Genomic DNA, 57,671 nt, shown 5'->3' on the forward strand with positions numbered 1-57,671 from the left:
ACCCACGACCCACGACCCACGACCCACGACCCACGACCCACGACCCACGACCCACGACCCACGACCCACGACCCACGACCCACGACCCACGACCCACGACCCACGACCCACGAAACCCCGCCTACGGCTTGTACTCGTGCCCGGCCGCGCGCCCGAACAGCGCGCGCCGCGCCAGCACCAGGATCTTGCGTTGAGCCAGCCGCAACTCGTCTGACCTGCGTGCCAGCACCCGCACGACCAGCCCGACATCGCCCGGCAGCCGGGAGGCCGCCGCCCGGCCGGGCAGGAGCGAGGTCAGCGTGGCGGCCAGCCCCGGCCCGAGCCGCTCGGCCACGCCAGGGCCGATCAGGAAGAAGCTGCCGACGGCCAGCGCATCACCCAGGATGCCGAGCGACAGCGGCGGCTGCTTCCCAGGCTCCAGCCGCAGCGCATCCCGAAACAACACCGCGCCGTCCGGCCGCTGGGCCTGGGTGGTCAGTGCCAACCGCGCATACTGGTGGATCTCGCCCCGTGCGACACGGCCCGCCAGCCAGCAGTCGGCCAGCAGGACGGTGGCGCGTTCGTCCACGGTCACCGCGAGCGTCTGATCCACGTCCGACCCCGCGAACGGGATCAGCGGGTCGGGCCACCACTCCAGCAGGCTGTCGCCGCGTGCCTCCAGCGACAGCTGCTGGCGAATCGGGGCGGCTTCACAGCGGTAGGCCCGCGTGGCGCTCTGGGAGGTCAGGTGGACCCGCGCGCCGTCCCGCACGATGACCGCCATCGTCGCCGTGTCGCCCTGCACGAAGCCGCCCGTCGGCATAGTCACCAGGACGTGCCCCAGCTCCGGCCAGTCGCGCTCGGGGTAGAGCACACGCCCGACGTGGAACGGCACCCGGCAGCGCACGGTCAGCAGCCGCGTCTTGCCCGCCCGCTCGCCGAACTCCAGCCGCAGCTCGCCAACCTTGCCGGCCGTCCCTGGCGGCAACGTCGCGACGGCCGACTCAGGCTGCCGGTCACTCATCGGCCGGCCCGATCGATGATACGCCCCTCACCCCCGCCCCGCTGCGCGGCACAAATATCGGCTTCGCCGACATCATCTCCCGCACGCGGGAGAGCGGGGCGGGGGGCGAGGGGCGCTCTCGGGCGAGACGTAGCGGGGGCAACGTCACTCGCCGTCCCGCACGTCGTAGGCGTACAGGTTGAAGCGGTCCATCAGCTGGATCAGCTTCGGCGCGTAGGCCGGATCGGTGGCGTAGCCGGCAGCGTTGATCGCGTAGGCGAAGGCGCGCGGGTTGGCGCGGACGGCCAGTGCGTCGGCGTAGCGACGGTTGTCGTGGAACCAGTTGCCGTGATCGACAATCGAATCGGCCAGCGTGGTGTACGCCTTGAACGCCGCCAGCACCGTCACGTTCCGCCCGCCGATCACCTCCCAGGTGTTGATCTCGTAGATGCCGGCGCTGCCAGGATCGCGGTACGCCTTGATGCCGAACAGGTTGTTCGCCTCGCGGGTCAGCTTGCTGCGGCCCCAGTCCGATTCGAGGATCGCCTGGGCCAGCGCCACCGAGGCCGGCACGCCGGTCTTCCGCATCGAGGCGCGCGCCCCAGGGGCGATCTTCATGATGAAGTCGCGCTGCCAGTCGGCGGCTCCGGGCGGCTCGGGCAGGATCTCCGGCGCTGGCGCGGACGTGGCGGTCGGCGCAGCCTCGGCTTCGGCCTCGAGGAGCGCGGTGTCGGCCACGGTCAGGGCCAGCGGCTCGCCGGCCGATGGCGGCGTCAGCGCGACCGGCATCGGGACGGTCCCGCCGGCCACCACCAGGATCTGCCCCGCCGTCAGCCGCGCCAGCCCGTCCAGCGCATTGGCCGTGAGGATGTCGGCTGCACGGCTGCCGTAGCGCGCCGCGATACTCTCGACCGTCTCATCGTCCTTCACGAGGTGCAGGACGCCACGCACCGGCAGGATCATCAAGCGCGCGCCGGGCTGCACCTGCTCGGCGTCGTCCAGCCCGTTGTTCCAGAGCAGCGCGCTCACATCCACCCCGAAGCGGATGGCGATCTCCTGGACGGTCTCCCCCTCGCGAACGGCGTACTCGAACGGCTGCACCCCGATGCGCCGCAACCGGCCCGCCCCCGGCTCCAGCGGGCGCGAGCGCGGATCGAGCACGTAGGCGAGGCGCGGATCCATCGCCGGGCGGTCCGCGCCGTCGATCTCCACCGCCAGCACCTCGTGATCGCGCAGACCGTCCAGCGCGATCCTGGTCACGCTCAGCACGGCGTCCTGCCGCCAGAGGCCGGCCGTCGCCAGCATCAAGGCCATCGTCGCCAGCAGCAGCGTTGACCAGGAGGGCGCGCCCCGTTCGAGCGACGCCATCGGGACGGCCATCGTCGAGGCGGACGACAGGCTGACCGCGCCGGCGGCGGTCGTGGCGAGGGCCAGCGACGCCGGCATCGCCACCCGCCGGGCCATCGGCCGGGGCGACCGCCGCCGCGCGAGGGTTGCGCTCCGGCGAAGCTCCCTGGCGCGCGCCACGAGGGCCGCTGGAAGCTGGGTGCGGAGTGCGGTGGTGGTGCAGAGGAGTCCGAGCAAGAGAGCGGGCCTCCAGGTGAGGGGTACGCCAGAAACGAGCGTTCGCGCATGATGCGGGGGTTCCACAACAGCGCGCGGTCACGGAGCGGAGCAGGGTCCGGGAGCGGAGCGAGCCTTATACTACGAAAGCGTCACGACGCCTGGAAGAACCTTCGCCGCGCACCCTGACCAATGTGGGCTGTCTCCGGACCTCACGGCTCGTCACAGCGGTCACACGGCCCGCAACGGTCGTGTCACAACCGTGAACGGCGGCATCACAGAGAAGAACGAACGGGTCACGGCCGGGCCGCGCGGCCCGAGCACGGGCGTCGTGGGCACAGGCGGACATCACACCCCGGACTGCGACCGGGCGGGAGGAACGGCGTGCCGACCATCGTGATGCGGATACCGAAGCGGCGCGAGATCCCGCTGGAGGGCCGCCGCCAGGTCAGCGAGGCGCTCCGCGAGCTCGGCATCGTGCCGGAGACGGTGCTGGTCATCAAGGGCAACCGGCTGCTGACCCGCGATGCCTGGATCGACGGCGACGACGTGGTCGAGGTGCGGCCCGTCATGTCAGGGGGGGCCTAGCCGATGCGCTGCACACGGTGCCGTGACGAGGCGTGGGTCGAGGTTCGGCGGCACAACGCGTCGTACTGCGGCGAGTGCTTCGTCCGCTTCTTTCACGATCAGGTCGAGAAGGCGATCAAGCACGACCGTATGTTCTCGAAGGACGAGAAGATCCTGGTCGCGGTGAGCGGCGGCAAGGACTCGCTGGCGCTCTGGGACGTGCTGCTGGACCTGGGCTACGACGCCGACGGCCTCTACATCGATCTCGGCATCGGCGAGTATTCGAGCACTTCGCGCGAGATGTGCGAGCAGTTCGCCGCCCCGCGCGAGCGCACGCTGCACGTCGCCGGCCTGGACGAGCAGTACGGCGTGACGGTCCCGCTGATCGCCAGCCAGACGCGCCGCGCGCCCTGCTCGGGCTGCGGCCTCGCCAAGCGCTACCTGTTCAACCACGAGGCGTCGACGCGCGGCTACGGGATCGTGGCGACCGGCCACAACCTGGACGACGAGGCCGCCACCCTGCTCGGCAACGTCCTCCACTGGCAGACCGGCTACCTCGCGCGGCAGTCGCCGGTCCTCGAAGCGGAGGATGCCGGGCTGGTCCGCAAGGTCAAGCCCCTCTACCGCCTCTCGGAACACGAGACGGCCGCCTACGCGGTGATCCGAGGCATCGAGTACGTCGTGGAGGAGTGCCCGAACGCCGTCGGCGCGAAGTCGATCCTCCACAAGGAAGCGCTCAACGTGCTGGAGGCGCAGTCGCCGGGGACCAAGCAGGCGTTTCTGTTCGGCTTCCTCGACAAGGGCCGCGCCGCCTTCGCCGCCGACGACCCCCACGAGCTGCGCCCGTGCGTCGAGTGCGAGCAGCCGACCACCACCGAGCGCTGCGCCTTCTGTCGCCTGCTGGCCGAGACGCGTGGACCGAAGCGCCCGTCGGGCCGCCCGCGCCGGCGGGTCCGTCGTGGCGGCGACACGAAGCGGCCGGCGACCGTGTAGGTACCTCACCCCCCAACCCCCTCTCCGCGCCGGAGAGGGGGCAGGGGGTGAGGTTAGCCGCGCGCCAGCCCGTTGCCCTGGTGCGTTGTCCCTGCGAAAGATATGAGCGCTGTCACTCCCTGAATCCGCCCGACGCTGTGCTACCCTTTCAGGCGAAAGATAGCGTGAAACCGTCATCAGGGCCGTCCGGCCCCAAGGCTCGCTGTAGGAGTGGCTGTTGAGCACGATCACCAACGTACGCGGTCGGCAAATCCTCGATTCACGCGGAAACCCGACGGTTGAGGTCGAAGTCACGCTCGACAGTGGGATCGTCGGTCGGGCAGCCGTGCCGTCCGGCGCGTCGACCGGCGCGCACGAAGCCGTCGAGCTACGAGATGGCGATGCCGGCGCCTACGGCGGCAAGGGCGTTCTGACGGCCGTCGCCAACGTGGACGGCGCCATCGCCGAAGCCCTGATCGGCGAGGACGTGCTGAGCCAGGCCGCCATCGACCAGACCCTGCTGGCCCTGGACGGCACCCCCAACAAGGCCGCCCTCGGCGCGAACGCCATCCTCGGCGCCTCGCTGGCCTGCCTGCGGGCCGCTGCCGACGAGGTCGGCGTCTCCCTCTACCGGTACGTCGGCGGGATCTCCGCGCGGACCCTGCCTGTCCCGATGATGAATATCATGAACGGCGGCAAGCACGCCGAGAACAGCTCCGACTTCCAGGAGTTCATGGTCCTGCCGGTCGGCGCGCCCAGCTTCGCCGCCGCCCTCCAGATGGGCGCGGAGGTCTACCACGCCCTGCACCGGGTGCTCCACAAGCGCGGCCTCGGCACCACGGTTGGCGATGAGGGCGGCTTCGCCCCGAGCCTGCCGACCAACCGCGCCCCGCTGGATCTGATCATCGAGGCCATCGAGACGGCCGGCTACAAACCCGGCGACGACGTCGCCCTGGCCCTCGACGTGGCCGCCACCGAGCTGTACAAGGATGGCCTCTATGTCCTCGAGCGCGAAGGCGCAAGCCTCACCGCCGCCGAGATGGTCTCCCTGTACGAAGGCCTCGTCTCCTCCTACCCGATCCTCTCCATCGAGGACGGCCTCTCCGAGGACGACTGGGAAGGCTGGAAGATCCTGACCGAGCGGCTGGGCGCGCGCGTCCAGCTCGTCGGCGACGATCTCTTCGTCACCAACTCCAAGCGGCTCCAGCGCGGCATCGACGAGGACATCGCCAACTCGATCCTGGTCAAGGTCAACCAGATCGGCACCATCACCGAGACCCTGGACACCGTCGGCATGGCCCTCCAGGCCGGCTTCACCGCCGTGATGTCCCACCGCTCCGGCGAGACCGAGGACACGACCATCGCCGATCTGGCCGTTGGCACCAACGTCGGCCAGATCAAGACCGGCGCACCGGCCCGCTCCGAGCGAGTCGCCAAGTACAACCAGCTCCTACGGATCGAGGAGGAGCTGGGCCTCGCGGCGATCTACGCCGGCCGCACCCCCTACGCAGACTTCGAATAGCTGGCACCCCCGGCTCCGAAGCGGCTCGCACGGGCGGCCGCCTCGGGCCTCGACAACGAGTACTCCACCAGGCAGAAGCTGATGGCTCTACGGTCATCCCGCGCGGAGGAAGCTTCCGAACGAAGTCGAGGGATCTTCCGTCTCGATCCGGCTCCCCTGTAAGGGAGATCCCTCCACTCCGCTCGTGCCTCGCCGCGGTCGAGATGACAGATCCGTCGGGTTCAGTTTGGCGGGCAAGCAGCTGACGCGCGCGCCGGCCCAGACCGGTGCAGTTGGGAGGCTTCTGATGGCCAAGGTTCGGGTAGGCATCAACGGGTTCGGTCGGATCGGGCGGCAGGCGCTCAAGAATATCCTGCGGAAGTACGGCGAGGTCATCGAGGTCGTCGCGATCAACGATCTGCTCGACACCAGGACGAACGCCCACCTGTTCAAGTACGACAGCAGCTACGGCCCGCACGCCGGCACCGTCGAGGCGCAGGACACCAGCATCACTATCGACGGCAACGAGATCGCCATCACCGCCGAGCGCGACCCGGCCAACATCCCGTGGAAGAAGCTCGGAGTCGCTGTGGTCGTCGAGTCGACCGGCTTCTTCACGGACGCCAAGAAGGCGAAGGCCCACATCGACGCCGGCGCCAAGAAGGTCATCATCTCCGCGCCCGCCCGCAACGAGGACATCACCGTCGTCCTCGGCGTCAACGAGAAGAAGTACGATCCGAAGAGCCACCACGTCATCTCGAACGCCTCCTGCACCACCAACGGCCTCGCGCCGGTCGCCAAGGTGCTGTTCGACAACTACGGCATCAGCAAGGGCCTCCTGACGACGGTCCACGCCTACACCAACTCGCAGCGTCTGCTGGACGTCGCCACCTCCGACCTGCGCGACGCCCGCGCCGCCGCCCTGAACATCGTGCCGTCCGCCACGGGCGCGGCCCGGGCTGTCGGCCTGGTCATTCCGGAGCTGCAGGGCAAGTTCGGCGGCATGGCGTTCCGCGTCCCGACCCCGACCGTCTCGGTGATCGACTTCACGGCGATCCTCGAGAAGAAGACGGACAAGGACGCCATCAACGCCGCGATGCAGGAGGCCGCCGACGGCGACCTCAAGGGCATCATGCGGTACACCGAGGAGCCGCTCGTCTCGACGGACCTCAAGGGCGACACGCACTCGACCATCTTCAGCGCGATGGACACCCTGATGATCGGCGACGACTTCTGCAAGGTCGTCTCCTGGTACGACAACGAGTGGGGCTACGCCAACCGCCTCGCCGACATCACGGCGTACGTGGCGGAGCGCCTGGAGGCCTGATCGTGAAACGCTCGATCCGCGACCTGGACGTCTCTGGGAAGACCGTCCTGGTCCGGGTCGATTACAACGTGCCCCTCGACAGCGAGGGGCACGTTGCTGATGCGACCCGGATCGTGGCGACGCTCCCGACCATCGCCTACCTCCGCGAGCACGGCGCGAAGCTCGTGCTGATGGCTCACTTCGGCCGGCCGAAAGGTCAGCCAAACCCGAAGTACAGCCTCAAGCCAGTGGCCGCCGAGCTGAGCAAGCAGCTTGGCATCACGGTGCCGCTGGCCCCGGACTGCGTCGGCCCGGAGGTCGTCGCGGCCGTCAAGGCGCTGAAGCCCGGCGATGTCCTCCTGCTGGAGAACGTCCGCTTCCACGCCGAGGAAGAGAAGAACGAGCCGGACTTCGCCCGGCAGCTCGCGGCCCTCGGCGATCTCTACGTCAACGACGCCTTCGGGGCGGCCCACCGCGCGCACGTCTCGACGGCCGGCATCGCGGAGTACCTGCCGTCAGCGGCCGGCTTCCTGATGCACAAGGAGCTGGAAGTCCTCGGCGGCATCCTGGAAAGCCCCAGGAAGCCGTTCGTGGCCATCGTCGGCGGCGCGAAGGTCTCCAGCAAGCTCGGCGTGCTGGAGAGCATGCTCCAGCGGGTGGACAAGCTGCTGATCGGCGGCGGCATGGCGAACACGTTCCTCAAGGCCCGTGGCCTGGAGGTCGGCACGTCGCTGCTGGAGGCCGACCTCGTCGCCACGGCCGCGGACCTTGACACGCGGGCCAAGGAGCGCGGCGTCGAGCTGCTGCTGCCGACCGATGTCGTGGTGACGGCGAAGGTCGAAGAGGGTGCGACGGGCGAGGTGGTGGATGCATCCGCCGTCCCGGCAGACCGCGCCATCGTGGACATCGGCCCGAAGTCAGTGGCGGCCTACAGCGCGGCGCTCGCAAACGCCGGCACGGTCCTCTGGAACGGCCCGATGGGCGTCTTCGAGATCCCGGCCTTCGCCGAGGGCACCAGGGCCATCGCCCAGGTGCTGGCCGCGTCGTCTGCCGTCACGGTGATCGGCGGCGGCGAGTCGGTGGCGGCCGTCGAGCAGCTTGGCCTCGCCGACAAGATGACGCACATCTCAACCGGCGGCGGCGCGTCGTTGGAGCTGCTGGAAGGCAAGGAGCTGCCCGGGGTCGCGGCCCTGGACGACGCCTAGCACGCTGAGTCATCGGTGCTCACTCCGCTCAAGTATCCCGAGCAGAGTGAGCATCTCCATCACCGTCATCCCGAGCCGAATGAACATGCACCACACTCCGTCATCCCGAGCAGAGTGAACATGCACCACACTCCGTCGTCCCGAGCGGAGCGAGCATCTCCATCACTGTCATCCCGAGCGGAGTGAGCTTGCGAACGCAGTCGAGGGATCTTCTTCAAGTCCGGTGTTCAGGTGACCGGGGAAGATCCCTCCACTTCACTCGTTCCTCGCTACGGTCGGGATGACGGACGGGAGGTCGTTTCTCGCCGCGGTCGGGATGACGTCGAGGGTGCGCGTTCCTCGCCGCGGTCGGGGTGACGAGTGGTGTGGGCTCGTTCCTCGCTTCGTTCGGGATGACAGACTCGGCCTGCCGACGCTGATGCCAGGCCCTATTCTTGATCCAAGGAACTGCGTGCGCTGATGCCCGAGCGAGCCGGTTGGCGCAGACCGGTCGTCGTCGGGCCGGGCGCACGCACCGGGCGTCAGATCGCCCGAGAGAGGCTCAGCTTTATGCCTGGCTCGCGCCGCCCGATAGTGGCTGGCAACTGGAAGATGAACACCACCATCGGCGAGGGGCTGGCGCTCGTCGATGCCCTGCTCCCGCTGATCGGCGAGGTCGGCGCGGTGGACCGGGTGGTTTGCCCGCCGTTCGTGTCCCTGTACCCGATCTCGGAGCGGCTGCGCGGCACCGGCCTCCAGGTCGGCGCACAGAACGCCTCCAACGAGCCGAAGGGCGCGTTCACCGGCGAGATCAGCCTCGCGATGTTGAGCGGGCTGGTGCAGTACGTCATCATCGGGCACTCGGAGCGCCGCAGCATCTTCGGGGAGACGGATGAGACCGTCGCCAAGAAGATCAAGGCCGTCCAGGCCGGTGGGCTGCTGCCGATCCTCTGCGTCGGCGAGACCCTGGCCGAGCGCCACTGGGGCGCGACGGAGTCGGTGCTGCGGCGGCAGGTCCACGTCGCGCTCGACGGGCTGCCGAGCATCGAAGGGCTGGTGGTCGCCTACGAGCCGGTCTGGGCCATCGGCACCGGCCGCGCGGCGACGGTCGCCGACGCCAACGAGGGGTGCCGCTTCATCCGCGCCGAGGTCGAAGCGCTCTTCGGCACGGACGTCGCCGCCGCAACCCGCATCCAGTACGGCGGCAGCGTCACGCCGGACAACGCGGCCGAGCTGCTGGCCCAGCCCGACATCGACGGCGCGCTGGTCGGCGGCGCAAGCCTGGTAGCAGCCTCGTTCGCAGGCATCGTCAAGGCGGCAGCCGGGGCCTGAACGACGCCCGCCCTGCGACAGCTTTGTGATGGCAGCGGCCTCTCTAGAACGTATATTCTAGAGAGGCCGCTGGCGCGTCGTGGGGACAGGCTGGCGGCGCTGCTCACCCCGATGGAGGCCTTGCCGCATGATCGCCGCGCCCCCGGATCGCTCAGTCCTCCGCGTCACGCCGCTTCAGGTGCTCCCGGACATCACGCCCACCGTCCGACGCTTCGAGGCGCTCGGGTTCGAGCGGGTTGAGACTGGCGACGACGGCTGCGTCGGGCTGCGGGCCGGCCAGACCGCGCTGATCCTGGCCTCAGCCGCGTTCATGAACGGCGACTACGACGCCCTGTTGACGGACCGGCTGCTCGGGCAGACGGTGCCGTACATCCACGTCGAGTCCGTGGCCGAAGCGAGCCGCCGGCTCGGGCCGGGCGCGCGCGTGCTGCAGGACGTCTGGACGCGCGGCGGCACCCGCGAACTGCTGGTGGAGGCCGACGGCGACCTGCTGATCCTGGCCGAGAAGCTGCTCTGACGGGGCGACGGTCCATCCACGAGCAGAGGAAACCAGCGGATCGGCTCCCTCTGCCCGGTGACAGACCCGGTTCCTGTGCAAAGCATGCGAGACGGCGGGCCGTCGTTGCCCAGTCCCTCTCAGGGAGCCAGGATGGGGCCGCCGCCTACCGGCGCGGCGATGGCACGACCGGCGGCCGACTGGCGTTCGGCGTGTCGTCGCGGATGCCGAGATCGAGCAGGGCGCTCGGGCGGACGCGTTCGGTCGGGCGCTCCTGACCGAGATCGGGTGAACTGGGGCCGCGTATGCTCAGTCGGCCCTTGCGAGCAGCCATCTGACGTGAGCCTCCTGTCTGACAGGTCTGGGGATGCGTCGCCACGGCGAAGCGGCGGCGCACCGGGCTGGGATGAGGTACTCCCATTCTAGGAAGGCCGCCCGCCGGCATCAGTCGCCGCTGCGACACGGCTTCGTCACGCCAAGACCTCTGTCAAGCTCCCGAAGCCTCGGTCAAGCTCCCCCGAGCAGCGCCGCCAGCGCCCGGTAGTCCGCCGCCTGCTGCTCGAAGGGCCGGCGCGCCAGCGCGCGCGGACCAGGATGGTAGAGCGGCACGAGTTGTCGCCCGTACCAGTCAACCGGGACGCTCACATCCCGCGCCAGCACGCGATCGTGCGCCTCGATCAGCCTGAGTGCCTCCAGCGCCGCCCGCCCCAGACTCACGACCCAGGCCGGGCCGAGCAGGTCGATGGTCCCGCGTAGATGCGCTGAGCAGGCACGCACTTCGGCGGCTGTCGGGCGGTCGTTGCGGCCATCCGGCCGGCGCGGATTGCACAGCACCGCGTTCGTCACGAAGACGCGGCTCCGCTCGATGCCGGCCGCTGCCAGCAGCCGCCCGAAGGTCCGACCGGTCTGGTCGCCGGTCAGCGGCACGCCCGTGCGGTCCGCCCCGAGCCGGCCGGGCGCTTCGGCCACGAACAGGATGCGGGCATCCAGCGGCCCGTTCCCCTCGCCGATGGCCCTGGTGCGGCCCTCCATGCGAGGACACACGCCGCAGGCCCGCGCCCGCTCCACCAGCGCCTCGAATCGTTCAGCCCGCGATCCGGTCACTCAGATCCGCAGGACGCCGAACGTCGTCAACGAGATCGGCGCGTTCAACGCCGCCGAGATCCCCTGCGCCAGCACCGCCCGCGTGTCCAGCGGATCGATGATCCCATCATCCCAGAGGCGGGCCGTGCTGTAGTATGGGCTGCCCTCCTCCTCGTAGCGCTCCACGATCGGCGCAACGAACGCCGCGCGCTCCTCTGGCGACAGGTCGCCGCCCCGCTGCCGCAACTGCTCTAATCGCACCGTCAGCAACACGTTCGCCGCCTGCTCGCCGCCCATCACCGACGTGCGACTGTTCGGCCAGAGCCACAGTTGCCGGGGGCCGTACGCCCGCCCGCACATCGCGTAGTTGCCCGCCCCAAACGAGCCGCCGATCACGACCGTAAACTTCGGCACGGCGGCGTTCGCCACGGCCATCACCATCTTCGCGCCATCCCGCGCGATGCCCCGCTGCTCGTACTCGCGGCCCACCATGAAACCGGTGATGTTCTGCAAGAAGATCAGCGGCGTCCGACGCGCGCAGCACAGCTCGATGAAGTGCGTCGCCTTGAGCGCGCTCTCCGAGAACAGGATGCCGTTGTTCGCGACGATCCCGACCGGGAAGCCCATGATCCGCGCGAAGCCGCACACCAGTGTCGTGCCGTAGCGCGCCTTGTGCTCGTCGAACTCCGAGCCATCCACCAGCCGCGCAATCACTTCGCGGACCTCAAGCTGCTGGCGGGCGTCGCGGGGGATCAGCCCGTACAGGTCGTCAGGGTCGGCCAGCGGCGGGCGCGCTGGCTGCACCTCCCATGGCTCGGACTTCTGCGCCGTCAGGTTGCCCACCAGCCGCCGCGCGATGCCCAGCGCCTGCTCGTCGTCCTCGGCGAAGTGGTCGGCCACGCCCGAGAGCCGCGTGTGTACGTCCGCACCGCCGAGATCCTCGGCGCTCACATCCTCGCCGGTGGCGGCCTTCACCAGGGGCGGCCCGCCCAGGAAGATCGTGCCCGTCCCCTGCACGATGATCGACTCGTCGCTCATGGCCGGCACATACGCCCCACCGGCCGTGCAGGAGCCCATCACCACGGCGATCTGCGCGATGCCCTGTGCCGACATCTGCGCCTGGTTGTAGAAGATCCGGCCGAAGTGGTCGCGGTCCGGGAAGACCTCGGCCTGGAGCGGCAGAAACGCCCCGCCCGAGTCCACCAGGTACAGGCACGGCAGCCGATTCTGCGCCGCGACCTCCTGCGCCCGCAGGTGCTTCTTCACCGTCAGCGGGTAGTACGTGCCACCCTTGACCGTCGCGTCGTTCGCGACCAGCATCACCTCGCGCCCGCTGACCGTCCCGATGCCCGTCACGATGCCGGCCGAGGGCGCTTCACCGCCGTACTGGTCCCAGGCCGCCAGTGCGCCAAGCTCCAGAAACGGCGTGCCCGGATCGCAGAGCCGAGCGATGCGCTCGCGGGCCAGCAGCTTGCCGCGCGCCCGGTGGCGCGCCACCGCCGCCACGCCGCCGCCGGCCTGCACGGTCCGCAGCCGCTCCCGCAGCTCGGCCGTCAGCGCCCGATTGTGGGCCTCGTTCTGGCGGCTCGCCTCGGCGGCCGGATCGAACGACGAACGGAGGACGGTCATGACGGGGAGAGCGTACCACGCCGCCGGCCTCACACCCTTTTTCGCTGGACGCCACCCAGACGTCGGGGCCGAGCCGGAATCTCGCACGTCCGCGCCCGGGGCGCTCGCTATAATCCAGGACGAGCAGGTTCGCGAAGGCCTGCCTCGTTCTAGGAGGCGCGCACCGTGCCCACACCCACCGCGTGGCGTGCAGGCTGGCTCCGTGTGGCCGCACGTGGCGTGGCCGTGGTCACCATCGCTGCGCTGGTCACCGGCTGCTCGGCCGCGAGCAGCGCCCAGTCCGGCAACACGCGTGCCAGCACCCAGGACGAGACCGCCGCCCCCAAACCCTCCCAGAGCGGCGCGGCCACGGGTACGGTGCGCGGCGCGGCGCCGACGGCCGCCACCAACAACGGGCTGATCCCCACGTCCGAGCTGGCGAACGTCTACCAGCAGATCGTCCAGCGGTACCCCGGCCCGGTCGATCCGTCCCAGATCGTCGAAAGCGCGGTGGCCGCTGTCCACGAAGCGGGCGCCCAGGCCAACGCCCTGCCGCTCGATCTCGCCCCCATCGACCTCCTGCCCGCCCCGGTCGGCGATCCCGCCCGTGACTGGTCGGCGTTCGCGCGCGGCTACGATCTGATGGTTGCCAAGCACCCGGCCTGGGCCGCGCAGAGCCGGCCAGACCGCGCCATCGTTCGGGGGATGCTGGCGGCGCTGCAGGACGACGCGGCCCAGTTGCTGGATCCAACGGACCTCGTCGTCACCGGCGAGACGCGGATCACTGGCGTCGGCGTCATTATGTCGAAGCCCGGCCCGACGGACCCGCCCTACGTCTCCGAAGTGTTTCGGAACAGCCCGGCCGCCGGCGCTGGCCTCCGTCTGGGCGACCAGATCGTCGCCGTGGACGGCAACCCCACCAACAACCTGAGCGTCTCACAGGTCTCGGCGATGGTGCGCGGCCAGGAAGGCACCGCCGTCACGCTCTCGATCATGCGGGGCGCCCCGCCGCCAACCGACGTTCGCATCCGTCGCGCCCCCGTAGACACCCCGCCCATCGACGTCAACGTGCGCCAGGATGGCCTCGCCGTGATGCGCATCCGCAGCTTCACCGAGGGCACACCGGAGTTCGTGCAGCGGCTGCTGGTGACGGGCCGCAATCAGGGCATCCGTGGCTGGATCCTCGACCTGCGCGGCAACTCGACGGGCACGCCCGAGACGATGGCGCTGGTGGCCCTCAACTTCCTGGAGAACCGCCCGGTGGCGTACGCGGTGGACCGCAACGGTCAGCGCATCGCCCTGCAAGCGCCGGGGCGGTCTGCCGCCGGCCGGGTGCCGTTCGCCGTGGTGGTGGACCGTGGCACGTCGTCGTGGGCCGAGGTCTTCACTGCCTCGGTCAAGGAGTACCGGGCTGGCCCCGTGGTCGGCGCGAAGACCGCCGGCACCGTCGGGCTGGTGACGCAGCAGCTCTCAGACGGCTCGGCGTTCCAGATGACCGTCGCGCGGATGCAGACCCCGAACGGCACGCCCATCGACAAGCAGGGCGTGGTGCCAGATGTGGAGGCCGTCGCCCAGGTGGCGGACCTTCAACAGGGCGACGATCCGCCGGTCCGGCGGGCCGCCGAGCTGTTGGCGGCCAGGCCGGTCCAGGTGATGCGTTAGGCGGTCGTCGCGGCGTCGCTGGCGGCCGTCGAGCCGTTCCGCGCGATCACCGAGCGGATCTCCTCGCGCAGCTCACGCACCAGTTGACGCGTCTCGTCCAGGATCGCCTCAGAGCGGCCCTGCGCCATGCCCAGGTCCGTCGGGATGCGCTCCTCCTGGAAGAAGTCGTACGCCATCTTCAGCCCGAAGCCGATCAGGACACCAAACAGGAACTTCACCATACCTCCACCTCTCGCGCCGCTGAGGACGCGGTCCGGAGCTATCAGTATACGGTCGCACCCGGGGACAGCCTCACCGCTCAACCCGCTGCGCCCTACCGCAGCCCCGCGAACAGGTCCGTCTCCGGCAGCGACACCGGCACCCGCGACTGCACCAGCCGGAACTGCTCCCGCCCGAACATGCTGTCGAACGCCTGATCCGGCAGCCGCGCGAAGAAGACCTCCGGCCCCATCTGGGTCGCATGGGCCCAGAGCGCCTCGCGCTTCTTCGAGACGTGCGCCGAGACATCCACCACCGTGGTGATGAGCTGGTCCGGGATGCCCCAGGGCGGGGGCGTCGGCGCGGCTTCCTCTGTCGCAGCAGCAGCCGCCGGTGCAGCGTCCGCCTGCGGATCGGCGGCTGCCTCGGCGTCGCCGTCCGAACGTCCGCCAGGGCCGTCGATCCCAAGCTCGTGCAGCCGCCGCCCGAACTCCACGAACTGCGACTGCCCGATCGCCGTGTAGTACAGCTTCGCCGTCGTGTGGGGCGGGTGACCGTCGTCCAGCAGCGGATCGCCGGCACGGTGGAACGCCCCGACCGCCACCCGGTGCGCGTTGATGTGGTCCGGGTGTCCGTAGAAGCCGTTCTCGTCGTAGGTGACGATGATGTCCGGCTGGTACGTGCGGACCAGCGTCACCAGCCGCGCGATGGCATCGTTCAGGTTCGCCTGGTGGAACGCCTCCGGGTGGTGGTTGTCCAGGGCGCCCATCATGCCCGAGTCGCGGTAGCCCAGCATCTCCAGGTGACGAACACCGAGAATCTCGCAGGCCCGCTCAAGCTCGCGCCGCCGCACCTCGGCCAACAGCTCCGGCTCGACGCCGGTCTCCGGGGCAATCTCGCCGACCTCGCCGCCGGTACAGGTCACCAGCACCGTGCGGAACCCATCGGCGGCCGCCTGCGCCAGCACACCGCCCGTGCCGATGGATTCGTCGTCCGGGTGGGCGTGTACCGCCATCAAGGTGAGTGGATTGGCCATCGAGTGATGCTCCTTCGTGTCCTACAGGCTGAGAATCCGATGGGGACGACGCGCGTCGGTGCAGGGGGCAGCGCCCTGGCACCCGCGGGCGAGGCCGTCACACGGGGGTGGGCTGGTGCGTGCCCAGCCGGCTGTCTGCTGCCGGCCGATGCTGGCTCAGGCATCCCCCCGGCCGGTATACCTCTCTGATCCGAGGTGCGGCGTGCTCATCAAGCAGATCGAAGCGTTCGTCGAGGTCGTTCAACGCGGAACAGTCTCGCGGGCCGCTGAAGCGTTGGGCGTCACCCAGCCAGCGCTGACAGCCCGCCTCCACGCACTTGAGTCCGAGCTGGGACAGGTGTTGTTCGCGCGGTCCGGGCGCGGCGTGCGCCTGACCGATGCCGGCCGCGTCTTCCTCCCGCACGCCGAGCGGGCGCTCATGGCGATTGTCGATGGCCGCGCCGCCGTGGCCGACCTTGCGAGCGGCCGGGCCGGCAAGCTGGTGATCGGCGCGACCGGGTCGGTCAGCAGTTACGTGCTCCCGAAAGTCCTCAAACGGTTCCGGATGGAGCATCCGCGCGTCGAGCTGACCGTGCGGACCGGGCACTCCGAGCAAGTCCTGGAGCTGGTCCTCACCGAGAGCGTCGAACTGGCCATCGTGCGCCAACTGCGCCACGACGATGTTGATGTGATTCCGCTCTATGACGACGAGCTGACGCTCGTGACCCATCCATCTCATCCGTTCGCACGACGCGGCTCCGCCCGGCTGGCGGACGTGGTCGCCGAGGGGCTGGTAGTCTTCGACCGAGCCTCCAGCTACTACGAGCTGACCCAGGCGTTGTTCGTTGGAGCTGGCGTACCCCCTCGCATCATTATGGAGTTGGACAACTTCGAGGCGGCGAAAAAGATGCTCGAAGAGGGGCTCGGGGTGGCGCTGCTGCCGATCGTCGCGGTCGAGCGCGAGCTGGAGCTGGGGCAGCTGGCCTCCGTCCCGATTGTCGATGCCGGGCCGGTCCACCGCCGGATGGTGGTGATCCGCCGCAACGACGTCGGGCCGCCGGGCGGCATCGCCCAGGCGTTCCTCGACATGCTGATGGAGATGATCGGGCCGCACCCGCACAACGGCTCGGCGCACGCGCCCGTCTCGCGGCCGATTGGCCGCCGGGCGGCGTCGGCCATCAGTAGCCAGCGCGAGCCTGACCGGGCGTCAGCGCTCGGCGTCCACCTCGCGAGCCTCGCCAGCGAGTAAGCCCGCCAGCGTCCACCACGCTCACCGCCAACACTGCCAGAGGCTGTCTCATGCCCCACACGTACACCTACACCCGTGAAGCGCCCGTCGTCGCCGAGGTTGACGTGCTCGTCGTCGGCGGCGGGACGGCCGGCATCGGTGCGGCCGTCGCCGCCGCCCGCAACGGCGCCAGCACCATCCTGATCGAGCGCTACGGCTTCCTGGGCGGCAACGCCACGGCCAGCCTCGTCGGACCGTTCATGACCTCGTTCAGCGCGGACGGCAGAACCCAGCTGGTGCGCGGCATCTTCGACGAGCTGGTGCGGCGGATGGAGACGACCGGCGGCGCGATCCACCCCTCGAAAGTCCCCTCCTCGATCTCGCGCTCGGCCTACATGAAGCACGGCCACATCGGGGTGACCCCGTTCGACCCCGAGGCGATGAAGGTCGCCAGCGCCGAGCTGTGCCTGGAGGCCGACGTCCGCCTGATGCTGCACACCTCGTTCGTCGATCCCATCGTGGAGGATGGCGCGGTCCGCGGCGCGGTCGTGCACAGCAAGGAAGGGCTGCAGGTCGTGCGCGCCAAGACGACCATCGACTGCTCGGCGGACGCCGACGTTGCAGCCCGGGCTGGCGCGCCGTTCAAGCAGGGCCGCGAGTCTGACGGGCTGGTGCAGCCGGCCACCATGTTCTTCCGGGTGGGCAACGTCGAGCGCGCCCAGGTGGACGCCTACTTCCGCGAGCACCCGGAGGAGATCGAGCAGCGGATGGCGTTCAGCTCCTGTATCAAGGCCGCCCAGGCCAACGGCGACTACACCATCCCGCGCGAGCGCCTCAGCATGTACGAGAGCCCGCAGGAGGGCGTCTGGCGAGTCAACGTCAGCCGGGTGCTCGGGGTGGACGGTACCAAGGTGGCCGACCTGACCCGCGCCGAGATCGAGGGGCGGCGGCAGGTGCTCGAGATCTACGCCTTCCTCCGCAAGTACGTCCCGGGCTTCCAGAACTGCATCTTGATCGACACCGCCGCGCAGATCGGCGTCCGCGAGACCCGTCGCATCGAGGGCGAGTACACCCTGACCCTGGATGACCTGATCGCCGGCCGCGACTTTGACGACACCATCGCCTACTGCGCCTACCCCATCGACATCCACGATCCGAAGGGCGCCGGCGGCGGCATCTCCAATCGCGGCGAGACGGCCAACGCCTACCAGATCCCGTACCGCTGTCTCGTGCCGCTGAAGGTCGAGCAGTTGCTGGTGGCGGGCCGGTGCGTCTCGGCGACCCACGAGGCGCTCGGCGGTATCCGTGTGATGCCGCCCTCCTTTGCGATGGGCGAGGCGGCCGGCACCGCCGCCGCCCTGGCCCTCCAGGAGGGCGTGCCCCCCCGCAAGGTGCCCGTGCCGTGGCTCCGCCAGACGCTCAAGGAGCGCGGCGCGTACCTCGGCCCCAACGCGTAGACCGGGCGAAGATCGCCGCGCTCCCGGGCGTTCAGCTCATGTACATCCCGCCGTTGACGTCGATCGTCTGACCCGTCATGTAGCCCGCAGCCACGCCGACCTCGGCGCAAGGCAGCACGACGCGGCGAAAGCGCGCCCTCGCCCGCCGATTCTGTCAATATGTCAATTCTGTCGGAGGGCGTATCCCCCGCCCGCCCGCTACGCCTCGGCGGCGTGGCCCGCCGGACCCAGCTTCTGCACCTCGGCGGCGAAGTGACACGCGCTCTCGATGCCGCCGTCGAGCGACACCATCGGCGGGACCGTCGTGCGGCAAACCTCCTGCGCCAGCGGGCAGCGCGGATGAAACCGGCAGCCGGACGGCGGCGCGAGCGGCGACGGGATCTCGCCGCCCAGCGGCTGGCGGTTCTGCCGCCGCACCGGATCGGGAACGGGCGTTGCGGCCAGCAGCGCACGGGTGTACGGGTGGCCCGGGGCCGCAAACAGCGCGTCCACCGGTCCGCTCTCGACCAGCGCGCCCAGGTACATCACCAGCACCCGGCCCGCCACCGCCCGCACCACCCCCAGATCGTGGGTGATGAACAGCTCGGCCAGCCCCGTCGCCTGCTGGAGATCGCGCAGCAGCTTGAGCACCTGGGCCCGCACCGACACGTCGAGCGCCGAGACCGGCTCGTCGGCCACCACGAAGCGCGGTTTCGAGGCCACGGCCCGCGCCACGCCGACCCGCTGCCGCTGACCGCCGGACAGCTCGTGCGGGTACCGCTCCAGAAAGACGGCCGGGTCCAGCCCGACCTGCGCCAGCAGAGCCTCGGTCCGCGAGCGCACGTCCGGCCCGCGCATCCCCAGGTTGTAGCGGAGCGGCACTTCCAGGCTGCCGCCAATCGTCTTGCGCGGGTTGAGCGAGGACGCCGTGTCCTGAAACACGACCTGCACCTCGCGTCGGAAGCGCTTCCAGGCCTCGCCAGTCAGGTCTCGCAGCGGGCGGCCGTCGTACAGGATCTCGCCGGCCGTCGGCGGCAGCAGCCCGAGCAGCATCCGACCGAGCGTTGACTTCCCCGAGCCGCTCTCCCCGACCAGCGCGACGGTCTCCCCCTCCTGAATGGCGAGCGAGACGTCGTCCACGGCGCGGAGCTGACGGCGCGGCCCGAAGAAGCCGGACCGCACCACGAACACGCGGCTCAGATTCCGCCCTTCGATGAGCGGCGTCACCGACCCTGCCCCCGATCCCCCCCATCCTCGCCGTCATCGTCGTCGTCATCCTCGCTGACGCCGCTCGGCTGGACCAGGTGCGGACGGAATGGGATCGGCTCAGGGGCAGACGGCTCAGGCTCTGGCACATCCGAGCCGCCCGGCAGCTCGCGGTAGTCCAGCAGCAGCAGCAGATCCGGGATCGACTGCGCGATGCGCCCGCCGCTCGCCTCGATGAAGTACTGCACCTGGAGGTTGACGATGGCGCCCTCGTTGTCACCCGCCAGCCGCGTGTCCGTCCGCAGGCCCCAGATCGCCTTGCCCAGCCCGAAGGCGTACCCGATCTCGGCGGCCGTCCCCGAGTCCACGTCCACCCCGTCGAGCACCGCGATCAGCCCGTGCGCGTTCTGGATCGCCTCGGCGTTCTGCTGCCCGATGGTGTGGTTCTTCGCATGGCGCACGGCCCGCCGCTGCTCGTAGTCGGCGGGCAGCTCGGGTGGCGGCGCGAGCGACGGCGTCTTCGGGCGATTGCTGCCCCATGGATCGTAGACGGTCAGCCCATGCCCCTCCAGGGCCGTGACCAGCTCATGCAGATACGCCCGGGTAGCCGTGGCGAACCCGAGCGGCGATGCTAGATAGACCTTCATCCGGCCCTCACGCGTCAGACTCGGAGTGTGGCACGGCGGCCCCGGCGGCCCAGGCATTGGCTGCCGCCGGCTCCAGCGCCCGCCAGCACGCATCGGACCCGTGGTCGCGTGGCATCAACGGCGGATCGTTGACGCGGCACACGTCCACGGCGATCGGGCAGCGCGGGTTGAAGCGGCAGCCAGCCGGAAAGGCACGCGGGTTTGGCACCACACCGGGGATCGAGAAGAGATCGCCGCTGAACGCCTCGACGCTGAGAGTGCCGCGCAGCAGGCCCTGGGTGTACGGATGGCGTGGACGAGCGAACAGCCCGCGAATGTCGTTCGTCTCGACGACGCGCCCGGCATACATCACGTAGACGCGGTCACAGACCTCGGCCACAATCCCGAGGTCGTGGGTGATCAGCAGGATGCCCAGGCCCAGCGTCTCACGCAGGCGCAGCAGCAGGTGCAAGATGCTCGCCTGCACCGTCACGTCGAGCGCCGTCGTCGGCTCGTCGGCGATCAGCAGGGCCGGCCGCATCGCCAGCGCCGCCGCGATCAGCACCCGCTGCCGCTGCCCGCCAGACAGCTCGTGCGGGTAGCGCCGCGCGACGGCGGCCGGATCGGGCAGCTCCATCTGCGAGAGCAGCTCCAGCACCCGCGCTTCGACGCCGTTCCGCTGGCCGTGCGAGACCAGCGTCTCGGCCACCTGCCGCCCGACGGGCATCAGCGGATCCAGAAAGCTCGACGGATCCTGGAAGACCATCCCGATCCGTGCGCCTCGGTAGAGCCGCTGCTCGTGCGGGGCCAGCCCCCGCAGCTCCTGACCGCGAAACAGGATCTGGCCGCCTGCCACCCTGGCGGCCGGCGTCGGGAAGAGCCCCAGCACCGAGAACGCCGTCATCGACTTGCCGCAGCCGGACTCGCCCACCAGCCCGACGATCTCGCCCGGCCCGACCGTCAGCGAGACCTCGTCCACCACGCGGATCGCCCCGCGCCGACCGCGGATCTCGGTCACGAGGTCACGCAGTTCGAGCACCGGCCCCTCATGGGGCCGACTCGTGGAAGCGACGGCAGCGGACGGCGATTCAGGCACGGCGGAATGGTACTCGAAGAGCACCCCCTGAACGGTCAGGCCGCCTTGCCGCGAATCGCCCCGTCGATGTACTGCTGGTACGTCGCCTTCGTCAGCGAGACCATCGTCGCCTGCCCGAACGCCAGCGCCCCCGTCCGGACGCCCGCCGCCGTCAGGACACGCTGCGCCTCGGCCATGCGAGCGCGGAACCGCGGACCGGAGTCATCCCCCGTGTGGGCCACGAAGACGAGGCTGTCCGCGCCGCCGTACCGGATGTGGCCGCCGTCCGTCAGCACCTTCGCCAGCTGCTCGAAGACCTGCTCGTTGAGCGCCGCCGTCCCGCCGGGCAGCGGGAGCGTCGCCGTCAGCATGTCGGAGCCGGGCGCACTCTGCCAGACCAGCACGGCGCTCTGCCCCCACTCCTGCCCGAGCATCGCTCCGAGGGCAAGAATGTTCTCCTGGACCCCCGACACCACGAGATCCAGATCGTTTTCAGACTCGACCTCGCCATCCTCGGACCAGAACCCACGCCCGACCGACACGGTCTCGATCCGCACGCCGAGCATCGCCGCCGACGCGAACAGCTCCGGCAACAGCCGCTCCAGCACCCGGCGGTCGGTCCCCCGCTCGACGTTCTGGATCCGGTCGCCGGCCGAGATGCCGAGCCGCGCGGTGATCGCCAGCGGGTTCTGCTGGACGGCGAACGGCTGGACGGCAAACGGCGAGGGCGTCGCGCCGAGCGCCGCCGGTGGAAACGCCAGCAGGCTGCAGAGGAGCAAGAGCACGGGCACAGCACGCGCACGCATCGGCAGATACCCCTTCCCTGTACGCGGTCCCGATCGCCGGCGGTCGGCGGCCGGACTCGCACACTCCACGGTACGGCGCAGGGGGCGGCCCGTCAAGCGGCGCAAATATCGGCTCCGCCGACATCATCTCCGGCGCGGAGCGGGGACGGGGGTGAGGTCACCAGGCTGTGGCAGACTACAGCCTTCAGGTTGGATTCGGCCCAGGGCGATTGCGCGTTCGTTGATGTTCCCGCAACGCTATGAAACGCCCGTGGTGATCGAGTCCATTCCAGATGAGATCGCCGTGCGCCTTCGTTGATGTTCCCACAACGCCATGAAACGCACAGTCAGGGGTTGAAACCCCCGTCTACAGTCATGCCGTCGCTGCGCGACGGACGCCGGGAACGGCAGGGCCTGGTGAGCCTGGAGCGTCGCGCAGCGACTGCAGGATGGTAGGCGGGGGTTTCAAGCCCCGACAACGCTGGACGACCCACCCAACGTGCAATCGCCCTGTCCCCGATGCTGCACCACCCGCCCAACGTGCAATCACCCTGGGATTCGGCGACGCGCGGCCACCCAGACCGATGCCCTGGACAACGAATGACGCGCGACCGATCTCGGTCGCGCGTCGTCTGGGAGTGCTCTGCTGACAGACGAAGGACAGGCAGCGGACGTTATACCCGCACGTCCACGTTCTGGCCGAGGTGCGGCTGCATCGACTGGAGCATCTGAAGCGTCTGCGACTCGGCGGTCTCCATGACCTCCTTGAGCACGCTGACACCGACCTGGGCCTGTACCTCGCCGGTTTTGTCGGCAAGCCTGGTGAGTGCTGCGATATTGACGTTCGGATCAATTTGCATAAGGCTCACTCCAAGCTCACCGAGGTCGTGGCAAAGCGGCGCGAGGGTCTGACCGTGGCTGCTAGCTGCGCGTCCGCACTGCTGCGGTCGCCGGCCCCGTAAAGAGAAACGGTGTGACGGCTTGACAGGGGATGGCGCAAACGCGCAACTTCGGCCGGATCGCCAACCTCAAAAATGCGAGGTACGCCGCACAGTCGCGGCCGCGCGCTCAGCCCTGTGGAATCGATGTCAGGCGGGCTTGCGCCAGACGAACGCGAACGAGATCGGGTGGCCGCGATACCGCTCCCACCTTGGCTTGAGCGCCACCCAGGCATCGTCGATCAGCCGCTCGTGCATCTCCGCCAGCGTCCAGCCGGCCCCGAGCGCCGCCTGCACATGCTCGCTGATCAGGTGCAGGTGCGTGTCGATGGCGATCTCCTCGCCGGCCGCGTTCCGGTAGTGGGTCGGCATGCCCGAGACCATCATGAACTCGGGGTGGTAGCCGACCAGCACGTAGGCCGCGCCCGGCCGCCCGAGCCGGAACGCCTCCCGGTAGAGCGGCAGGAGGTCTTCCAGGTGCTCGTCCACCAGCGAGGTCGTGATCAGGTCGTAGGCGGCGTCGGGCAGCCCGGTCGCGGCCACGTCCGCCACGGTCAGCCGGCGGAAAACGCCTCGCCGCCGTGCGCGCTCCAGCATCTCGGGGGTCACGTCTACGCCGTCGATGGCCCCGACGCCCTGGCCGTGCAGCCACGCGCCCGTGCGCCCCGTCCCCGACCCGAGATCGGCCGCCTCGCGGACGGCTGACCAGTCGACCGTCGTGACGCGCGCCAGCAGCGCCAGGTCCATCTCGTCCTCGACGGTCCCCTCGTAGGTGGCGACCCACTCGCCGTACCCGGTGCGGGCATCGACCATCCGGTACTGTCGCGTGTCGAAGTCGCTGAAGCGTGGCATGCGACGATTGTACCGGAGCAGCGGCGGGCTCTCCCACGCGTGTGCGCGCGGCGCTATGCTCTGAAACGAGCACGTGAAACGGGCACGGCTCTCCCATGCGTGCACGTGCGGCGAGCGGTCGCACGGTATCATCCGCCCTGGCGTGGCGGCAGGCCGGCCCTGGGAGCGCAGCCCGTGTACGAATCCCTCTTCGAGCGCGATCTGGCACGCGGCGAGCGCATCGTCTGGATCGGCCAGCCAGACCCGAAGCGCTACCTGACCCGCGCCGATCTCTTCCTGATCCCGTTCAGCCTGCTCTGGGGCGGCTTCACCTTCTACTGGGAAGCGTCCGTGCTTGGACTCACAGGCAGCCCGCCTGGGCCGCCTGCCCTGGCCGTGTTCGGCATCCCGTTCGTGATCCTGGCGCTGTACTTCCTGGTCGGGCGGTTCTTCTACCAGGCCTGGGTCAAGCGGAACACCCACTACGCGCTGACCGCCCGGCGCGCGCTGATCCTCCGACAGCTCCGCGGCCGGTCGCTGGACGCCATCCCGCTTGCCACCGTGCCCAGCATCGGCACGTCTGTCCGCCCGGACGGCTCCGGCACGGTCACCTTCGGCCCGACGGGCCTGTTCGACGAGGTGTACGGCAACACCGGGCTGACGTTCTTCCGGCGCGGCGTCTACACGCCGGCCTTCTACGACATCCCAGACGCGCAGGCCGTCGCCGCGAGGGCCGAGGAGCTTCGGAAGCAGCGCTGACGACGGCAGCAGCCCCCGGCAGCGGCGTCGGCGGGCAGCCTACTTGTTGACGACGTTCTGCGGCTTGCCGTCCAGGAACGCCAGGGCGTTCTCGACCGCGCCGATATTCAGGAAGTCCATGCCCTCGGGGGTGGCGTCGGCGTTGTGCGGCGAGAGCACGACTTGCTGGCATTTGAGGATGGCAGCGTCCGCTGGCAGCGGCTCCTGGGTGAACACGTCCAGGCCAGCGCCCGCCAGATGCCCGGACTCCAGCGCTGAGACCAGCGCAGCCTCGTCCACCAGCGGGCCGCGCCCGGTGTTGACCAGGATCGACCCGGCCTTCATCTTCGCAAGCTGCTCCGGGCCGATCATCCCCCGGCTCTTGTCGGTGAGCGGCAGGTGCAGGCTGACCACGTCGGACTGGGTGAGCAGATCGTCGAGGCTCACGAACTCGACGCCAAGCTGGGCCGAGCGCTCGGGGGTCGGGTTGAACGTCCAGGCGATGACCTTCATCCCGAGGCCCTTGCCGAGCGCCATCATCCGCGCGCCAATCGGGCCAGCGCCGACGACGCCCAGCGTCTTCCCGTTCAGGTAGACGTTGTCGATGCGGGTGCCCCAGCGGCCTCCGCGCATCTCCCCCGTCTGGAAGACCAGCCGCTTGGCCGTCGCCAGCATCAGCGCGAAGGCGTGCTCGGCCACGACCGGCGCGGTCTTGCCAGGGATGTTCGAGACGACGATCCCCAGCTCCTTCGCCGTCACCAGGTCGATGGAGTCCGTGCCGATGCCGAACACGGTGATGAACTTCAGCTTTGGCAACTGGCGCAGCACCTCGCCCGGCCACTTGACGGCCCCGCGCGAGTTGAGCAGGATCGTGGCGTCCTTCGCGCGCTCGATCTGCTGCTCGAAGCTGGTCGGGCGGTCTGTGTGGACGGTCACATCGCCGTACGGCGCCAGCATGTCGAGTCGGGGCGAGCCCTGAATCTGCTGCGGGTTGTCACCCGGGACTACGATCTGCACACGCTCAGGCACGGCAATCACCTCCGGTCGTCGGAGCCGATTGTAGCCGAGTGCCGCGCGCCGCTTCTGGACGCCTGCAGGAGCGCTACTCCTGCACCACGAGGCAGCGCCCGCCCAGCCGCTCGATCTTGTCGGGGATGTGCGAGTAGCCACGCTCGACGTACTGCGCCCCCTCGATGGTGGAGGCGCCCTTCCCGACCAGCGCCGCGATCACATACGAGAAACCGGCCCGCAGATCGGGGATCTGCATCGAGGTGCCGTGCAGCGCCGTCGGTCCCTGCACGAGACAGCTGTGCGGATGATCGCCGTAGCGGTAACGGCAGCTCTTGGCCCCCAGACAGGTGTTGTACAGCTCGATGGTCGCGCCCATCTCGCGCAGCACGCTGGTGTAGCCGAACCGCTGCTCGAAGACCGTCTCATGGATGACCGAGAGCCCCTTGGCCTGGGTCAGCAGCACCACGAACGGCTGCTGCCAGTCCGTCGCGAAGCCGGGGTGGACATCCGTCTCCAGGGCGATCGAGCGCAGGTCACCGCCCCGGAAGAACCTGATCCCGTCCGGCTGCACCTCGAACTCGCCGCCGACGCGCCGCAGGGCGTTGAGGAACGCGGTGATCGCGCCCTGCTCCGCGCCCTCGATGAAGACATCGCCGTCGGTCGCGACGGCCGCCGCCGCGAACGACGCCACCTCGATGCGGTCGGTCAACAGGCGATGGCGTGCGCCGCGCAGCCGCGCGACGCCCTCGATGATGATGGTGCGGTCCACCTCGACGGCGATCAGCGCGCCCATCTTCTGGAGCAGCAAGATCGTGTCGATGATCTCCGGCTCGACAGCCGCGTTCCGGATCACCGTGGTGCCATCGGCCAGCACCGACGAGAGCAACGCGCTCTCGGTGGCGCCGACGCTCGGGTACGGCAGATCGATGAGCGTGCCTTTGAGCCGCCTGGCGTTCACCCGCCAGCGGTCCGCCTCGACGGAAACCGTCGCGCCGAGTTGCTGGAGCGCCCCGACATGGTAGTTGAGCGGGCGCGCCCCGATCTCGTCGCCGCCGAGCAGCGGCACCGAGGCCGTCCCGTAGCGATGGAGCAGCGGCCCGATCAGCAGCACGGGGATCCGGTTCAGGCCCGAAAAGGCGACCGGCACCTCGCCGCTGCGGACGCTGGCCGCGTGAATCCGCAGTGTCGATTCGTCCTGCCACTCGACCGTCGCGCCGAGCGACCGCACGATGTCGAGCGTGATGGCGACATCGCCGATCTGCGGGACGTTCTGGAGGACAACCTCCTCGTCCGTCAGCAAGCTGGCGACGATCTGCTTGGTTGCTGCGTTCTTGGCGCCGCTCGCCGTGATGCGGCCTTGGAGCGGCGCGCCACCCTCGATGCGGTACGTCGACATGCCGCGCTGCCCTCGTCGCCAGGCCTGGAGCCACTGCTCCGGCGCCTGGGCTCGTCGTTCGCTGATCCCGATCTCCGTGGGCATCCTACCACCCTATGTGCCAGCCCTGAACGCCATCGTGTCCGCCCTACTGGCGCGGTCGGACCCGCCGCTCTCCGCGCCCGGATGTCACCCGGGCGCATCGTTGGAGGCGCAGCGCCACGGGAGTATGCAGCCTCTCACTTCTGTCAGGCACGTTCGTACTGGCACGTATCGTGCGCCTGTGGGGCCGACAGCCCGTGGAGGTACGGCGGTGATGTGGGGCCACTGGATCAGCAAGACCTGGGCGCAGCCCGCACGGTCCCAGGAGTCGGGACAGGATCGTCAGTACCGGCAGGTGCAGTACCACCTCGGGCGCGGCCGACGGGCGCGGGAGGCTGGCAAGCCGGCCCTCGGCGTGCTGGATGCCCGGCGCGCAGCGACGCTCGATCCTGCCAATCCCTGGGCCTTCGCGCTGCTGGGCCAGTGCCTACTGCGGCTGGGACGCCTCGCGGATGCCCGTGCCGCCCTGGAGCGCGCCCGCGCCCTGGACCCTGCCAACGGCTATTTCGTGCGGCTGTCGCTCGACGTCCTCTACGCTCAGCACGACGCTCGCGGCCGGGCAGACCTGTTGAACCGAGCGTGGTGGGCAGGCGCCCCGGTCGAGCGCTGGCTGCCGGGCGGTCCGCCCCAGGCTCCGCGCCACGTCCAGCCGCAGGCTGCTGACCGTCCCGAGACGCCCATGCAGGCCCGACCCCACGCCGCTAACGCTGCGCCGGTCCCCGCCTGACAGCTGTCACCGGACCCCGCCATGCTGCCTCAGCCCACCGCTCCGTACGCGCCACACCGTTGTCCGCCCCTGGCTGGCAGCCCCATCCTCGATGACTGAAGGCCGATGACCCAGCACCCGCCTCGCACCTGCCTCATCATCAACCCGACCGCCGGACGGAAGGTCGGGCTGACCACCAACCCGCTCGGACTCGACGATGCCCGCGCCCTGCTCGAATGCCACGGCATCGAAGCCGAGGTCTTCTGTACCGAGCGTGCCGGCCACGGCACCGAGCTGGCAAGACAGGCCGTCCGGGATGGCTTCCGCCGGGTGATCGCGGCCGGCGGCGACGGCACCGTCGCCGAGGTGGCCGAGGGTCTGGTCAACACCGACGCGGTCCTGGGCGTCCTGCCGCTCGGCAGCATCATGAACGTTGCGCGGATGCTGGGCATCCCGCGCGATCTCGACCAGGCGGCCGAGGTCATCAAGGCCCAGCGCGTGGCGCGGATCGACATCGGCGAGGCGCGCTCACAGGCGAAGTCACGGCTGTTCCTGGAGGCGGCCGGCATCGGCATCGACGCGGGCCTGTTCGCCTACTTCAACCAGCTTGACAGTGGGAACTGGCGCTCGCTCAAGCCGCTGCTCACGTTCATGTGGCGCTATCGGCCCCGACGCCTCACCATCCGGCTCGACGGCAAGCCGCGCCGCTACCGCGCGATGATGGTCACGGTCGCCAACGGGCCGTACCTGGGGGCCGCCCTGACGCTCGCGCCCGACGCCCGCCTGGACGATCGCCGCTTCGACGTGCAGATCTTCACCGGCTTCGGCAAACTGGAACTGCTGCGCCACCTCTGGGCGATCTCCGGCGGCCGGCGCGTCTACAACCCCAAGGTGTTGAGCTTCCGCGCGCGCACCGTCGAGATCGAGCCACGGCAGCCGATGATGATCCACGCCGACTCGCAGCCGCTGGGCACCACGCCGGCCCGAATCGAGCTGCTGCCGGCGGCCCTGGCCGTCATCGTCGGCGGAGATCCTGCCTGCCTGCCCGCCCTCACGCGCCAGCCAGCCGAGCCGGCGGCAGCACCGTCTGCCGAGGCAGCGTCTCCTGAGCGGGCGGAGCCAACGGCGGTCGCAGGCTGAGGCGGGTGGTCTCCTCGCGATGGGGGTCTACGAGGAGAGGTTCGGCCAGCGGCGCGGCGTGACGACGGCTTCCACCGCGCCATCGGCGTGGCGGATGGTGTAGATCGCCGTGGCCGTGATGCCCGGGCCGAGCGAGAGCGCGTCGCTCAAGTAGGCCGTGGCGATGGAGCCGTCCGCACGGACGAGCAAGATCTCCAGCGCGAAGACCTGCTCGCTGGCGGTCGGATTCGTCAGGACCATCTGCACGCGCGCCGTCCCGAGCGGATAGACCTGCAGCCGGGCCGGCGTCACAGCGACGTCGGGCGACTGCTCAGCCGGCGCGGCCTCCTGGGGCGCAGCATCGGCTGGGGCTGCCTCAATGGGCGCGGCCTGGGCCGGGGCCACCGGGGCCGTCGCAGTCAGGAGCGCCAGCGCGAGCGCCAGCACGGTCGAGCGGATTGGCTGCGGCTTCACGTTCATGCTGTTCCCATTATCGGCCAGGGTGAGCGATCCTGCCAGCCCCCAGGTGGGCCATCTCGTCAGTCAGCCTCTACCAGACGTCGCAGCCACGGTACGAGTAGTGGACGTAGCCGCGCATGAACCACTCTTTGCGCTGCTCGGGCAGGCCGTGGTGCCCGGGCGACTCGATGTGGTCGTCGCCGGCCCGCAGCATCGCCTCCTGGGCCTCCTCCAGATCGCCGATGGTCAGCCAGCCCGCATCACGCGCGTAGCGGGTGTACAGCCCGGCGAAGCAGTCCGCCTGCAGCTCGTTCTGACGGGTGATGATCGGGGCCAGCTCGGGATGGTTGATCATCTCGACGATCAGGGCGTCCAGGTAGCCGTGGGTGGCCTGGATGTGGTGCCCCCATTCGTGGGCCATGACCACCGAGATGACAAAGTCGCGCTGCTGCCAGTTCTGACCCGCGACCATCTCGTCCTGCATGAACGGTTCGTAGATGTAGACCGTCTTGTCCGCCGGGCAGTAGGCCAGTGAGAGGGCGGGCGATGGGATGCCGCCGGGACCGCAGGCCATCAGCACGAGCTGGCCATCCGGCACGATGACCACGCGCGGCTTCTCATACTTGTGGCCCGTCTGGCCGAGCGCCCGCGCCCAGTACTCGTCGATCAGCGGGGTGACCCAGGCGATGTACCGGGACAGGTTCGTTTCGAGGTCGGCCGGGCGTGCGCGGTTCGGGTGGACATCGGTCATACCGTCGAGCGACGGATCGCGGACCGGCCCCTTCGAGCGCACGGCCACCACGTCGAGGTCGGGCGACGGTGGCAGGTTCACCTGCGGGCTGGGCCAGCGCCCCTTGTCCTCGATGCTCGGGAACTCGAAGTAGCTGCCGCCAGGGCTGGCGTTCGCGAGCGCGAGGCCATCCGACGTGCCGGTGCTGAGCGCCGACGACGACTGGTCCATGCTCGGCACCCGGGCGACGGCGAGGGCCGTCAGTGCAGCCGCGTACTCTGGCCCGACCGTGCCTGCCGCCCCGGCAATGGTGGTGACCACCAGCACCTCGGCGCGGGCGACGCCCACCACGATGCTGGACTCATCGCCGCGCGTGCGGGTGAGCTGGAAGTCCGTCTCGGTGCTGACGATGGGCGCATAGCCCTGGTGCCGGAGCATCAGATCGCGGAAACGAGGCAGATACTCGCTGGCGGCCCGATCGTCGAACGCCAGGACGACCTGCCGGACAGAGCGCACGCCTGGCGTGCCATCCTGTGCAGCATCGCGCTGAAAGGATGCAGTTGCCTGCCGAGCCAATCCGTCTGGAAGCAGGGACGGCGAAGTCGCCTCAGCCGCCGGCGCGAAGCCGGGCGGCAGCTCCGCCAGCTTGAGCACGATCTCTGAAGGCGCTGGCAGGTGGCCGGCGCTCACGGGAACTGGCGACCCCAGCACGTTGACGAGGGTCGCCAGGACGAAGGCGGCAGCAAGGATGAGTCGCGCAGGTCGCTGATTCACGAGCAGATCCCCCAGCGGACGGCACTCCCACGGCACGCCAGCGGTCTGCGGGGTGATCGCGTCGCACAGCAGCGCTGGCAGGCATCAGGGAGGAGAGAAGACGCATCTGCACATGACAACGCAGCGGCAGTCGCGAGAGTGACAGCGCGTTGCCAAGGCCGTGGGTCGTGGGTCACGGGTCGTGGGTCACGGGTCGTGGATCATGGATCATGGGTCACGGGTCACGGGTCACGGGTCACGGGTCACGGGTCACGGGTCACGGGTCACGGGTCACGGGTCACGGGTCACGGGTCGTGGATCATGGGAGCAGCTCGGCGAGAACGTGCAACTCTCAGTTGTCATCCTGAGCGCAGCGAAGGATCTCACCCACTGACGCCGATGTTGACGGTGAGCGGGAGATCGACAAGATGACGCATGGCCGGTGATGCGAGTGTTGACGGTCAGCGGGTGACACGAGTGTTGACGGTCAGCGGGTGAGATCCTTCGCTGCGCTCAGGATGACAACTGAGAGTTGCGCGCTTGCTATCGTATCATGACGCACGTCAGGCGGTATGCTTCCGCGCCCCACGCCTTACCCCAGAACCAGACACCCCGCCTACAACCCTCGCTCCACGACCCACGACCTACAACCCTCGCTCCACGACCCACGGCCTACGACCCTCGCTCCACGACCCACGACCTACAACCCTCGCTCCACGACCCACGGCCTACAACCCTCGCTCCACGACCCACGACCCACGACCTTCGTCTACCGCGCCGTCCAGCCGCCGTCGATCACCTGCGTCTGGCCGGTGATGTAACCGGCCTCTATCGACGCCAGGAACACGATCAGCGCCGCGATCTCCTCAACGGTGCCGTACCGCCCGGCCGGCACGATGGCCCGCACTCGCGAAGGGTCTCCGCCGATGCCGCCCATCGGCGGAGCATCGGCCCCGAGGATCTGCGTCGAGTTGGCCCGGAGCGGCGTGGCGATGGGACCGGGGCAGATGGCGTTGACGGTGACGCCGCGCTCGGCGTAGGCGACCGCCAGTTGGCGGGTCAGCCCGACGACGCCGTGCTTGGAAGCCACGTAGGCCGGCCCACCGCCATCGCCCACCAGGCCGGCCGTGGATGCGATGTTGATGATGCGTCCGCCGCGTGGCAGCAGTTCGTCAAGGGCGCGCTTGCAGCCCCAGAATGTGCCCGTCAGGTTGATGCCGATGACCCGATCCCAGACCGCCGGCGCAACGGCGTCCGCCTGCGCGTAACCGTCCAGGATGCCAGCCGCGTTGACGACGATCCCGAGCGGACCGACGGCGGCGACGGCCTCGGCGAATGCCCGGTCGACCTCATCCCAGTGACGCACATCGGCCGGGACGTAGGCGGCCCGCCCGCCCGCCGCCTCGATCAGGCCAACCGTCTCCTCGCCGCCCGTCGGTCGCAGGTCGAGGATGGCGATGGGAGCACCCTCGCCGGCCAGTGCGAGCGCGACGGCCCGCCCGATGCCCGAGCCGCCGCCCGTGATGAGTGCCGCGCCCGGAACCAGTTGCGTCATGACCACTCCCCCTCGCCAGTGACCGCGGCCGCTGTGGGTGTGGTGGGGGATCATGCGGCATCAGGGCGACGCTCCGCGGTGACCTGAGGCGTGCCACAGCCGCCTCAGGCGCCGTCATGGGTCAGGCGGGACGAGCGCAACGGTGAGCGAGCGCGGTGACGGTCAGTCGTCGTCAACGAGGATGTCGCTTGCCGGGTCGTCCTCAGCCGGCTTGGTGTTGTTGAGCGTCGAGTTCGAAGCGGGCTCGCCGGCGCGCGCTCAGCCGAACCGCTTCGAGGAGTAGAGCACGCCGCCGATCAGGCTCTGCCCGAGCAGGACGAGCCGGCGGAGCAGGGCCACGGCCAGCGCCATGTCCGGCGGGATCCCCATAAAGCCGAGCAGCACCACGAACGTGCCTTCGATCAGGCCGAGGCCGTTCAGGGAGATCGGCAGCAGGCCGACCGCCAGCACGGCCGGGGCCACCACCGCCGCCTTCGCAAGACTGACGTCCGCGCCGACCGCCAGGGCATACAGGTAGATATTCACAATCGACAGGCCGTTGGCGATCATCGAGACGAGCAGCGCCCAGACGATCAAGCCGAGCTTGCCCGAGTAGGCCAGCACGGCGTCCACGGCGGCGTGGATGCGCTTGTCCAGCAACTTACCCACCACCGGCAGATAGCGGACCAGCGCCAGTAACTCTCGCATCGTGCCCTGAAGCGGCGAGGGCACGACCAGCAGCCCGACTGCCACGAACCCCGCCACGAGGCCTAGCACCAGCGTCTGGCTCAGCTGCCAGGGGATCACCGACGGGCTGACGACCATCGCGATGACGCCGAGCAGCAGCACGGAGATCGCGCCGACCAGCCGATCCATGATGACGGCGGCGGCCGAGCGGGTCTTCGTGGTCAGGTTGATCGACGCGCCGTACGCGCGGACCACGTCCCCCGCGAACCGCGACGGCAGGATGTTGTTGAAGAACATCGCGATCAGGTAGAGCCGGATCAGGGTGGTCAGCGCGGCCTCGCCACCCTGACCGTGCAGCATCACCTGCCAGCGCTTGACGTTGATCGTCATCGCCAGCAGGGCCGAGACCGCCGCCAGCGCGACGAGCCGCCAGTCCGCGCCAACCAGCGTCTCGACGGCGTCTGCCAGCCCGGCCTGCCAGAGCACGTACGCACTGACGCCCAGCGTGATGGCGAGCTTGAGCACCAGCCCGAGACGACCAGACTTCTTCCTGGGGGCGGGGTCGGCAGCATCGGCCGTCTCTGCCGTGGCCGGCGGACGGACGACAGGCTCCTGGCTCACCGTCACGCTGGCGCCCTCCCGGTCCGCGCGAGCACCTCGCCGTACAGCTCGACGTACCGGCCAGCCAGCACCCGCCAGTCAAACTCCGTGCGGACCCGCTCGAAGGCGCGCTCGCTCAACTCCTGGACGAGGGCCGGATCGTTGGCCAGCCGCACCAGCGCATCGGCGATGCCGGCCGGATCCTTCGGGCTGACCAGGATGCCGGCGTCGCCGACCACCTCGGGCGTACCGGCGGCGTCGGCGGCCACCACGGCAAGGCCGGCGCTCATCGCCTCCTGCACGACCGTCGGCGAGCCCTCGCGCTCGGACGGGAACACGAACACCGAGGACTCGCGATACAGCCGCCACATCTCCGGCGAGTTGCGGTCCAGCCAGCCCCAGAAGCGCACCGGCTTGCCGATTCGCGCGGCCTGCGCCTCGAGCGTCGAGCGGTACGGCCCGTCGCCGACGATGTTGATCTCCAGATCCAGCGGGACGCGGCTTGCCGCTTCGAGCATGTACTGGACACCCTTGAACTCGTGCAGGCGCGTGACCATCAGCACGCGCATCCTCCCGTTCTCCGTGATGGATTTCGGCGTGCGGACCGTGTCGTCCGCCGCGCCAAGCGGGCTGCAGCCGTTCGGGATAGCCCGCACCGAGACCCCGGGCGCGTTCTCCTCGATCCGCTGCGCCAGGTGCCTGGAGACGGCAACGATCGCGTCGGCGTCCTGCACGAGGCTGCGCCAGACCGGCCGCAGCAGCTGGTGGTCGAAGCGGAAGCGATTCGGGTTGTGGCCGGGCACGTCCGAGCCGCGCGCCGTCAGCACGTAAGGCAGGCCGCGCAGCCGGCGAAGGGCGTAGGCAATCGGGCCGGTCGGGAAGATGAAGTGGGCGTTGGCGAGGTCGTAGCGGTTGCGGGCGGCCAGCTGCGCCGCCTTGAGCGTGCCGCTCAGCACGTAGGTCGCCATCTCATGGGTGTGGCAGACCTCGCGGCGGGCGCGGACGCTCGGGACACGGTAGACCCGGATGCCGTCCATCACCTCTTCGTTCGGGATGCCCCGAAAGCCCATCGTGACCATATCGACCTTGTGGCCGAGGGCGACGATATTCCGCGCGAGGTTGAAGGTCGAGGTCGAGCCGCCGGCCCCAAGAGGCGGGAACTCGTAGTTGAGCATCAGGATATGCACACGGCCACCTCGGACGAGCGAACCCTGCGGCGGGGCACATCGCACCAGCGCCGGAAGAGTGCGGCGGCCCAGCATCCCGACACGATGCGGGCGGAGCCGAGGACGGACGGTGTCAAAGCGGAGCCGGGCTCCCTTCAGGGACGAGGCGGGCCTGCGCGAAACCAGCAATGGCCGGCGGCCGGGCCGCCCGATTGTGGCACAGGACTGGGAAGACGGGCAAGCACGGGAGTTGTCAGTCGCGGGGGGGGCCGGTCATCTGGTCTGGCGGCTGGAGGCCGAGGGCCGCACCGAGCCGGCGCGCCAGCCGCTCCCGGCCCACGGCGGAGCGCGCATCCTGCAGCTCGCGGACGGTCAGGTCAAACGGGTAGGCATGGCCCTGCTGCACCAGGGCCAGCTGCAAGCCGTGCGGCAGGCTTCTGCGGCCCGGCTCCCGCAGGAGCACCTGGGCGCGCGGATCGATCCGACGGGTGATCGACTCGACAAGCCGCCGAGCCGCCTCCTCGTCCACGCTCTCGACATCCATCATGACCGGTCAGTCCCTCGCCGCGTCGTCGTCGCCGACGCACCCGACCTGGCGATACGGTTCACCGGACGCACGCCGTCCTGGCGAATTGCGCTATTATCGTCGCAGGCGCAAGACGTTGGTACCATACTCCGTCAAAGGTGTTGCGCGGGCGGGCTTAGTCAGGCTGCGCGCGTTGGCGGACGCGCATTGCCTTTGTGACTTTGCTGTTTCCGGAATAGTGCCGTATACTAGGCCTATTCAGTTGGAGCAGAGGCGGGAAGCACCGGGTATGGAAGAGGCCACCACTGGCCAGGGATCCCAGGACCAGGCAAACGGAGCCTCGTCCAGCACGCCAGCCGGCGGGATGGGCGATTGGCTCGCCGAGCACGAGCAGTCTGTTCGGCAGTGGCGGCGTGGTGAAGTCGTCGAGGGTGTTGTCGTCAGCACCGACCGCGACGAGTTCCTCGTTGACATTGGTGCGAAGTCAGAGGCTGTTGTTCCGGTTGGCGAGGTGCCTCAGACCGAGGTGCCGAGTGTCGGCGAAACGGTGCTCGCCTACGTACTGTCGAGCGAGGATCAGGAAGGCCGCGTCGTCCTTTCGCTGACGCGTGCGCGCGCTGAGCGGGGCTGGCGGAACCTGCAGAAGCGCTTCGAGGACGGGCAGACCGTCGAGGGCGAGGTCGTCGAGCACAACAAGGGTGGGCTCGTCGTGAACGTCGAGGGTGTGCGCGGGTTCGTGCCGCTCTCGCAGATCGCCGATCTTCGCCGAGGCAGCGCGGATGAGTCCGTCGAGTCGCGCCTCGAGGCGATGAAGGGGCGGAACCTGCTGCTCAAGGTCATCGAGATGAACCGCCGGCGCAACCGGCTGATTCTCTCGGAGCGGGCGGCGCTCCAGGAGCGCCGGGCCCGTGAGAAGGATCGCCTGCTGACGGAGCTGCAGCCGGGCGACACGAAGAACGGCGTCGTGTCCAGCATCTGCGACTTCGGCGCGTTCGTCGACCTCGGCGGCGCTGATGGCCTGGTTCACCTCTCCGAGTTGTCCTGGGGGCAGGTCTCGCACCCGAGCCAGGTGGTGAAGGTCGGAGACCGGGTTGACGTCTACGTCGTCGGCGTGGATCGCGACAACAAGAAGATCGCGCTCTCGCTGAAGCGCCTGCAGGGTGAGCCCTGGAGCCGCGTCAACGACAAGTACCAGGTCGGGCAGGTGGTGAACGGCAAGATCACGAAGCTGGCCGCCTTCGGGGCGTTCGCGGAGATCGAGCCGGGCATCGAGGGGCTGATTCACATCTCGGAGCTGTCCGAGGACCGCATCACGCACCCGAAGCAGGTTGTCCGCGAGGGCGACGAGCTTCCGCTGAAGATCATCCGCATCGAGCCGTCTCGGCACCGGCTGGGGCTGAGCCTCCGGCAGGTGGAGGATGAGGCGTTCGATTACGACGGCGGCGCCTACACCGTGGGCGACGACGATTCGGCGGACTACGGCGATGCGTCAGCATCGTACGAAGAGCCGCAAGAAGGCGAGACCGCCGAGTCTCCGGCGAGTATCGCCGAGAGCTAAGGCGGCGCGAACTGGACACATTGGCGGCCCGGGTTCCTCAAGAACCCGGGCCGCCACGGCTTTCTGAACGTTTCATGTTCTACGAATCGACCGATATCGCTGATGGGTTCCGCCCTCAGATCCGAGACGCTGGCGGGATTCAGGCTGGGTCTTCAGGGGTTTCAGGTAGAATAGAATCCCTGAGGACCGACCTAGAGACGGAGAGACCTGATGGCTGACCGTTTTGACAAATTCACCGAGCGGGCGCGCAAGGTCTTGCAGCTTGCGCAGGAGGAAGCTCAGCGGTTCAACCACAACTACATCGGCACTGAGCATCTCCTGTTGGGCCTGGTCCGCGAGGGCGAAGGCGTCGCGGCCAAGGTTCTCGCCAATCTTGGTGTCGAACTGAACAAGGTGCGCTCGGCCGTCGAGTTCATCATCGGTCGGGGTGACCGCACGGTGACTGGCGACATCGGCCTGACCCCGCGCGCCAAGAAGGTGATCGAGCTGTCCGTTGACGAGGCGCGACGGCTGAACCACCATTACATCGGCACGGAGCACCTCCTCCTGGGCCTGGTCCGCGAGGGCGAGGGTATCGCCGCGGGCGTCCTGGAGTCGCTTGGCGTCTCGCTGGACAAGGTCCGCAGCCAGGTGATCTACGTCCTCAACCAGAGCCAGAGCTACTCGCAGCAGGAGTCTCGCCACGCCAGCAAGACGCCGGTCATCGATCAGCTCGGCATGGACCTGACGGCGGCGGCACGGGCCAACAAGCTCGATCCGGTCATCGGGCGGGCGCGCGAGATCGAGCGGGTCATCCAGATCCTCTCGCGGCGCACCAAGAACAACCCGGCCCTGATCGGCGAGCCGGGCGTCGGCAAGACGGCCATCGTCGAGGGTCTCGCCCAGCGGATCGCCTCGGGCGACGTGCCCGAGACGCTGATGGGCAAGCGGCTCCTCACCCTGGACATCGGCTCGCTGGTGGCGGGCACGAAGTATCGCGGTGAGTTCGAGGAGCGGCTCAAGAAGATCATCGAAGAGGTCAAGAACAGCGGCAACTGCGTCCTGTTCATCGACGAGCTGCACACGCTGGTCGGTGCGGGCGCGGCCGAGGGCGCGGTGGACGCCGCGAACATCCTCAAGCCGTCGCTGGCTCGCGGCGAGCTGCAGACCATCGGCGCGACGACCCTGGACGAGTTCCGCAAGTACATCGAGCGGGACGCGGCCCTGGAGCGGCGCTTCCAACCGGTGCTGGTCGAGGAGCCGTCCGTCGAGGACACCATCGAGATCCTCAAGGGCATCCGCGAGCGGTACGAGCAGCATCATCGCCTGGAGATCAGCGACGACGCGCTGAAGGCCGCCGCCGAGCTGGCTGCACGGTACGTGCCTGACCGCTTCCTGCCCGACAAGGCCATCGACCTGGTGGACGAGGCGGCGTCGCGGGTGCGGATGCAGCGGGCGAGTGCGCCGCCCTCCTACAAGGAGATGCTGCGCAGCCTCGAATCGGTCCAGAACGAGAAGGAAGCGGCCATCTCGGCGCAGCAGTACGAGCTGGCGGCCGAGTACCGCGACCAGGAGGCCAAGCTGCGGGCCAAGCTCGAGAAGATCGAGTCTGGCTGGCAGACGCAACAGAGCGCCGACAAGCCCGTCGTCTCGGCAGAGGACATCGCGCACGTGGTGGCGATGTGGACGGGCATCCCGGTGATGCGGATCGCCGAGGAGGAGGGCGCGCGGCTGCTCAAGATGGAAGAGGCCCTGCACCAGCGGGTCAAGGGCCAGGACGAGGCGATCACGATGGTCGCGAAGGCCGTGCGGCGTGCCCGCGCAGGCCTGAAGGATCCTCGTCGCCCCATCGGCTCCTTCATCTTCCTCGGCCCCACGGGCGTCGGCAAGACGGAGCTGGTCCGGACGCTCGCCGAGTTCATGTTCGGCAGCGAAGAGGCGATGATCAAGATCGACATGTCCGAGTTCATGGAGCGGCACTCCGTGGCTCGCCTTGTCGGGGCGCCTCCAGGGTACATCGGGTACGAAGAGGGTGGTCAGCTGACCGAGGCCGTGCGGCGCAAGTCGTACTCGGTGGTCCTGCTGGACGAGATCGAGAAGGCCCACCCTGAGGTCTTCAACATCCTGCTCCAGATCATGGACGACGGCCGCCTGACGGACGCCAAGGGTCGGAAGGTCGACTTCCGGAACACCATCATCATCATGACCTCGAACGTCGGCGCGGAGCTGATCCGGCGCGAAAGCGTGCTCGGGTTCAACACCCCGAAGGATCTGCTCAAGGACGCGCAGGGCGCCTACGAGCGCATGAAGGAGAAGGTGCTCACGGAGATGCGGAAGCTGTTCCGCCCCGAGTTCCTGAACCGTATCGACTCCACGATCGTGTTCAGCGCGCTCCAGGCCGAGCAGATTCGCCAGATCATCGATCTGCTCCTGAACCGGGTCCAGACCCAGCTGACCGAGCAGCGGATGACGCTCGAAGTCACCGAGGGCGCCAAGGAGGTCCTGATGACGAAGGGCTTCGACCAGATCTACGGCGCACGCCCGATGCGCCGCGCGATCATGACGGCCATCGAGGACCCGTTGGCCGAAGGGCTGCTGCACGGCAAGTTCCAGCCGGGCGACTTCGTCATCGCGGATGCCCGCGACGGCGAGATCGTGCTGGAGGTCAAGGAGCGGGCCGAGCCGGAGCCAGAGCCGGAGCCGGCCGCAACCGCCTGAGTCGGCAGGCTATCTCACGTAGGTAGACGGGGGCGGGCCGCGAGGCTCGCCCCCTTTGCTTTGTGGCAGAGAGGCCCACAGGCCCAGGCCTGGGAGGCCCTCACCCCCCGGCCCCCTCTCCCTGTGCGCGGGAGAGGGGGAGAAACGAAACTCTCGTGCGTCTCCCCCTCTCCCGCGCACAGGGAGAGGGGGCCGGGGGGTGAGGGCCTCCCCAGGAGAACCAATGGCAAAGGCACGGACCGAGTACGTCTGCAAGGCCTGCGGCGCGAAGGCCGTGCGCTGGAGCGGGCGCTGCGCCGAGTGCGAGGGCTGGAACACGCTCGAAGAGCGGGTGGTGAGGACGGTGGCCCCGGCCGCGACGGCTGTCCGCCCGCGCGCCGCCGCGAGTCCTGGTGCGCCGGGGGGCAGCACCCGGCCGCTGCGCCTCCACGAGATCGACGTGGCCGACTTCGACCGGCTGGCCGTCGGCATCGACGAGTTCGGGCGGGTGCTCGGCGGCGGCATCGTGCCGGGATCGCTGGTGCTGATCGGCGGGGATCCCGGCGTCGGGAAGAGCACCCTGCTGGCCCAGGTCTGCAACGCCGTGGCCGAGCGGAACGGCCCGGTCCTCTACATCTCCGGCGAGGAGTCGCTGGCGCAGATCGGGCTGCGGGCGCGGCGGCTCGGGCTGGCCGCGAACGACTTGCTGTTCGTCAGCGAGACGGACCTGGGCACGATCCTGGAGACCATCGAGAACGCCCAGGCGTCGATGGTGGTGGTGGACTCGATCCAGAGCATCCACAGCGCGGACGTGGAGTCCTCCCCGGGCAGCGTCAGCCAGCTTCGGGAGTGCACGCTGCGGCTGATGCAGCTTGCCAAAGGCAGCGGCGTCAGCGTCTTCCTGATCGGCCACGTCACCAAGGAAGGTGCGCTGGCCGGCCCGAAGATGCTGGAGCACATGGTCGACACGGTCCTCTACCTGGAGGGGGAGCGCTACCACGCCTACCGGCTGCTCCGGGGCACCAAGAACCGCTTCGGGCCGACGCACGAGGTCGGGGTGTTCGAGATGCGCGGCGAGGGGATGGTCGAGGTGACGAACCCCTCGGCGGCGTTCCTCTCGGAGCGCGGCGAGGGCACGACTGGCTCGTCGGTGCTGGTGACGATGGAGGGGACGCGCCCGCTGCTGGTGGAGGTCCAGGCGCTGGCAAGCCGCAGCTCGCTGGCGGTGCCACGGCGGGCGGCGAACGGCATCGAGAACAATCGCCTGCTGCTGGTCTCGGCGGTGCTGGCGCGCCGGCTGGGCATCCCGCTCCACGATCAAGACCTGTACGTCAACGTGATCGGCGGCCTGCGGATCGACGAGCCGGCGGCCGACCTGGCCGTTGCGCTCTCGATTGTCTCCAGCTTCAAGGATCGGGAGGTCGATCCGCGCGCGGTGGTGGCAGGTGAGATCGGCCTGTCTGGCGAGCTGCGGAGCGTCGGGCAGTTGGAGATCCGCCTGCGCGAGGCCGCCAAACTCGGGTTCGAGCGGGCGGTGGTGCCGCGCTCGGCGTCGTTGCGGGAGATGAACGGCCTGGGCCTGGAGCTGATCCCGGCCTCGACGCTCCGCGAGGCGATCAACGCGGCGCTGCTGCCGTAGCGCAGTTCTTCCGAACTGGGCATTCTCAGCATCGCGAGCGGGGGGCTGCTGCTTGCTAGCCTGACTCCTGGCGATCACTACGGACGATCTTGCGTTGGCAGAAGATCGACAGTTGGTCCCGGTGCTTGGATGCGGCGAACTCGGGCATCGCTTGCAAGGCCGCAGAGCTGATTGATGGGCACCAACGCCGCCACCTGTGCGTATGGCACCAGGTCGCTAGCCGGATACCGTCGGACGGTCTGGAAGGCGAACCGCGTTGCCAGATCCCCTTCCTCACCAGCCAACTCAACGCTCACGCTGAGCGACTGACCTTGCAGGTGCAGCCGCTTGCCCTTTCTGAGTGGGAAGGCGTTGATGTAGCCCGCCATTGCGACAGGGTTCGACGACAGCACCACCTCAAGTAGCTCGATGTCCATCCATCCCAGCCTCTCCTGCTCTGGCGAGAGCGGCGAGTTCGGATCAGGTATCGGCGGCGGCCACGGGAGCTCAGACGGAATGGTCCTGGGCCGATCACCACCCCAGTTTATGGGCCAACGGCCATGTCGCATCGCCCGAACGGTCCACGCGTAGGGTTGGCCTGGCTCCGTATACCCTGGTAGCTGCAACCGGACCACACGGGGGTCTTCCCCAATCATGCACACCGTATCGAGCCTCGCGAACGTGTAGAAGCGGTTCATCAGACCGCTTCCAGGATCACGCGGCGGATACCAGTCTAGGGCGACCCGGTCGACCACTGACAGATCGTACTGTTGCAGGAAGTCGCCGATGTCGTCTGGCATCTCCAGCCGGATCAGCACGCGATCTTTGTCATTGTTCAAGCGGATCATTCGCGGTAGCGGCGGCTGGTCACGCTCCCATTGTGGCCTGATCCCGATGCTTTCTATCTCCCGCGGCGGTGGCGGTAGGCAATTGAATACTTCGACGAACGCGTCGCGGTCGGGCGCTTGCAGTAGGCGCAGCAGGTCCGGCTCCAACGAGGAGAGGCGGGCACATCCGGTTGGCGCGTTTGGATCGACCAGCGCCGGTGGGTACGGCCAGGCTGCTCCCCGTTGCTCTACCCACTTGACGGTGTCGTGAGCAGCCACATCTACCAGTGCACCGACCGGCACCCATGCGTTGATGCTCTCGTTTGTCTCGCTGCCCCACTTCCAGAGATGGATTTCTCCACCGAGCGCCGTCACGGCCCTCCGTGCCTCAATCGCCTGACCGGGATGGGATTGAATCGTGACCCTGACACGGTCGCCGTCGAGGCGGAAGCGCCACCTGACAACTGCACGGTGCCGATGTCCATCGGCCTCGGCCTGGACCAGTTCCCTGAGTGCTTGCTCCAGGCGTTCCGTCACCGTCCAGTCCTCGCTGAGCCGTGCACACCATCATACGAGATGCATCAAACGTTGTCTGCACTCCATGATGGAGATTCGCATGGTTGGTGCAAAGCCGTAGATCGTCAGGGCTGCACCGGCCGGACGGTCACCCGCACATGCGTGGACAGCACCTGGAAGTCGGGTGGCGGGTTGCCGTTCTCCGCGAGCGCCCGCCGCGCAATCGGAATGCCTGCTCCGAACCGCTGGATGTAGCCCAGCACCCGCATCGCCTCTGCAAGATTCGGATTGCGATAGTCGGTCAGACTGGGCTGACCGAACGTGTCAGCCGTGACAGTGCCGAAAGGTCCACCGGGGTTGATGATCTCAATCCGGTCGTCGAACCACGTGACGCGGACCGGGGCATGCGTTGCTTCATAGGTCCGGTGCAGGATCGCATTGCGGACGAGCTGCTGGAGCGCCGCGAGCGGATAGGGCTGGCGGCGCACCTCAACCGGGCTGCTGGTGAACTCGACAGCCATCCGATTGTGGGAGATCAGCTTGTCATCCACACGACGGAGCACGTCATCCAGCCCGCCGTCGATGACCAGCTCATCCACGATGGGATCGGCAAGCGTCGCGCCCTGGATGCGTAGAAACTGAACGTAGGCGCCCGGCAGGAAGTCACGAGTCCGATGGGACAGCACCAGGACGCCCAGAACCGTCGGTGTAGGGTCGTCCGTCGCAGCGATCATCTTGGTGGCGGCCAGGCGCTGTTCGCAGGTGCGGTCGTTCGCTTCAAGGACGTCCGGCGCAAACGCCGCCGGTAGCATATTGCTCCTCGAAATAGTAGCGTCCGAGATCGGTGAGAGATGAGCCGCGCTGATGGGAGCGGCTGCGCATCGAACGGGGTATCTCGATGACGCCGCTTCTCCGACAGCAGCCGCTCATCCTGGGCCGTCGCAATGCCCCGTCGCGGCCCGGTCCGAATGAAGAAGCGCGCCGCCGGCCGCCGCCGACGCCGGGTCGAGTCGCAACGCCCCGTCGCGGCCCGGTCCGAATGAAGATGCGCCTCCGAAAGCGAACTGGCGGGGCATCTGCCGGCGTCACCGCGACGACAGCTACGTCGGAGCCGCGCAGCATACGCTTCGCCACCACGAGCGTCGGCGGGGGGAGTATATTGCCATCTGTCTTGATATCTGCGAGCTGGCGGAGCAGTTCGTCCGTGACCGGGCGGCCGGATGGCGAGCCGTCGTCGCGCACGCCAACAAACAAGACGCCCGGGCGCCGGTGGTTCGGCAGATCGTTGGCGAAGGCGCACACGGCTTCACGGGCGCTGGTGGGGACATCGCCCCGGAACGATTCCTTGCGCTCGACAAGGTCTGATTCCGGGTCGGCGAGCATCGCCTCCAACTCGTGGTCCGTGTACATCATCACCTGATCGACTCCGCCCTCGCTACCCGAGTACCCGCTATACCGCATCGTGGCTGCGCTCCATCATCGAGGACGCGCAGCGGTGGCCCGCTCGTAGATTCTTTGAAGTTTCCTGCGCTGCTCGCTAGAGTTCCCACGACGCATGAGCCAGGGACGGCTCCCGGTCACCGGTGGTCGCCAGGCGCGAGCGCCGAGCACGATTGGACGTGGAAAGGAGGCCCGCCGCGAGTACCGTTGCCCGCCGAGGTCTGATCGGCCCAGCCGCCAGACCGTTTACGGCTCACGCCCCTGAGGTATCCCCCATGACTCTCGTACGCATCGAAATGGTGCTACGGCTCGTGGGTGGTGTGATCGCTGCCCTCGCAGTTGCCGAGGTGGAGCGCAGCGCCCTGACGCCCATGCCCTCGTTCCTCGCCCCCTGGCCTTATCTGCTCACCGTTATCATCGGAACGGGCGCCGTCGCTGCCTTCGTCCTCGCCTTCGCGCTGACCCCTGCCCTGACCACCAGACCGTTCTTCTGGGCGCTCGCTCGGACCACCGAGATGCCCGCAAGCGATGTCCTGGCGGCGGCAGTCGGTGCGGTCCTCGGACTGCTCGTCGGCGTCCTGGTCGCGATCCCGCTGTCCTACCTGCCCTGGTACCTGGGAAGCTTTCTGCCCATCGGGGCGAGCCTCGCGCTCGCCTATCTCGGCGTGACCGCCATGCTGGCCCACAAGAAGGAGCTGCTGCCGCTCGTCCCCGGCTCGAAGATGAAGGACGAGCCGGCCCCGGTGGCGACGGACAGCGTCCGTCCGTGCGTTGTCGATACCAGCAGCATCATCGACGGCCGCATCGCCGACATCGGCCTGACCGGGTTCATACCAGGACCGCTGCTGGTGCCGCGCTTCGTCCTCCGCGAGCTGCAGCACATCGCCGATTCAGCGGATGCCATGCGGCGGGCGCGCGGCCGGCGCGGCCTCGACATCCTCAACAAGCTCCAGAAGGACGCCACCGTCCCACTCGTCATCCACGAGGATGATGGCGAGCCGGGCATCGAGGTCGATGCGCTGCTGGTGCAGCTCGCCCGCAAGCTGAACTGCCCGATCATCACCAACGACTACAACCTCAACCGCGTGGCCGGCCTCCAGGGCGTCCGCGTGCTGAACGTCAACGAGCTGGCGAACGCCGTCAAGTCGATCGTGCTGCCCGGCCAGGAGATGAGCATCAAGGTCATCCAGGAGGGCAAGGAGGTCGGCCAGGGCGTCGGCTACCTCGAAGACGGCACCATGGTGGTGGTGGAGAACGGGCGGCGCGGCCTCGGCACGACGGCCACCGTGGTCGTCTCCCGGGTGCTGCAGACGGCAGCCGGACGGATGGTCTTCGCCCACCTGCGCTCGGCCGGGGCCAACGAGCCACCCGCCCGAGACGGCACAAACGGGTGATCGGCGGCGATCTCGTCGGCGCGATCCTCGTCGCGGCCGGCCGCAGCACGCGCATGGGCTTCGACAAGCTCTGGGCCGACCTCGGCGGTCGGCCCGTGCTGTCCTGGAGCCTGTCCACCCTGGCCGCCTGCCCGGCGCTCGACCGCCTGGTGGTGGTGTCCAGCGACGAGCGGCAAGATGAGACGTGGCGGCTGGTCGGACGGTCCGTGCCGGCCCGGCTGCGCCCCCGGACCGTCCTGGGCGGAGAGCGGCGGCGCGACTCGGTGGCGGCCGGCCTGGACGCGCTCGCCGAGTGCGCCTGGGTGCTGATCCACGACGCCGCACGCCCGTTCATCACCGAGCGGCTCGTCGTGCGGGGACTGGCCGAAGTCCAGGAGACCGGCGCCTGCGTGGCCGCCTTGCCCGCGCGGGACACCATCAAGCGGGTGGACGCCGCACGCAACGTGCTGGAGACGCCGCCGCGCGCGCAGCTCTGGACCGTCCAGACGCCGCAACTGTTCCGGATGGACCTGCTCCGACGGGCCATGGCCGCTGTCGACGAGGATGCCACCGACGAAGCCGCCTTGATCGAGCAGGTTGGGGGAACGGTCCGCGTCTTTGAAGGCGAGGTCAAGGGCTTCAAGATCACCACGCCCGAGGATCTGGAGATCGCGCGGGCGCTGCTGGCCGCGTCGGGCGTCTCGTCCGAAGACGTGGGGCCGCGGTGAAGGCCCGTTGCCAGCCGGCGGTGAGTCCGTCGTGAGAGCGTGTGGTGCGCTTCCGATGACGCTGGCGTCCGCACGATGACCGCACGACATCCGAACCTGCCTCGGGTCGGGACCGGGCTGGACGTGCATGCGTTGGCGGCAGGCCGGCGGCTGGTGCTGGGCGGCGTCGAGATCCCACACACCCACGGGCTGGCCGGCCACTCTGACGGCGATGCGCTGGTACATGCCGTCGTGGACGCGCTGCTCGGGGCGGCCAATCGCGGCGATATCGGCCAGTGGTTCCCCTCGTCGGATCAGCGATGGGCGGGAGCGGACAGCATCGAGATGCTGCGAACCGTGGCGCAGACGCTGGCGGCTGAAGGCTGGAGCATCGGCAACGTCGATGCGACGGTGATCGCGCAGCGGCCGCGCATCGGCCCACACATCGCCGCCATGCGCGAGCGGCTCGCCGACGCGCTCGGCGTGCCCGCGGACGCTGTGAGCGTCAAGGCCACCACCACCGATCATCTTGGGGCGCTGGGCCGCGCCGAGGGGATCGCGGCCCAGGCGGTGGCGCTGCTGGTGCGCGCCTGACGACTCAGTCGTCGTAGATGTGCTCCGCGAGTACCCAGCCGGGGCCGGTGCTCCGGCTGTCCTGGCAACGCACAGGGCCGCCACCGTTGAGCCGGCGGCCCTGAACCTGCGTGGCACGGAGTGGGGAGAAGTGGGCGCGAGGTCAGGCCGTGCCGGCGGCCACCCGCTTCGCGGCGCGCTCCAGCCGCTCCAGCGCGAGGTCGATGTCCTCCAGGGTGTGCATCGCCGAGAGGCCGGAGTGCCACAGCGAATGGAGGTAGACGCCCTCCTCCTGGGCAACCGCCTGGAAGCGGGCAGCCAGGGCCTTGTCGTACTTCATCGAGTCGCGGTAGTTCGTCGGCTCCGCTTCCAGGCCGTAGTTCAGGCAGAACCGGTTGCCGACGCCCTGCACCTGGACCGGCAGGCCCGCCTGCTGGAAGATGTCGCGCAGGTTCGGGTAGAGCCGCTCCTGGAGCCGCTCGAAATGCTCCCAGAAGCTGGCCTGCTCTGCCAGCTTGAGGAACGCGTTCGCGGCCAGGATCGGCAACGGGTGCGCGTTGAAAGTGCCGCTGTGGACGGCCCCGCCCAGCGGCGAGACGGCCCCCATGACCTCGCGGCTGCCGGCGAACGCGCTGAGCGCGAGGCCGCCGCCGATGGCCTTGCCCAACGTACACATATCCGGCGTGACGCCGAGGTAGCCCTGGGCGCAGCTCGACCCCGTGCGGAACCCCGAGAGGATCTCGTCGAAGATCAGGACGATGTCTAGCTCCTTCGTCAGGCTGCGGACGGCCTGAAGGAACTCCGGGGTCGGGATGATGCCGCCCGAGTTGAAGTTGATCGGCTCCATGATGACAGCGGCGATCTCGTGCGCACGGGCGCGCAGTGTACGCTCCAGCGTCTCGGGATCGTTGAAGGGGAGGACCGTCACGTAGCTCTGGAGGCCGGCCGGGATGCCGCCGCTCTCTGGCAGGGTGGCCGGACTCTCGAACGGGCCGGCCTGCTCGGGGTCCGGCCAGGTGCTGTAGCCCAGGTAGTCGTGATAGCCGTGGAAGTGCCCCTCGAACTTCACGATGATGTCGCGGCCGGTGTACATGCGCGCGGTGCGGATCGCGTGCCAGGTCGTCTCGGTGCCGGAGGTCGTGAAGCGGACCAGCTCGGCGCTCGGGACCATCTCCGTCAGGCGACGGGCCGCCTCGCCCTGCTCCTCCATCTCGAACGAGCAGAGGATCCCACGTGCCAACGCCTCCTCGACGGCCGCCACGACGTCTGGGTGGCCGTGCCCGAGCAGGCTCGCGCCGAAGGACGTACAGAAGTCGATGTACTCCTTGCCGTCCACGTCCCAGACGCGGGAGCCCTTGCCGCGCGCCGCCACGAACGGCAGGCCAGTCCCGCGATGGATGCGGGCCGCCGCGGTGACGCCGCCGGGAAGGACCTTCTTGGCCTCTTCGAAGTACTGCTCTGCGCGGGTCACTTCGCGGGTTTGCTGCACCATCTTGACTCTCACCGTCCTGAAGCTGGGCATCACGCCTCTGCGGCGAGTCTACGTGACCATGGTGCCGGCATTCAACAGTGCAGCAGCGTCGTCGGGACTTGAAGAAGATTGATTCTTTGCTGTGGCAAAGGCCCTCACCCCCCCGCCCCCTCTCCCTGTGCGCGGGCGAGGGGGAGGAACGACCGTCTCGTGTGTCTCCCCCTCGCCCGCGCACAGGGAGAGGGGTTGGGGGTGAGGGCCTCCCTCGGTCGGGGGGTGAGGGCCACTTCCGGACGGTGCGCTACGGCGCCGGTGGGGCCGGCGGAGCAGGCGGAGGCGGCGGCCCGCCGGGTCGGCCCGGTCCACCGGGGCCACCAGGGCCAGCCGGGCGCGGCGCTTCAGGCTTCGCGTGCGGCTTGCCGACGAACCCGCCCTCCGGCTTGCCTTCGAAGCGGTTCGGCGGCGCGAGCCGCGCGTGCGGCGGGCGGTCGTGGCCGCCGAACCAGGCCAGCGCGTGCCGGCCCTCGAAGGCGAGGCCCAGCCCGACCGCCGCCAGCACCGTGAGCGCGATCGCACCGAGCACCACTGTTCGTGTAGAGCGGGCCGTCCAGGACTCCAGGCGACGCGAGCCGCCGCCCAGGGCAGCAAGGGAGCGAGCGAGACCAGCCCGCAGCCTCGCGCCGAAACTCGGGGATTCAGGGTTCACAGGGTTGCCTCCACGGGCTTGCTAGCCACCACGGGCTTGCTAGCCACCACGGGCGTGACAGCTTCCACGGGCGTGATGGTCTCGGCCGGCGCGCGCTCAGGTTGTGCGGCGGCCGGCGCGGGCACGGCCTTCACCTCGACGGTATGGTGTGGCGCGGGCAAGCCAAGCTCGTCGCGCAGTCGATCGAGCGCCTCCTCGATGCGCGGCGGCATTGAGACGATGGCCAGCTCACGGTCGACGTAGCTGGGCGCCATCACGCTGCCGAGCGCCGGCCCGATGGCCACCGTCTCCAGGGCGCGGGTGCGCGCCTGGATCGTGAGCAGTCTGTCCTCGAAGCGCCGCACGTCCTGGCCGACGCTGGTGACGGTCCGACTGTAGCCGGTCAGCGCCTCGCCGACGCGCAAGCGGGCCTGCGTCGCACCGTACTGGGCCTTGAGGACTTCCTTGCGCGAGCGGAACGACTGGACGGCCCCGGCAAGCTCGGTCTCCTGACGGTGCAGGCCCTGGCGCTCGTGATCCAGCCGCTCACGCTCGGACTGGGTGCGGGAAAGCTGCTCGTCAAGCTCCTCGCGGCGCGCCAGCGAGATCCTGGCAAGGTCGTCGCGGCCCGCCACCAGCGCCCGCCGCGCCTGCTCCTGGCACGCACCCACGCCGTCGGCAAGCTGCCGGGCCTCGATCTCCAGGCGGGCATTGATCGTCTCCAGCTCGAGCCGGCCGCGCCGCGTCTCGTCGAGCGCCTTCATCTGCTGCGAGAACGCCCGCTCCAGCGCGTAGGTCGGGTCTTCGATCCGCTCGGAGCCGCTCTCGAAGAGCCGGCCCAACAGCCCGAAGAATCGACTGATCGGGTTCAGCATCGTGGCCTCCACACGGGTGATGACTACATCGTCCCTGTGGGGCCTGACGTGCGGCTCCAGCGAGGCTGAACGTTTCCTGACGAAGCGGTCCGGCGGCGTTCTCACACCAGACACGGAGAAGCCGCCCCTCCGGCGTGGAAGGGCGGCCCGGCAGCAACGTCAGAGGGCGACCTGGCAGGGACCCTACAGGGCGGCGGTGTGCTGCGGCCGGAGCACTCCGGCCGTCGAGACGCCGGCCAGGAACCCGAACAGGTGGCCTTGCCAGGAGATGCGGGGGTCGCTCGGCAGGACGCCCCAGAGCGCGCCGCCGTAGAGTACGGCCACCAGCAGCGCGATGGCCAGCGAGCCAAAGCTGCGCTCGAAGTAGCCGCGCGCCAGCAGATACCCGATGTACCCGAAGATCAGGCCGCTCGCGCCGATGTGGACGGTGTTGCCCGGCGCCAGCAGCCAGACGCCCAGCCCGCCAAGCACCATCACCAGCAACGAGACGCCGATAAACGTCCCCATGCCCCGCAGCATCACCAGGAAGCCGAGTGTCAGGAAGGGGATCGTGTTGGCGCTGAGGTGCGCGAAGCTGCCGTGCAGGAACGGCGCCAGCAAGATGCCGAACAGCCCGCTCAGGCTGCGCGGGTGAATCCCGAACGAGTCCATCCAGCGGCCCGGCACGATCCAGTCGAGAATCTCCAGCGTCCAGGTGATCGCGACGAGCGCCACCAGGACGATCACGCCTTGCACCATCGTCCCTCTCCTGAGGTGTCAGTTTGTCTCGGGCCGGGCGGCCGGCGGCGCGCGCCTACACCACGTCGCGCAGGCGAGCCACCTGATCCAGGTCGGCGATCGTCGGGTTGAGCAGCACCTCGTCCACGCCGATCTGCTCGCAGGCCTGCACCCAGTCGCGGATCGACTCGGGCGTGGTCAGCGTGCTCTCGGCGATGAAGTCCACCCGTTCCGGCCAGTAGGCGTAGTAGTGACGCACGGTGGCCTGCCCGCGTTCCCGGGCGTCTGGCCCGAGCGCGTAGGCGTTGAGCGCCACGAAGCGCGGCCGGCCAGCGCGCCCGAACTCGCGCCAGCCCTCCTCCACCAGCTTGAAGCAGGCGGCGATGTCCGGCGGCGTCCGCACGCCGATGTACCCATCCGCGTACTGCCCGACCCGCTTCAGGGCCGATGGCGCGAACGCCCCGATCAGCAGCTCGGGGCCGCCCGGCTGGACCGGAGCCGGGCCAATCGGACCGACCGTCTCCGAGAACGGCTCGCCGCGCCAGAGCCGCCTGAGCGTGGCAAGCTGCTCGTCGAAGCGCCTGCCACGGTCGTGGAAGGTCAGGTCAACGGCGTCGTAGTCACTGGTGCGCGCCCCGATGCCCAACCCCAGCGAGAGCCGCCCGTTCGAGAGGCGATCCACCGTCGTGGCCTGCTTGGCGAGCAGCCCGGCGCTCCGCGTGGTGCCGAGGATGACGGCTGGCAGGAGTCGTACGTTGGCGGTCACGGCGGCCATCGCGGCCAGGGTCGTCATCACCTCGTAGTTGTCGTAGGCGATCCGGTCGATGAAGCTCAGGCTGCTGAAGCCGCTGGCGTCTGCTCGCCGCGCCCACTCCAGCAGCAGGTCGCCTGGGGTTCCGGGGATGGTGGTCGGCACGCCGATGCCGATCTTCACGGATCGTCCTCCTCCGCACGCGCCTCGGCGCGTGGTGCACGTCAGTGTGACTGAGGGCGAGTATCGCGGTGGGGGCGGCCAGCGTCAACGATTCCGAGGACGACGAAAGCGCCGGCGTACCTACAGTCCATGCGCCTCGGCCGCCGCGACCAGCGCAGCAGCGTGCCGTTTGATGGCCGTCTTCAGCTCGGGCGGCTCGACGATCCCGATGGGCCAGTGCAAGCCGGCCAGGCAGCGCGCCATCCAGTCCATATGCTGCACGAACCCGGTCAGGGTCACGCCGCCCTCGACCTCGCTCAGGACGCCCACGCCCGGCAGCACCCACCCACGGGCCTGCTCCAGGCTGGTCCGCATCAGGACGTGGAGCGTCAGCTCACTGGGCAGCGTCGCCAACGAAGCGGACCACGTAGGCGAGGCTGTCGAAGCCGGCCGGGCGCGTGAACGTCTCGGTCCGCAGGCTGGCCTCCAGCACGCGATCCAGCCGAAAGACGCGCGGCTCCTGACGCAGGTGGCAGTACCCGACGCAGTACCAACGCCCGACCCGGTACACCACGCCGTACGGATCGATCTCCCGCTCAGACTCGGAGTCCGGCCGGCCAGCCCGGTACCGGATCCAGGCGCGTCGCTCTCCAGGGCTCCGCACCGTGCGCCGCCTCCAGGAAGTATGCACTTGTGTTGCAATCAGGTTGACCGTTGGTTGCCAGGGTACCAATCCTGGCCGACAACCCGTATCGTGAGAGGAACGCGGACAGTGCGAGCGTCTGGGGTAGGGAGCGGGCATGGTCGTGAAGAGCGTTCGGCACACGGTAAGCAGGGGCCTCGTCTTAGGCGTCGCCGCGCTGTCGGCGCTGGTGACCAGCATCGGGCCGACGACCCCGGCCGCGGCGAGCCAGCACCTACCAGTCGCCTCGTCGTTCAGGCAGGCGGAATGCCAGTACACGCCGACCCAGCGGATGGTCCAGGTCAACCAGCCGGCCATCCGCGAGGCCTCGGGGCTTGCGGCCAGCGTCCAGTGGCCGGGCGTCTACTGGACCCTCAACGATTCAGGCAACACCCCTGAGCTGTTCGCCTTCCGGGAGGACGGCGCAGCGCTGGGCGCGTTCCGCGTCACCGGCGCGTCAAACGGCGACTGGGAAGCGCTGCAGCTCGGGCCAGACGGCGCCGGCGGCCACGCGCTCTACGTGGGCGACGTCGGCGACAACGACCATCAGCGCCGTCAGCTCACCATCTGGCGGATCCCCGAGCCGGACCCCTCCTCTGGCGGCGAGACTGCGCCAGCCACGGCGTTCCGCTTCAGCTACCCCGGCCTGAACCACAACACCGAGGCGATGCTGGTGCACCCGATCACCGGCGAGATCCTGCTGATCACCCGCGAGGCCAGCGGCATGAGCCTGGTGTTTCGGCTGCCTTTGCCGCTCGACAGCGAGCAGGTGATGGTGGCGGACATCGTGGACGTGGTGAACGTGCGTGGCTTCGACCCGTCGAGCGGGCAGGTGACGGATGCAGCGTTCTCCGCGGACGGCAAGCACATCGCGCTGCGGACCTACGCCAGCATCCTCCTCTTCGAGGTCCCGGATCGCGGCGGCATCGACGCCATGTGGAACGAGCCGCCGCGTGTCTTCCACCTGTCAGACGGCGCGAAGGGCGAAGGGCTGACGTTCCGTCCGAACTCGGACGACCTTCTGTCGATCGGCGAGGAGCGGCCAGCCGTCCTCTACCGCACACCCTGGCAGTGCTGACCCGCCCCCATCACGAGCCAGCGGGCCGCAGGCGGATAGTTCGGCGCTGTTCCTGGTCGAGCAGCCCCGCCAGGAGGTCGGCGACTGAGACGTGGCGCTCGCGTGCGAGCACGCGGGCCCGCTCGAACGCGTCGCGCGACAGGAGAGCGCGTGGGGTACCATCCGGGCGGTTGAGGCACGGGAGGAGGCGGCCCGATGGCGCTTCGTGGCTACCGCGCGCGATGGATCATCGACGGCACCGGCGGCCCGATCCACCCGGGGACGGTCCTGGTCGAGGACGCCTGGGTTGTGGAGGTGGTGCGGCGCGGGCAGTTGCCATCTGACGCGGAGATCGTCGATCTCGGAGACGCGGCCATCCTGCCGGGGCTGATCGACGCCCACGTGCACCTGATCTGGGCCGGCGCGGCGCCGAACCCCGAGGAGATCCGCGCCCGCGAGTCGGTCCCGATGGGCACGGTCCGGGCCGTTCGGCACGCCGCCGACACGCTGCTCGGCGGCACGACCACCGTCCGCGACGTTGGCTGCCCGAACGGCGTGGCCTTCGCCGTGCGCGACGCCGTCAACGCCGGTGTGATCCCCGGCCCGCGCATCCTGGCGGCCGGCGCTCCGCTGGTGATGACGGGCGGCCACTGTCATCCGATGGGTGTCGAGGTGGACGGCCCATACGAGGCGCGGAAGGCCGCCCGCCAGCAGCTCAAGGAGGGCGCAGACCTGCTCAAGATGCTGGCGACGGGCGGCGTCTACGGGCTGCACCACGACGAGCCGTGGTCGCCACAACTGGAGCTGGACGAGCTGCAGGCGGCGGTGGCCGAGGCCCGCAAGGCGCACCGGGTTGCCGCGATCCATGCCGAGGGCGAGCAGGGCATCGCGACGGCGATTGAGGCGGGAGCGGACACCATCGAGCACGGCAACCAGCTCACGCGCGAGCTGGCCGAGAAGATGGCGAAGCGCGGCGTGTTCCTGGTGCCGACGCTGGCCTGGTTCTTCAACGTCGCCGAAGCCACGCCCGGCCCGACCTTCAACGAGGAGTATGTCCGCAAGGGCCGGCTGATGGCCGAGGCCAGCGCACGCGGCATCATGCTGGCGAAGACGGCCGGCGTGAAGATCGCGGCCGGCACGGACACCGGCGCGCCGCTGGTGCCGCACAACTCGGTGCGGCGGGAGATCGAGCTGCTGGTCCGGCTCGGGCTGACGCCGCACGAGGCGATCCAGTCAGCGACCCGGGTCGCCGCCGAAGCGCTGCGGGTCGATGGGCAGGTCGGGACGCTCGAACAGGGCAAGTTCGCAGACCTGATCGTCGTGGGCGGCGACCCGACGGCCGATCCGCACGTCCTCTACGACCTCCGGATGGTGATGAAGGGCGGCAAGATCGTGCAGCAGTCGGCAGGAAGCGGCGCGACAGGTCTGGCAACTGGGCAGAGCGCCGGCCCGTAGCGCGGGGGCGTGTCCCCCGCCCGTTTTGGCTGACATCGGGTGGGGGACACGCCGCCGCGCTACAGATTGGGTATGGCGCGCTCGACTCTCACGACGGCGCTGCCTCCGGAAACGTCCAGCGCGTCGGGTCGCCCATGTCAGCCTGCCAGCCGTAGACCTTGCTGGGCCGCACCCGGAAGGCCGGCCCGATTGGCCCGTCTGCGTCCGCGATCTCGTCGCCGCTTGGGACAGCCGTATGGCTGTACTTGGCGTTGTACGCCGCGCAGAACCGCTCCAGGTCGGAAGCGGTCCGCACGGCCTCTGCGACGCCCTCGACGATCAGGCTCTCGCTGCCATCCTCCAGGTTGACGCTGACGTGCGGGTTGGCTCGCAGGCTCTTGACCGCCTGCGAGCCGGTGGTGAACCAGAGGCCATCCTCCAGCCAGACGCACCAGAGCGGACGGGCGTGCGGGCTGCTGTCCGCCCGCACCGTCACGACCCAGTAGTTGCGCGCGGCCGTCAGCCGCTCGACGGCCCACGCCCACGGCAGGAGGGCTGACGTCGCCCGCTCGCCGAAGAGCATCGGAACCTGGGCCGTCGGCTCGGGCAGCGGAACAACCTCAGGCATCAACCCTGAATCCTCCATCCTGGTCACGACGCGATCGTGACTTCGGTTGCGCCGTCGCCGCCCTCGCGCTGGTCGGCCTGCTCGAAGCGGGAGACCAGCGCGTGCCCCCGCAGTTGCTCGCGGACGGCCGCCCGCACCGCCCCGCTCCCCTTCCCATGCACGATCCTGACCGAGCGCAGCCCGGCCAGGTAAGCGTCGTTCAGGTAGCGGTCGAGCGCCTCGGCCGCCTCGTCGCGCCGCAGTCCGCGCAGATCGAGCTGCAACGACGGCGCGACCGGTGCGCTGCTGTCCCGCACCAGCACGGAGGGGGCCTCACGCTGCGACTCCTGCCGATCCTTCCGGGTGGCGGCGCGGGCGTCCCGTAGCTCGGCGGCCTTGACGCGGACCCGCATGCCGCGCACGTTCAATTCGGCGTCGCCGTTCGGCTCCAGGTGCACGATCGTGGCGGCCATCCCGATGCGCGGGACCACGACCTCCGAGCCGACCCTGACATCAGCCGGCCCGACCTCGACGGGCACATCCTCTTCGGGCGGCGCGGCCATCGGCGGCGGGATCGGGCGGATCGGCACTTCGAGCGCACGCACAGCGTCGGCCGCCTCGCGCAGCCGTCGGCGCTCTCCCCCCGAAGCCGTCAGGTCGCGCAGGCGACGGTCGGCCTCGCGGCGCAGCTCGGCCAGCATCTGCTCGGACTCCTGCCGGGCCTGCCGCAGGATCTCGGCCCGCTCCTGCTCGGTCCGACGGACCTCGTCGCGCAACCGACGCCGCAGCTTGTCGGCCTCGGCCGCCTCGCGGCGGGCGTCGCGCTTGGCCGCCTCGGCTGCCCGCCGCTCCCGCTGGACCTCGGCCAGCAGCTCCTCGGTCTGGACGGCCTCCGGACTGAGCAGCGACCGGGCATGCTCGATCACTTCCGGCGGCACGCCCAGCCGTCCGGCGATCGCCAGAGCGTTGCTGCGCCCGGGCACGCCGACCAGCAGCCGGTACGTCGGGGCCAACGTACGGGTGTCGAACTCGACGGAGGCGTTCTCGACGCGGGCCGTCCCGTGCGCGAATGCCTTCAGCTCCGAGTAGTGGGTCGTGCCCATCACGAACGCGCCCTTGTCTCGGAGATAGAGCAGGATCGCGCGGGCCAGCGCCGAGCCTTCCTGCGGATCGGTCCCCGCGCCAAGCTCGTCCAGCAGCACCAGGGTGGCATGGTCAGCCGGCTGGAGCATCTGGACGATGTGCGTGACGTGCGAGGAGAACGTCGAGAGGCTCTGCTCGATGCTCTGCTCGTCGCCGATGTCCGCGAAGACCCGCTGGAAGACGGCGACCTCGGAGCCTTCGCCGGCCGGGATCTGCAGCCCGGCCTGGGCCATCAGCGAGAGCAGCCCGACCGTCTTCAGCGCGACGGTCTTGCCGCCGGTGTTGGGGCCGGTGATCACCAGCACGTCGAAGTCACCGCCCAGCTCCAGCGTCAGCGGCACGACCTTGCCACGCAGCAGCGGGTGCCGCGCCTCGAACAGCCGCACGATGGGCTTGCCGGAGCGTCGAGGCAGCTCGTTGAGGGTCGGGCGGACGGCGTTCATGTCGTCGCCGAGCCGCCCCTTCGCGAGATGGAGATCCAGCTCGGCCAGCGCCTCGACCGAGCCGTCAAGCTCGTCGCGGTGGATCGCCACCCGATTGCTCAGCTCGCGGAGTATCCGCTCGACCTCGTGCCGCTCCTCCGATTCGAGCGCGCGGATGCGGTTGCCGGCCTCGACGATCGGCAGCGGCTCGATAAAGAGCGTCTGGCCGCTGGCCGACTGATCGTGGACGATGCCCTTGATCCGGCCCCGCTCCTCGGAACGCACCGGCAGCACGTAGCGCCCGTTCCGCTGGGTGATGACGGCGTCCTGCAACGAGGTCCGCATGCTGTTCAGCAGCGACTGCAGCTGGCTCATCATGCGGTCGCGGCCGATCCTGAGATCGCGCCGCACCTGGTGCAGCTTGGCGCTGGCCTCGTCGCGAACCTCGCCGCCCGGCTCGATGCACCGGCCGATCTCCTCTTCGAGCCGGAGCAGGTCGGCCAGCCGGTTGGCGATGTTGGCGAGCCTCGGGAGGCCGTCCCGCAGCCGCAGCACCGTGCCGCGCCAGAGTCGGGCGACGCGCGCCGTCGAGGCGATATCCAGCAGCTCCAGCGGCTGCAACACGCCGCCGAGATCGGCCCGCATGGTGGACTGGCGGATGTCGTGCGCGCCGCCGAGCGTCAGCCCGGGCTTGAGGGTCGGGAGGCGGCGGGCCTCCTCGGTGGTCTGCTGCAAGCGCTCCACCACAAAGGCATCGGCGGACGGCTGGAGGGCCATGGCAAGCTCGCGCCCCGCCGAGAACGAGGTGCGCGCCGCCACCATCACCACGAGCTTGTCGAACTCGAGGGGGCCGGTGGAGAAGGAGGGTTTCGGGTTCTGGGTTTCGGGTTTCGGGGACGGCGCAGGTGCCCCCTCACCTCCAACCCCATTCTCCCCACCATGGAGCCTCTCGGCTTCGCCGTCTCTCCACGGCCTTTCAGGGGAGAGGGGAGGTACCCTGGATGGCTCCCCCTCTCCCGCGCGCGGGAGAGGGGGCCGGGGGGTGAGGGGTTCCTCGTTCTTGTCGGTCCCGACGTGGGCGTCTGTCTCCTGTGCCACGTCTACTTGCTCCTTGCTGACAGTGCCCCGCCAGGACCACGCTCAGGCGTCGAGGCCGCGAATGACGGCCCCGAACTGCTGCCTGACCGACGAGACGATGCTCGCCATCGCGTCGTCGGCTTCGGCGTCCGTGAGCGTCCGGTCGGAGGCACGGAACCGCAGGGTGTAGGCCAGGCTCT

General features: G+C 69.3%; 53 protein-coding genes and 1 pseudogene (1 of these 54 running past the window's edge). 21 read left to right on the top strand and 33 right to left on the bottom strand.

The genetic code is table 11. The annotated features are described in order from the left end of the window. Window positions 1-121 precede the first annotated feature (121 nt). Together IT306_19285 and IT306_19290 are read right to left on the bottom strand one after the other, a co-directional pair. On the bottom strand, window positions 122-1,003 hold the full coding sequence (locus tag IT306_19285; GenBank protein ID MCC7370573.1) for an urease accessory protein UreD: 882 nt from the start codon (window positions 1,001-1,003) through the stop codon (window positions 122-124). A gap of 144 nt (window positions 1,004-1,147) precedes the next feature. Then, window positions 1,148-2,566 (bottom strand): glucosaminidase domain-containing protein, encoded by a 1,419-nt coding sequence (locus tag IT306_19290; protein MCC7370574.1) that lies wholly within the window; start codon window positions 2,564-2,566, stop codon window positions 1,148-1,150. A 363-nt stretch (window positions 2,567-2,929) separates the two neighbouring features. Between IT306_19290 and IT306_19295 the strand changes: the two genes are divergently transcribed. The 7 genes from IT306_19295 (at window position 2,930) to IT306_19325 (ending at window position 9,924) form a co-directional block, all read left to right on the top strand. Continuing rightward, window positions 2,930-3,133 carry a thiamine biosynthesis protein ThiS gene (locus IT306_19295; GenBank protein ID MCC7370575.1) on the top strand — a complete coding sequence of 68 codons (204 nt, stop codon included), beginning with the start codon at window positions 2,930-2,932 and terminating at the stop codon, window positions 3,131-3,133. A gap of 3 nt (window positions 3,134-3,136) precedes the next feature. Beyond that, window positions 3,137-4,105 (top strand): adenine nucleotide alpha hydrolase family protein, encoded by a 969-nt coding sequence (locus IT306_19300; GenBank protein MCC7370576.1) that lies wholly within the window; start codon window positions 3,137-3,139, stop codon window positions 4,103-4,105. A 217-nt stretch (window positions 4,106-4,322) separates the two neighbouring features. Continuing rightward, window positions 4,323-5,606, top strand: coding sequence for a phosphopyruvate hydratase (gene eno / locus IT306_19305; GenBank protein ID MCC7370577.1), 1,284 nt, complete (start codon window positions 4,323-4,325; stop codon window positions 5,604-5,606). Window positions 5,607-5,892: 286 nt separating this feature from the next. Further along, window positions 5,893-6,912, top strand: a complete 1,020-nt coding sequence (gene gap / locus IT306_19310) for a type I glyceraldehyde-3-phosphate dehydrogenase (GenBank protein ID MCC7370578.1) — start codon at window positions 5,893-5,895, stop codon at window positions 6,910-6,912. Further along, window positions 6,912-8,096, top strand: coding sequence for a phosphoglycerate kinase (locus IT306_19315; GenBank protein ID MCC7370579.1), 1,185 nt, complete (start codon window positions 6,912-6,914; stop codon window positions 8,094-8,096). The genes gap and IT306_19315 overlap by 1 nt, the downstream gene beginning before the upstream one ends. 549 nt (window positions 8,097-8,645) lie before the next feature. Further along, window positions 8,646-9,407, top strand: a complete 762-nt coding sequence (locus tag IT306_19320; GenBank protein MCC7370580.1) for a triose-phosphate isomerase — start codon at window positions 8,646-8,648, stop codon at window positions 9,405-9,407. Window positions 9,408-9,534: 127 nt separating this feature from the next. Continuing rightward, window positions 9,535-9,924: a hypothetical protein gene (locus IT306_19325; protein ID MCC7370581.1), complete on the top strand. Its 390-nt coding sequence runs from the start codon at window positions 9,535-9,537 to the stop codon at window positions 9,922-9,924. A gap of 145 nt (window positions 9,925-10,069) precedes the next feature. On the opposite strand, the gene IT306_19330 is transcribed toward IT306_19325, so the two are convergent. From IT306_19330 to IT306_19340, 3 genes are all read right to left on the bottom strand, one after another. Next, window positions 10,070-10,237 carry a hypothetical protein gene (locus IT306_19330; GenBank protein MCC7370582.1) on the bottom strand — a complete coding sequence of 56 codons (168 nt, stop codon included), beginning with the start codon at window positions 10,235-10,237 and terminating at the stop codon, window positions 10,070-10,072. 173 nt (window positions 10,238-10,410) lie between these two features. Beyond that, window positions 10,411-10,935: a uracil-DNA glycosylase gene (locus IT306_19335; GenBank protein MCC7370583.1), complete on the bottom strand. Its 525-nt coding sequence runs from the start codon at window positions 10,933-10,935 to the stop codon at window positions 10,411-10,413. Window positions 10,936-11,007: 72 nt separating this feature from the next. Then, on the bottom strand, window positions 11,008-12,615 hold the full coding sequence (locus IT306_19340; protein MCC7370584.1) for a methylcrotonoyl-CoA carboxylase: 1,608 nt from the start codon (window positions 12,613-12,615) through the stop codon (window positions 11,008-11,010). A gap of 165 nt (window positions 12,616-12,780) precedes the next feature. Here IT306_19340 and IT306_19345 point away from each other — a divergent pair, with 165 nt between their 5' ends. Beyond that, window positions 12,781-14,256, top strand: coding sequence for a PDZ domain-containing protein (locus IT306_19345; protein MCC7370585.1), 1,476 nt, complete (start codon window positions 12,781-12,783; stop codon window positions 14,254-14,256). On the opposite strand, the gene IT306_19350 is transcribed toward IT306_19345, so the two are convergent. After that, the gene (locus tag IT306_19350) at window positions 14,253-14,477 is read right to left on the bottom strand and encodes a hypothetical protein (GenBank protein ID MCC7370586.1); all 225 of its coding nucleotides are present in this window, start codon (window positions 14,475-14,477) and stop codon (window positions 14,253-14,255) included. The two genes, IT306_19345 and IT306_19350, sit on opposite strands and share 4 nt — an antisense overlap. A gap of 92 nt (window positions 14,478-14,569) precedes the next feature. Continuing rightward, a complete protein-coding gene (locus tag IT306_19355) occupies window positions 14,570-15,490 on the bottom strand; it encodes a PIG-L family deacetylase (GenBank protein ID MCC7370587.1) in 921 nt (306 codons plus the stop codon). A gap of 202 nt (window positions 15,491-15,692) precedes the next feature. Between IT306_19355 and IT306_19360 the strand changes: the two genes are divergently transcribed. Further along, window positions 15,693-16,718 (top strand): LysR family transcriptional regulator, encoded by a 1,026-nt coding sequence (locus IT306_19360; GenBank protein ID MCC7370588.1) that lies wholly within the window; start codon window positions 15,693-15,695, stop codon window positions 16,716-16,718. A 50-nt stretch (window positions 16,719-16,768) separates the two neighbouring features. Beyond that, window positions 16,769-18,154 (top strand): FAD-dependent oxidoreductase, encoded by a 1,386-nt coding sequence (locus IT306_19365; protein MCC7370589.1) that lies wholly within the window; start codon window positions 16,769-16,771, stop codon window positions 18,152-18,154. A 198-nt stretch (window positions 18,155-18,352) separates the two neighbouring features. On the opposite strand, the gene IT306_19370 is transcribed toward IT306_19365, so the two are convergent. The 6 genes from IT306_19370 to IT306_19395 form a co-directional block, all read right to left on the bottom strand. Next, a complete protein-coding gene (locus tag IT306_19370) occupies window positions 18,353-19,360 on the bottom strand; it encodes an ATP-binding cassette domain-containing protein (GenBank protein ID MCC7370590.1) in 1,008 nt (335 codons plus the stop codon). Next, a complete protein-coding gene (locus IT306_19375; protein MCC7370591.1) occupies window positions 19,357-19,986 on the bottom strand; it encodes a nucleoside 2-deoxyribosyltransferase in 630 nt (209 codons plus the stop codon). The genes IT306_19370 and IT306_19375 overlap by 4 nt, the downstream gene beginning before the upstream one ends. 7 nt (window positions 19,987-19,993) lie before the next feature. After that, window positions 19,994-21,061: an ABC transporter ATP-binding protein gene (locus IT306_19380; GenBank protein ID MCC7370592.1), complete on the bottom strand. Its 1,068-nt coding sequence runs from the start codon at window positions 21,059-21,061 to the stop codon at window positions 19,994-19,996. A 35-nt stretch (window positions 21,062-21,096) separates the two neighbouring features. Then, complete coding sequence (locus tag IT306_19385) at window positions 21,097-21,846, bottom strand: hypothetical protein (protein MCC7370593.1); 750 nt, start codon at window positions 21,844-21,846, stop codon at window positions 21,097-21,099. 653 nt (window positions 21,847-22,499) lie between these two features. Beyond that, window positions 22,500-22,685: a YjfB family protein gene (locus IT306_19390; protein ID MCC7370594.1), complete on the bottom strand. Its 186-nt coding sequence runs from the start codon at window positions 22,683-22,685 to the stop codon at window positions 22,500-22,502. A gap of 228 nt (window positions 22,686-22,913) precedes the next feature. Next, window positions 22,914-23,615 (bottom strand): class I SAM-dependent methyltransferase, encoded by a 702-nt coding sequence (locus tag IT306_19395; GenBank protein ID MCC7370595.1) that lies wholly within the window; start codon window positions 23,613-23,615, stop codon window positions 22,914-22,916. A gap of 174 nt (window positions 23,616-23,789) precedes the next feature. Between IT306_19395 and IT306_19400 the strand changes: the two genes are divergently transcribed. After that, window positions 23,790-24,353 carry a PH domain-containing protein gene (locus IT306_19400; GenBank protein MCC7370596.1) on the top strand — a complete coding sequence of 188 codons (564 nt, stop codon included), beginning with the start codon at window positions 23,790-23,792 and terminating at the stop codon, window positions 24,351-24,353. A 39-nt stretch (window positions 24,354-24,392) separates the two neighbouring features. Here the strand turns inward: IT306_19400 and IT306_19405 are convergent, their stop codons facing one another. Together IT306_19405 and murA are read right to left on the bottom strand one after the other, a co-directional pair. Next, entirely contained in the window at window positions 24,393-25,361 is a 969-nt protein-coding gene (locus IT306_19405) for a hypothetical protein (GenBank protein ID MCC7370597.1), read from the bottom strand. A gap of 73 nt (window positions 25,362-25,434) precedes the next feature. After that, entirely contained in the window at window positions 25,435-26,739 is a 1,305-nt protein-coding gene (murA, locus tag IT306_19410; protein ID MCC7370598.1) for a UDP-N-acetylglucosamine 1-carboxyvinyltransferase, read from the bottom strand. A gap of 292 nt (window positions 26,740-27,031) precedes the next feature. On the opposite strand from murA, the gene IT306_19415 reads away from it, so the two are divergent. After that, a complete protein-coding gene (locus IT306_19415; GenBank protein MCC7370599.1) occupies window positions 27,032-27,547 on the top strand; it encodes a tetratricopeptide repeat protein in 516 nt (171 codons plus the stop codon). Between the two features lie 105 nt (window positions 27,548-27,652). After that, window positions 27,653-28,666 (top strand): diacylglycerol kinase family lipid kinase, encoded by a 1,014-nt coding sequence (locus IT306_19420; protein ID MCC7370600.1) that lies wholly within the window; start codon window positions 27,653-27,655, stop codon window positions 28,664-28,666. Between the two features lie 27 nt (window positions 28,667-28,693). Here IT306_19420 and IT306_19425 read toward each other — a convergent pair whose 3' ends face one another. From IT306_19425 to IT306_19450, 6 genes are all read right to left on the bottom strand, one after another. After that, a complete protein-coding gene (locus IT306_19425) occupies window positions 28,694-29,119 on the bottom strand; it encodes a hypothetical protein (GenBank protein MCC7370601.1) in 426 nt (141 codons plus the stop codon). 76 nt (window positions 29,120-29,195) lie between these two features. Continuing rightward, window positions 29,196-30,608, bottom strand: a complete 1,413-nt coding sequence (locus IT306_19430; GenBank protein MCC7370602.1) for a neutral zinc metallopeptidase — start codon at window positions 30,606-30,608, stop codon at window positions 29,196-29,198. A gap of 748 nt (window positions 30,609-31,356) precedes the next feature. Continuing rightward, on the bottom strand, window positions 31,357-32,142 hold the full coding sequence (locus tag IT306_19435; protein ID MCC7370603.1) for an SDR family oxidoreductase: 786 nt from the start codon (window positions 32,140-32,142) through the stop codon (window positions 31,357-31,359). A gap of 258 nt (window positions 32,143-32,400) precedes the next feature. Beyond that, entirely contained in the window at window positions 32,401-33,435 is a 1,035-nt protein-coding gene (locus IT306_19440; protein MCC7370604.1) for a flippase-like domain-containing protein, read from the bottom strand. Next, on the bottom strand, window positions 33,432-34,595 hold the full coding sequence (locus IT306_19445) for a glycosyltransferase family 4 protein (protein ID MCC7370605.1): 1,164 nt from the start codon (window positions 34,593-34,595) through the stop codon (window positions 33,432-33,434). The genes IT306_19440 and IT306_19445 overlap by 4 nt, the downstream gene beginning before the upstream one ends. A gap of 232 nt (window positions 34,596-34,827) precedes the next feature. Then, a complete protein-coding gene (locus IT306_19450; GenBank protein MCC7370606.1) occupies window positions 34,828-35,121 on the bottom strand; it encodes a hypothetical protein in 294 nt (97 codons plus the stop codon). Between the two features lie 343 nt (window positions 35,122-35,464). Between IT306_19450 and IT306_19455 the strand changes: the two genes are divergently transcribed. From IT306_19455 to radA, 3 genes are all read left to right on the top strand, one after another. Continuing rightward, the gene (locus tag IT306_19455) at window positions 35,465-36,658 is read left to right on the top strand and encodes a S1 RNA-binding domain-containing protein (protein MCC7370607.1); all 1,194 of its coding nucleotides are present in this window, start codon (window positions 35,465-35,467) and stop codon (window positions 36,656-36,658) included. Window positions 36,659-36,868: 210 nt separating this feature from the next. Next, complete coding sequence (locus IT306_19460) at window positions 36,869-39,355, top strand: ATP-dependent Clp protease ATP-binding subunit (protein MCC7370608.1); 2,487 nt, start codon at window positions 36,869-36,871, stop codon at window positions 39,353-39,355. A 223-nt stretch (window positions 39,356-39,578) separates the two neighbouring features. After that, complete coding sequence (radA, locus tag IT306_19465; protein MCC7370609.1) at window positions 39,579-40,973, top strand: DNA repair protein RadA; 1,395 nt, start codon at window positions 39,579-39,581, stop codon at window positions 40,971-40,973. 77 nt (window positions 40,974-41,050) lie between these two features. On the opposite strand, the gene IT306_19470 is transcribed toward radA, so the two are convergent. Both IT306_19470 and IT306_19475 read right to left on the bottom strand, forming a co-directional pair. Next, on the bottom strand, window positions 41,051-42,316 hold the full coding sequence (locus tag IT306_19470; GenBank protein MCC7370610.1) for a hypothetical protein: 1,266 nt from the start codon (window positions 42,314-42,316) through the stop codon (window positions 41,051-41,053). Window positions 42,317-42,420: 104 nt separating this feature from the next. Continuing rightward, window positions 42,421-43,705: pseudogene (locus IT306_19475) on the bottom strand (putative DNA binding domain-containing protein). 305 nt (window positions 43,706-44,010) lie between these two features. Here IT306_19475 and IT306_19480 point away from each other — a divergent pair. The 3 genes from IT306_19480 (at window position 44,011) to IT306_19490 (ending at window position 46,409) form a co-directional block, all read left to right on the top strand. Beyond that, on the top strand, window positions 44,011-45,129 hold the full coding sequence (locus IT306_19480) for a PIN domain nuclease (GenBank protein MCC7370611.1): 1,119 nt from the start codon (window positions 44,011-44,013) through the stop codon (window positions 45,127-45,129). Next, on the top strand, window positions 45,126-45,836 hold the full coding sequence (gene ispD / locus IT306_19485) for a 2-C-methyl-D-erythritol 4-phosphate cytidylyltransferase (protein ID MCC7370612.1): 711 nt from the start codon (window positions 45,126-45,128) through the stop codon (window positions 45,834-45,836). The genes IT306_19480 and ispD overlap by 4 nt, the downstream gene beginning before the upstream one ends. Before the next feature lie 75 nt (window positions 45,837-45,911). Next, complete coding sequence (locus tag IT306_19490; GenBank protein MCC7370613.1) at window positions 45,912-46,409, top strand: 2-C-methyl-D-erythritol 2,4-cyclodiphosphate synthase; 498 nt, start codon at window positions 45,912-45,914, stop codon at window positions 46,407-46,409. 142 nt (window positions 46,410-46,551) lie between these two features. Here IT306_19490 and IT306_19495 read toward each other — a convergent pair whose 3' ends face one another. The 7 genes from IT306_19495 to IT306_19525 all read right to left on the bottom strand — a co-directional run bounded on the left by IT306_19495 (window position 46,552) and on the right by IT306_19525 (window position 51,713). Then, complete coding sequence (locus tag IT306_19495) at window positions 46,552-47,880, bottom strand: aspartate aminotransferase family protein (protein ID MCC7370614.1); 1,329 nt, start codon at window positions 47,878-47,880, stop codon at window positions 46,552-46,554. Window positions 47,881-48,160: 280 nt separating this feature from the next. After that, a complete protein-coding gene (locus IT306_19500; GenBank protein MCC7370615.1) occupies window positions 48,161-48,565 on the bottom strand; it encodes a hypothetical protein in 405 nt (134 codons plus the stop codon). After that, entirely contained in the window at window positions 48,562-49,419 is an 858-nt protein-coding gene (locus IT306_19505; GenBank protein ID MCC7370616.1) for a PspA/IM30 family protein, read from the bottom strand. Before IT306_19505 ends, IT306_19500 begins: the two co-directional genes overlap by 4 nt. Window positions 49,420-49,602: 183 nt before the next feature. Next, complete coding sequence (locus IT306_19510; protein ID MCC7370617.1) at window positions 49,603-50,157, bottom strand: rhomboid family intramembrane serine protease; 555 nt, start codon at window positions 50,155-50,157, stop codon at window positions 49,603-49,605. 55 nt (window positions 50,158-50,212) lie between these two features. Then, entirely contained in the window at window positions 50,213-51,058 is an 846-nt protein-coding gene (locus tag IT306_19515; GenBank protein ID MCC7370618.1) for an LLM class flavin-dependent oxidoreductase, read from the bottom strand. A 132-nt stretch (window positions 51,059-51,190) separates the two neighbouring features. Further along, the gene (locus IT306_19520; GenBank protein ID MCC7370619.1) at window positions 51,191-51,463 is read right to left on the bottom strand and encodes a hypothetical protein; all 273 of its coding nucleotides are present in this window, start codon (window positions 51,461-51,463) and stop codon (window positions 51,191-51,193) included. Continuing rightward, window positions 51,444-51,713, bottom strand: coding sequence for a WYL domain-containing protein (locus IT306_19525; GenBank protein MCC7370620.1), 270 nt, complete (start codon window positions 51,711-51,713; stop codon window positions 51,444-51,446). Before IT306_19525 ends, IT306_19520 begins: the two co-directional genes overlap by 20 nt. Window positions 51,714-51,849: 136 nt before the next feature. Between IT306_19525 and IT306_19530 the strand changes: the two genes are divergently transcribed. Beyond that, window positions 51,850-52,809 (top strand): hypothetical protein, encoded by a 960-nt coding sequence (locus tag IT306_19530; GenBank protein ID MCC7370621.1) that lies wholly within the window; start codon window positions 51,850-51,852, stop codon window positions 52,807-52,809. A gap of 195 nt (window positions 52,810-53,004) precedes the next feature. After that, window positions 53,005-54,243, top strand: coding sequence for an amidohydrolase family protein (locus IT306_19535; protein ID MCC7370622.1), 1,239 nt, complete (start codon window positions 53,005-53,007; stop codon window positions 54,241-54,243). Between the two features lie 88 nt (window positions 54,244-54,331). Here IT306_19535 and IT306_19540 read toward each other — a convergent pair whose 3' ends face one another. From IT306_19540 to IT306_19550, 3 genes are all read right to left on the bottom strand, one after another. Continuing rightward, window positions 54,332-54,850: a pyridoxamine 5'-phosphate oxidase family protein gene (locus IT306_19540; protein ID MCC7370623.1), complete on the bottom strand. Its 519-nt coding sequence runs from the start codon at window positions 54,848-54,850 to the stop codon at window positions 54,332-54,334. A 23-nt stretch (window positions 54,851-54,873) separates the two neighbouring features. Continuing rightward, window positions 54,874-57,216: an endonuclease MutS2 gene (locus tag IT306_19545; GenBank protein MCC7370624.1), complete on the bottom strand. Its 2,343-nt coding sequence runs from the start codon at window positions 57,214-57,216 to the stop codon at window positions 54,874-54,876. Between the two features lie 318 nt (window positions 57,217-57,534). After that, window positions 57,535-57,671 carry the final stretch of a phenylalanine--tRNA ligase subunit beta gene (locus tag IT306_19550; GenBank protein MCC7370625.1) on the bottom strand. 2,308 nt of this gene lie beyond the right edge of the window, so only the last 137 of its 2,445 coding nucleotides appear in the window; its start codon lies off the right edge, out of view; the stop codon is at window positions 57,535-57,537.

This window comes from Chloroflexota bacterium, assembly GCA_020850535.1.
Classification (GTDB): Bacteria; Chloroflexota; UBA6077; order UBA6077; family JACCZL01; genus JADZEM01.

Bases quoted from the DNA above. Each gene is read 5' to 3' on its own strand.
- radA (MCC7370609.1), top strand. From the start codon at position 39,579: ATGGCAAAGGCACGGACCGAGTACGTCTGCAAGGCCTGCGGCGCGAAG.
- IT306_19385 (MCC7370593.1), bottom strand. From the start codon at position 21,846: ATGCGTGCGCGTGCTGTGCCCGTGCTCTTGCTCCTCTGCAGCCTGCTG.
- IT306_19390 (MCC7370594.1), bottom strand. From the start codon at position 22,685: ATGCAAATTGATCCGAACGTCAATATCGCAGCACTCACCAGGCTTGCC.
- IT306_19480 (MCC7370611.1), top strand. From the start codon at position 44,011: ATGACTCTCGTACGCATCGAAATGGTGCTACGGCTCGTGGGTGGTGTG.
- IT306_19420 (MCC7370600.1), top strand. From the start codon at position 27,653: ATGACCCAGCACCCGCCTCGCACCTGCCTCATCATCAACCCGACCGCC.
- IT306_19330 (MCC7370582.1), bottom strand. From the start codon at position 10,237: ATGGCTGCTCGCAAGGGCCGACTGAGCATACGCGGCCCCAGTTCACCC.
- gap (MCC7370578.1), top strand. From the start codon at position 5,893: ATGGCCAAGGTTCGGGTAGGCATCAACGGGTTCGGTCGGATCGGGCGG.
- IT306_19300 (MCC7370576.1), top strand. From the start codon at position 3,137: ATGCGCTGCACACGGTGCCGTGACGAGGCGTGGGTCGAGGTTCGGCGG.
- IT306_19530 (MCC7370621.1), top strand. From the start codon at position 51,850: ATGGTCGTGAAGAGCGTTCGGCACACGGTAAGCAGGGGCCTCGTCTTA.
- IT306_19340 (MCC7370584.1), bottom strand. From the start codon at position 12,615: ATGACCGTCCTCCGTTCGTCGTTCGATCCGGCCGCCGAGGCGAGCCGC.
- IT306_19455 (MCC7370607.1), top strand. From the start codon at position 35,465: ATGGGCGATTGGCTCGCCGAGCACGAGCAGTCTGTTCGGCAGTGGCGG.
- IT306_19495 (MCC7370614.1), bottom strand. From the start codon at position 47,880: ATGGTGCAGCAAACCCGCGAAGTGACCCGCGCAGAGCAGTACTTCGAA.
- IT306_19535 (MCC7370622.1), top strand. From the start codon at position 53,005: ATGGCGCTTCGTGGCTACCGCGCGCGATGGATCATCGACGGCACCGGC.
- IT306_19320 (MCC7370580.1), top strand. From the start codon at position 8,646: ATGCCTGGCTCGCGCCGCCCGATAGTGGCTGGCAACTGGAAGATGAAC.
- IT306_19325 (MCC7370581.1), top strand. From the start codon at position 9,535: ATGATCGCCGCGCCCCCGGATCGCTCAGTCCTCCGCGTCACGCCGCTT.
- IT306_19460 (MCC7370608.1), top strand. From the start codon at position 36,869: ATGGCTGACCGTTTTGACAAATTCACCGAGCGGGCGCGCAAGGTCTTG.
- IT306_19450 (MCC7370606.1), bottom strand. From the start codon at position 35,121: ATGATGGATGTCGAGAGCGTGGACGAGGAGGCGGCTCGGCGGCTTGTC.
- IT306_19395 (MCC7370595.1), bottom strand. From the start codon at position 23,615: ATGCCACGCTTCAGCGACTTCGACACGCGACAGTACCGGATGGTCGAT.
- IT306_19505 (MCC7370616.1), bottom strand. From the start codon at position 49,419: ATGCTGAACCCGATCAGTCGATTCTTCGGGCTGTTGGGCCGGCTCTTC.
- IT306_19355 (MCC7370587.1), bottom strand. From the start codon at position 15,490: ATGGCCAATCCACTCACCTTGATGGCGGTACACGCCCACCCGGACGAC.
- IT306_19510 (MCC7370617.1), bottom strand. From the start codon at position 50,157: ATGGTGCAAGGCGTGATCGTCCTGGTGGCGCTCGTCGCGATCACCTGG.
- murA (MCC7370598.1), bottom strand. From the start codon at position 26,739: ATGTCGACGTACCGCATCGAGGGTGGCGCGCCGCTCCAAGGCCGCATC.
- IT306_19490 (MCC7370613.1), top strand. From the start codon at position 45,912: ATGACCGCACGACATCCGAACCTGCCTCGGGTCGGGACCGGGCTGGAC.
- IT306_19540 (MCC7370623.1), bottom strand. From the start codon at position 54,850: ATGCCTGAGGTTGTTCCGCTGCCCGAGCCGACGGCCCAGGTTCCGATG.
- IT306_19335 (MCC7370583.1), bottom strand. From the start codon at position 10,935: ATGGAGGGCCGCACCAGGGCCATCGGCGAGGGGAACGGGCCGCTGGAT.
- IT306_19365 (MCC7370589.1), top strand. From the start codon at position 16,769: ATGCCCCACACGTACACCTACACCCGTGAAGCGCCCGTCGTCGCCGAG.
- IT306_19285 (MCC7370573.1), bottom strand. From the start codon at position 1,003: ATGAGTGACCGGCAGCCTGAGTCGGCCGTCGCGACGTTGCCGCCAGGG.
- IT306_19545 (MCC7370624.1), bottom strand. From the start codon at position 57,216: ATGGTGGCGGCGCGCACCTCGTTCTCGGCGGGGCGCGAGCTTGCCATG.
- IT306_19435 (MCC7370603.1), bottom strand. From the start codon at position 32,142: ATGACGCAACTGGTTCCGGGCGCGGCACTCATCACGGGCGGCGGCTCG.
- IT306_19375 (MCC7370591.1), bottom strand. From the start codon at position 19,986: ATGAAGGTCTATCTAGCATCGCCGCTCGGGTTCGCCACGGCTACCCGG.
- IT306_19350 (MCC7370586.1), bottom strand. From the start codon at position 14,477: ATGGTGAAGTTCCTGTTTGGTGTCCTGATCGGCTTCGGGCTGAAGATG.